At 59.5% G+C, this 46,695-nt stretch carries 42 protein-coding genes and 4 tRNA genes (2 of these 46 only partly in view); 12 read left to right on the plus strand and 34 right to left on the minus strand.

Going from position 1 to position 46,695, the window contains the following annotated elements; all coding sequences use genetic code 11:
- The 4 genes from alaS to aspS form a co-directional block, all read right to left on the minus strand.
- A protein-coding gene (gene alaS, locus HMPREF3149_RS06335; protein WP_070537156.1) for an alanine--tRNA ligase crosses the window boundary here: on the minus strand, positions 1–1,450 show its 5' portion. 1,238 nt of this gene lie to the left of the window's left edge; only the first 1,450 of its 2,688 coding nucleotides appear in the window; the start codon lies at positions 1,448–1,450; the stop codon falls past the left edge of the window.
- 67 nt (positions 1,451–1,517) lie between these two features.
- A complete protein-coding gene (locus HMPREF3149_RS06340; RefSeq protein WP_042531070.1) occupies positions 1,518–2,876 on the minus strand; it encodes a replication-associated recombination protein A in 1,359 nt (452 codons plus the stop codon).
- Positions 2,876–4,033 (minus strand): phosphotransferase family protein, encoded by a 1,158-nt coding sequence (locus tag HMPREF3149_RS06345; protein ID WP_246819957.1) that lies wholly within the window; start codon positions 4,031–4,033, stop codon positions 2,876–2,878. Before HMPREF3149_RS06345 ends, HMPREF3149_RS06340 begins: the two co-directional genes overlap by 1 nt.
- A 223-nt stretch (positions 4,034–4,256) precedes the next feature.
- Complete coding sequence (aspS, locus tag HMPREF3149_RS06350; RefSeq protein WP_070537158.1) at positions 4,257–6,080, minus strand: aspartate--tRNA ligase; 1,824 nt, start codon at positions 6,078–6,080, stop codon at positions 4,257–4,259.
- Positions 6,081–6,283: 203 nt separating this feature from the next.
- Between aspS and HMPREF3149_RS06355 the strand changes: the two genes are divergently transcribed.
- The 5 genes from HMPREF3149_RS06355 (at position 6,284) to HMPREF3149_RS06375 (ending at position 11,976) form a co-directional block, all read left to right on the plus strand.
- Positions 6,284–7,177, plus strand: a complete 894-nt coding sequence (locus HMPREF3149_RS06355) for a KPN_02809 family neutral zinc metallopeptidase (RefSeq protein WP_042531075.1) — start codon at positions 6,284–6,286, stop codon at positions 7,175–7,177.
- Between the two features lie 344 nt (positions 7,178–7,521).
- Entirely contained in the window at positions 7,522–9,111 is a 1,590-nt protein-coding gene (locus tag HMPREF3149_RS06360) for an inorganic phosphate transporter (protein WP_168162186.1), read from the plus strand.
- Positions 9,112–9,194: 83 nt separating this feature from the next.
- Positions 9,195–9,917, plus strand: coding sequence for a CBS domain-containing protein (locus HMPREF3149_RS06365; RefSeq protein WP_070537160.1), 723 nt, complete (start codon positions 9,195–9,197; stop codon positions 9,915–9,917).
- Between the two features lie 43 nt (positions 9,918–9,960).
- Positions 9,961–10,530, plus strand: a complete 570-nt coding sequence (locus HMPREF3149_RS06370) for a CE1759 family FMN reductase (protein ID WP_070537161.1) — start codon at positions 9,961–9,963, stop codon at positions 10,528–10,530.
- Between the two features lie 36 nt (positions 10,531–10,566).
- Positions 10,567–11,976, plus strand: a complete 1,410-nt coding sequence (locus tag HMPREF3149_RS06375) for an L-serine ammonia-lyase (RefSeq protein WP_070537162.1) — start codon at positions 10,567–10,569, stop codon at positions 11,974–11,976.
- On the opposite strand, the gene hisS is transcribed toward HMPREF3149_RS06375, so the two are convergent.
- Genes hisS through tpx form a run of 3 tightly spaced genes read right to left on the minus strand, consistent with a single transcriptional unit; the run spans position 11,973 to position 14,398 of the window.
- Positions 11,973–13,250 (minus strand): histidine--tRNA ligase, encoded by a 1,278-nt coding sequence (gene hisS / locus HMPREF3149_RS06380; RefSeq protein WP_070537163.1) that lies wholly within the window; start codon positions 13,248–13,250, stop codon positions 11,973–11,975. The two genes, HMPREF3149_RS06375 and hisS, sit on opposite strands and share 4 nt — an antisense overlap.
- A 5-nt stretch (positions 13,251–13,255) precedes the next feature.
- Entirely contained in the window at positions 13,256–13,900 is a 645-nt protein-coding gene (locus HMPREF3149_RS06385; RefSeq protein WP_070537164.1) for an MBL fold metallo-hydrolase, read from the minus strand.
- Positions 13,901–14,398, minus strand: a complete 498-nt coding sequence (tpx, locus tag HMPREF3149_RS06390) for a thiol peroxidase (RefSeq protein ID WP_070537165.1) — start codon at positions 14,396–14,398, stop codon at positions 13,901–13,903.
- A gap of 103 nt (positions 14,399–14,501) precedes the next feature.
- Between tpx and HMPREF3149_RS06395 the strand changes: the two genes are divergently transcribed.
- From HMPREF3149_RS06395 to HMPREF3149_RS06410, 4 genes are all read left to right on the plus strand, one after another.
- Positions 14,502–15,362, plus strand: a complete 861-nt coding sequence (locus tag HMPREF3149_RS06395) for a peptidylprolyl isomerase (RefSeq protein WP_070537166.1) — start codon at positions 14,502–14,504, stop codon at positions 15,360–15,362.
- A gap of 290 nt (positions 15,363–15,652) precedes the next feature.
- Positions 15,653–16,033, plus strand: a complete 381-nt coding sequence (locus tag HMPREF3149_RS06400; RefSeq protein ID WP_042531092.1) for a hypothetical protein — start codon at positions 15,653–15,655, stop codon at positions 16,031–16,033.
- Positions 16,034–16,070: 37 nt separating this feature from the next.
- Positions 16,071–16,322, plus strand: a complete 252-nt coding sequence (locus HMPREF3149_RS06405; protein ID WP_042531094.1) for a hypothetical protein — start codon at positions 16,071–16,073, stop codon at positions 16,320–16,322.
- A 90-nt stretch (positions 16,323–16,412) separates the two neighbouring features.
- Positions 16,413–17,522, plus strand: a complete 1,110-nt coding sequence (locus HMPREF3149_RS06410; protein ID WP_070537167.1) for an HNH endonuclease signature motif containing protein — start codon at positions 16,413–16,415, stop codon at positions 17,520–17,522.
- Between the two features lie 193 nt (positions 17,523–17,715).
- Here the strand turns inward: HMPREF3149_RS06410 and HMPREF3149_RS06415 are convergent, their stop codons facing one another.
- The 11 genes from HMPREF3149_RS06415 to ruvC form a co-directional block, all read right to left on the minus strand.
- On the minus strand, positions 17,716–18,267 hold the full coding sequence (locus HMPREF3149_RS06415; protein ID WP_070537168.1) for a DUF421 domain-containing protein: 552 nt from the start codon (positions 18,265–18,267) through the stop codon (positions 17,716–17,718).
- A 113-nt stretch (positions 18,268–18,380) separates the two neighbouring features.
- A complete protein-coding gene (locus HMPREF3149_RS06420; protein WP_070537169.1) occupies positions 18,381–20,555 on the minus strand; it encodes a bifunctional metallophosphatase/5'-nucleotidase in 2,175 nt (724 codons plus the stop codon).
- A 169-nt stretch (positions 20,556–20,724) separates the two neighbouring features.
- Positions 20,725–23,019, minus strand: a complete 2,295-nt coding sequence (locus tag HMPREF3149_RS06425) for a RelA/SpoT family protein (RefSeq protein ID WP_070537170.1) — start codon at positions 23,017–23,019, stop codon at positions 20,725–20,727.
- Positions 23,020–23,054: 35 nt separating this feature from the next.
- Positions 23,055–23,609: an adenine phosphoribosyltransferase gene (locus HMPREF3149_RS06430; RefSeq protein ID WP_042531101.1), complete on the minus strand. Its 555-nt coding sequence runs from the start codon at positions 23,607–23,609 to the stop codon at positions 23,055–23,057.
- On the minus strand, positions 23,606–25,219 hold the full coding sequence (locus tag HMPREF3149_RS06435) for an ABC transporter substrate-binding protein (protein WP_070537171.1): 1,614 nt from the start codon (positions 25,217–25,219) through the stop codon (positions 23,606–23,608). The genes HMPREF3149_RS06430 and HMPREF3149_RS06435 overlap by 4 nt, the downstream gene beginning before the upstream one ends.
- Before the next feature lie 3 nt (positions 25,220–25,222).
- Complete coding sequence (gene secF / locus HMPREF3149_RS06440; protein WP_042531105.1) at positions 25,223–26,359, minus strand: protein translocase subunit SecF; 1,137 nt, start codon at positions 26,357–26,359, stop codon at positions 25,223–25,225.
- Between the two features lie 3 nt (positions 26,360–26,362).
- The gene (secD, locus tag HMPREF3149_RS06445) at positions 26,363–28,264 is read right to left on the minus strand and encodes a protein translocase subunit SecD (RefSeq protein ID WP_070537172.1); all 1,902 of its coding nucleotides are present in this window, start codon (positions 28,262–28,264) and stop codon (positions 26,363–26,365) included.
- A gap of 186 nt (positions 28,265–28,450) precedes the next feature.
- Entirely contained in the window at positions 28,451–28,783 is a 333-nt protein-coding gene (gene yajC / locus HMPREF3149_RS06450) for a preprotein translocase subunit YajC (RefSeq protein WP_070537173.1), read from the minus strand.
- Positions 28,784–28,822: 39 nt separating this feature from the next.
- Complete coding sequence (ruvB, locus tag HMPREF3149_RS06455) at positions 28,823–29,908, minus strand: Holliday junction branch migration DNA helicase RuvB (RefSeq protein ID WP_070537174.1); 1,086 nt, start codon at positions 29,906–29,908, stop codon at positions 28,823–28,825.
- Between the two features lie 13 nt (positions 29,909–29,921).
- Complete coding sequence (ruvA, locus tag HMPREF3149_RS06460) at positions 29,922–30,530, minus strand: Holliday junction branch migration protein RuvA (RefSeq protein ID WP_070537175.1); 609 nt, start codon at positions 30,528–30,530, stop codon at positions 29,922–29,924.
- Between the two features lie 9 nt (positions 30,531–30,539).
- A complete protein-coding gene (gene ruvC / locus HMPREF3149_RS06465) occupies positions 30,540–31,154 on the minus strand; it encodes a crossover junction endodeoxyribonuclease RuvC (protein WP_070537176.1) in 615 nt (204 codons plus the stop codon).
- A 136-nt stretch (positions 31,155–31,290) separates the two neighbouring features.
- Between ruvC and HMPREF3149_RS06470 the strand changes: the two genes are divergently transcribed.
- Positions 31,291–31,677, plus strand: coding sequence for a nitroreductase family protein (locus HMPREF3149_RS06470; protein WP_246819956.1), 387 nt, complete (start codon positions 31,291–31,293; stop codon positions 31,675–31,677).
- Between the two features lie 13 nt (positions 31,678–31,690).
- On the opposite strand, the gene HMPREF3149_RS06475 is transcribed toward HMPREF3149_RS06470, so the two are convergent.
- Positions 31,691–32,446 (minus strand): YebC/PmpR family DNA-binding transcriptional regulator, encoded by a 756-nt coding sequence (locus tag HMPREF3149_RS06475; RefSeq protein WP_042531118.1) that lies wholly within the window; start codon positions 32,444–32,446, stop codon positions 31,691–31,693.
- A gap of 84 nt (positions 32,447–32,530) precedes the next feature.
- A complete protein-coding gene (locus HMPREF3149_RS06480) occupies positions 32,531–33,394 on the minus strand; it encodes an acyl-CoA thioesterase (RefSeq protein WP_070537177.1) in 864 nt (287 codons plus the stop codon).
- 103 nt (positions 33,395–33,497) lie between these two features.
- On the opposite strand from HMPREF3149_RS06480, the gene HMPREF3149_RS06485 reads away from it, so the two are divergent.
- Both HMPREF3149_RS06485 and HMPREF3149_RS06490 read left to right on the plus strand, forming a co-directional pair.
- Entirely contained in the window at positions 33,498–33,980 is a 483-nt protein-coding gene (locus tag HMPREF3149_RS06485) for a DUF3817 domain-containing protein (RefSeq protein ID WP_070537195.1), read from the plus strand.
- Positions 33,964–35,229, plus strand: a complete 1,266-nt coding sequence (locus HMPREF3149_RS06490; RefSeq protein WP_070537178.1) for a glycosyltransferase 87 family protein — start codon at positions 33,964–33,966, stop codon at positions 35,227–35,229. The genes HMPREF3149_RS06485 and HMPREF3149_RS06490 overlap by 17 nt, the downstream gene beginning before the upstream one ends.
- Here HMPREF3149_RS06490 and HMPREF3149_RS06495 read toward each other — a convergent pair.
- From HMPREF3149_RS06495 to HMPREF3149_RS06560, 14 genes are all read right to left on the minus strand, one after another.
- Positions 35,226–35,684, minus strand: coding sequence for a hypothetical protein (locus HMPREF3149_RS06495; RefSeq protein WP_070537179.1), 459 nt, complete (start codon positions 35,682–35,684; stop codon positions 35,226–35,228). The two genes, HMPREF3149_RS06490 and HMPREF3149_RS06495, sit on opposite strands and share 4 nt — an antisense overlap.
- On the minus strand, positions 35,685–36,800 hold the full coding sequence (locus tag HMPREF3149_RS06500) for a glycosyltransferase family 4 protein (RefSeq protein ID WP_070537180.1): 1,116 nt from the start codon (positions 36,798–36,800) through the stop codon (positions 35,685–35,687). It lies immediately after the preceding gene.
- A 15-nt stretch (positions 36,801–36,815) separates the two neighbouring features.
- Entirely contained in the window at positions 36,816–37,745 is a 930-nt protein-coding gene (locus HMPREF3149_RS06505) for a phosphatidylinositol mannoside acyltransferase (RefSeq protein ID WP_070537181.1), read from the minus strand.
- Between the two features lie 32 nt (positions 37,746–37,777).
- On the minus strand, positions 37,778–38,404 hold the full coding sequence (pgsA, locus tag HMPREF3149_RS06510; protein WP_070537182.1) for a phosphatidylinositol phosphate synthase: 627 nt from the start codon (positions 38,402–38,404) through the stop codon (positions 37,778–37,780).
- The gene (locus HMPREF3149_RS06515; RefSeq protein ID WP_070537183.1) at positions 38,397–38,975 is read right to left on the minus strand and encodes an ATP adenylyltransferase; all 579 of its coding nucleotides are present in this window, start codon (positions 38,973–38,975) and stop codon (positions 38,397–38,399) included. The genes pgsA and HMPREF3149_RS06515 overlap by 8 nt, the downstream gene beginning before the upstream one ends.
- Positions 38,976–39,029: 54 nt before the next feature.
- Positions 39,030–41,093, minus strand: coding sequence for a threonine--tRNA ligase (thrS, locus tag HMPREF3149_RS06520; RefSeq protein WP_042531135.1), 2,064 nt, complete (start codon positions 41,091–41,093; stop codon positions 39,030–39,032).
- Positions 41,094–41,186: 93 nt separating this feature from the next.
- Positions 41,187–42,455, minus strand: coding sequence for a Dyp-type peroxidase (locus HMPREF3149_RS06525; protein WP_070537184.1), 1,269 nt, complete (start codon positions 42,453–42,455; stop codon positions 41,187–41,189).
- Positions 42,456–42,517: 62 nt separating this feature from the next.
- Positions 42,518–43,222 carry a copper chaperone PCu(A)C gene (locus tag HMPREF3149_RS06530; protein ID WP_070537185.1) on the minus strand — a complete coding sequence of 235 codons (705 nt, stop codon included), beginning with the start codon at positions 43,220–43,222 and terminating at the stop codon, positions 42,518–42,520.
- 68 nt (positions 43,223–43,290) lie between these two features.
- The gene (locus tag HMPREF3149_RS06535) at positions 43,291–43,893 is read right to left on the minus strand and encodes a copper resistance CopC family protein (RefSeq protein WP_070537186.1); all 603 of its coding nucleotides are present in this window, start codon (positions 43,891–43,893) and stop codon (positions 43,291–43,293) included.
- A gap of 197 nt (positions 43,894–44,090) precedes the next feature.
- A complete protein-coding gene (locus HMPREF3149_RS06540) occupies positions 44,091–46,175 on the minus strand; it encodes a vWA domain-containing protein (RefSeq protein ID WP_070537187.1) in 2,085 nt (694 codons plus the stop codon).
- A gap of 163 nt (positions 46,176–46,338) precedes the next feature.
- Positions 46,339–46,414: transfer RNA gene (locus HMPREF3149_RS06545), tRNA-Gly, on the minus strand.
- A gap of 44 nt (positions 46,415–46,458) precedes the next feature.
- Positions 46,459–46,530, minus strand: a tRNA-Val gene (locus HMPREF3149_RS06550).
- Positions 46,531–46,563: 33 nt separating this feature from the next.
- Positions 46,564–46,634 (minus strand) — tRNA-Cys (locus HMPREF3149_RS06555).
- A gap of 31 nt (positions 46,635–46,665) precedes the next feature.
- A tRNA-OTHER gene (locus HMPREF3149_RS06560) sits at positions 46,666–46,695 on the minus strand (it continues 47 nt past the right edge of the window).

Here is a 46,695-nt window from a genome sequence, read left to right on the forward strand (position 1 = left end):
CCTTGGCATCGGACTCTAGGGTGTCGTAGCCGGTGAAGACAGTTGGGTTGTTGTCCACCCACTCACGGTAGATAGAGAGGTCGGCATGACCATGTTTCTTGGCCTGGTTATCAGCCTTCGCGCGACGGCGCTGCTCGCCCATGGCGGCATCAAAGCCGTCCATATCAACGCTCAAACCTGCTTCCTGGGCCATCTCCAGAGTGAGGTCAATCGGGAACCCGTAGGTATCGTGCAGCTCAAAGGCCTTCGCACCGGAAAGGACCTTCGGGGTCGCCGCACGCGAGGTGTGCTTGAGCTGGTCCACGGCTTCGTCGAAAAGCTTGGTGCCAGACTCCAAAGTCTTGAGGAAGGCCTTTTCCTCGGCCACGGCGACGCGGAGGATTCGCTCGCGGTTCTCCGCAATCTCCGGGTAGGACGGGGTCATGGTGTCCATGATGGTGTTCATCAAGCGCTCCATAGTCTCGCCCTGTGCGCCCAACAGCTTGGCGGAGCGAATGATACGGCGCAGCAGGCGGCGCAGGATGTAGCCACGGCCCTCGTTGCCCGGGGTGACGCCATCCAAAATAAGCATCATGCCGGTACGCGAGTGATCTGCCACCACACGGAATCGAATGAGGTCTTCTTTCGGCGCATCCGGAGTGTACGTGGCACCGGTCAGCTCTTGGGCTACGTCGATGACTGGGCGCAGGAGATCGGTCTCGTACACATTGTCAACGTCTTGCAGGATACAGGCCACGCGCTCAATGCCCATGCCGGTATCGATGTTCTTCTTCGGCAACTCGCCAACGATCTCAAAGTTGCCCTTACCAATGCCTTCGCCGCGCTCGTTCTGCATGAAGACCAGGTTCCAGATCTCCATGTAGCGGTTATCGTCCGCGATGGGGCCGCCGTCCTTGCCGTACTCAGAACCACGGTCATAGTAAATCTCGGAGCAGGGGCCGCACGGTCCGGGGATACCCATGGACCAGTAGTTGTCCTCCATGCCGAGGCGCTGGATACGCTCGCGGGGCACGCCGATCTTCTCGTGCCAAATATCGGCAGCCTCGTCATCGTCGAGGTACACAGTGACCCACAGACGCCCCGGATCAAGCCCCAGTCCGCCATCGTCCACCGAGCCCGTCAGCAGCGTCCACGCGTGGGTAATAGCTCCTTCCTTGAAGTACTGGCCGAAGGAGAAGTTACCGGCCATCTGGAAGAAGGTGTTGTGGCGAGTGGTAATACCCACCTCTTCAATGTCCAGCGTGCGCACGCACTTCTGGATGGAGGTAGCAGTGCCGTTGGGGAACGGCGGGTTCTGTTGGCCCAGGAAATAGGGCTTGAAGGGAACCATGCCGGCGTTGACGAAGAGCAGGTTCGGGTCATCCAGGATCAGCGACGCGCTGGGAACGGCCTCGTGACCGTTCTTGACGAAGTGCTGGGTAAAGCGTTCCCGGATCTCATGAGTCTTCACGAGCAAAAGTCCTTCACTGTTGAGTGGTTTCTAGTCAGCGCTCAACTTTACCTGCCACGGGCTACGCTTATCGACGCCGCCCCCGAATGATGTCCCGCAAGCGACCCAAATAGTCACGCACGCGCTTTTCCGCGCCGTGGTCGGTGGGGTGGTAATAGGTGGCGTCAACAAGCGCGTCTGGCAAATACTGCTGCGCCACCACGCCGCGCGGATCATCGTGCGGGTACGCATAGCCCACCGCATTACCTAGGCGCTTCGCACCTTCGTAGTGCCCATCACGCAGGTGTGCCGGCACGTGCCCAATCTTGCCGGCCTGGACATCGGCTTGTGCGGCGTTGATAGCGTTGATAACAGAATTGGATTTGGGCGCTGTGGCCAGGTGGATGGTGGCTTGTGCCAGTGGTATACGCGCTTCAGGTAACCCAATGAGCGCGGCTGCTTCAGCAGCGGCCACAGCTGTAGGAAGGGCCGTCGGATCCGCCATGCCAATGTCCTCAGACGCATGCACTATGAGGCGGCGGGCAATAAAGCGCGGGTCCTCCCCTGCCTCCACCATGCGGGCCAAGTAGTGCAAGGCCGCATCGACATCGGAGCCACGGATCGACTTGATAAATGCAGAGACGACGTCATAATGCTGGTCTCCGTCACGGTCGTAGCGAACAACGGCTCGGTTGACGTTGGCGGTGAGAATGTCCGTGGTAAGTTCCTCGCCATCAGGAACAGCCTCAGCAGCCGCTTCCAGATACGTCAGAGTGCGCCGAGCATCTCCCCCGGCGAGCAGCACGAGTTGGTCAAGGGCTTCATCACTCGCAGTGATTCTTCCGTTGAGGCCTCGCTCGCTTGCCAGGGCGCGCTCGGCAAGGGTGCGAAGCGCAGCGTCATCGAGTGGCTGCAGATGGCACAACAAGGAACGCGAAAGTAGCGGAGCAACGACAGAGAAGGACGGGTTCTCCGTGGTGGCGGCAACAAGCAGGACGGTGCGGTTCTCTACCGCAGCGAGGAGCGCATCCTGCTGTGTCTTGGAAAAGCGGTGAACCTCATCAATGAAAAGAACGGTGCGGCGTCCCTCAATAAGCTCGCGGCGCGCGTGGGTGATGACTTCACGTACTTGCTTAACGCCGGAGTCCAGCGCAGACAAACCCACGAAATTGTCTCCCAGCGAAGCCGCGATGAGGGAAGCCAGAGTGGTCTTGCCAGTACCGGGCGGGCCGTACAAGATAACGGAGGCGTCGCCAGAGCCCTCCACCAGACGCCGCAGCGGAGTTCCCGGCTCCAGCAGGTGCTGCTGCCCCACCACCTCGTCCAAGCTCTGGGGCCGCATGCGCGCAGCCAACGGCGAACCGGAATGCGTAGCGAACATATCCGCACCGGCGGCAGCTGGAGGTTGGGCGGCGGGCTCATCGCCGAAAAGCGACCCTTGACCCATCAGGACTCCCGCAGACGCCCGGCTACCTGCCGGCCAAACTCAGACACAGAGTCGCAACCATCACTCTGGCACTGTGCGGCAAAGCGCGACAATGCCTCAAACGTTTCATAAAGATCACGACGGATGAGTACTTCATCTTCAGTGAAAGGGCCGTGGTCCGAAGGCCGCAGGAGTGAGCGCTTCGGGTCGTGGTAGACATCCGCATTGCCCTCGGCCAATGCCACCACACCTTCAATACCGCCGGCATACATGGTGGTAACACTGGACAGAGCCCAGCCGATAATGCAGGCGACGATGAGCTCATGCAACGTCTTTTCATCCGCGAGCTGCGGCCAGACATCCACGATGCGGCGCTGCCAGGCGTGGATAAACACCTCTGCTTCGTCATCCGTGATGGGACGAGTAAAGAGAAACTGCGGGAACCCGGCTACCACGCAGGCGACATCGAAGCCCACATTCCGAAAGCCTGCCCATTCATAGTCCAGGAACGTCACAGTCTCGCCCACAATGATGTTGTCCGGAGACAAGTCAAAGGGGGTGAAAGCGCGATTTCGGCCGGAGCTCAGGTTCTTCGTCGCCTCGCGGGCACGTTGCAGCACATGTTCCGAGGGCTCAAGGCCTGCCTCGCGGAGGATTTCGGCGCCGATAAGGATGGATCTTTGCAGCGAATCATCCCGCAATGCCTGGTGCTCAGCATATTCCGGATGATGACGCAGCTGACGGTTGAGCAGCGCGTCGTAGTCTTCCTTGCGGCTGGCTGTACCAGCATGCATTTTGCCCAGCGCACTGCCAAGACCTCGGAGCAGGTCACGACGCTCATCCTCGCCGCTGCGGGCGAGAGTGTCGGCAAAAGTGTCGCCATCACCGGCGTCAGACAGCACGAGAATGCGCTTATCGACGTCGTGGGCGAGCAACACCGGCCCCGGCCGCACCTCCTCAGACAGAGAGGTGGTGAACTGATATGCCACGACTTCCCGAAGCAGTGCTGCGTCGTCGATGGTGTGGCCAGTGACTGGGTTGTATTTAATAACAACAGAGCGGTACGGAAAGAAAGCACTGGGGGCGGTGCGCGCGCGGACCACGACGGCATTACCGGAGCCGCTGAGGGACTCAATATCGCTCAATTCCGGTTCGCCGCCAAAGCGGCGCGAGAGCATCTGCGATGCCTCCGCCACCACGGTACTTTCGACTGATCCCTGCTCCACAGCATTCACTGGCTCGTCTGCCTCCACTTGTCTTTGGCTCATCGATGGTACTCGCCTCACAGCTGACATGTGCGACGCACCTACACATAGATGCGTCGCACTAGCATGGCTCGAGGCCGGCCTCAAGACTTTTGGCTGCTATCGCAGCCTGCCGTCACTTATTCTGCCTTTACCTCTATTGTGCCTCTACCTCGTCCTTTGCGGACTTATCAGCTTTCGCAGCCTTTTCTGGCTTGAAGTCCACGCCGGTTTCCTTGCGCTGCGCCGCCGGGATGGTGCCAGGGGCATCGGTCAGCGGGTCGACGCCGCCGCCGGACTTCGGGAAAGCGATAACGTCGCGGATGGAATCGAAACCACCGAGCAGGGAGACGATGCGGTCCCAGCCGAAAGCGATACCGCCGTGCGGCGGTGCACCGTACTGGAATGCGTCCAAGAGGAAACCGAACTTCTCCTGCGCTTCCTCCTCGCCGATACCCATGACGTCGAAGACACGCTTCTGTACATCCTGGTTGTGAATACGGATGGAGCCACCACCGATCTCATTGCCGTTGCAGACAATGTCATAGGCGTACGCCAAGGCCTCGCCCGGCTCCTTATCAAAGGAGTCCGTATACTCCGGCTTCGGAGAGGTGAAAGCGTGGTGGACAGCGGTCCACGTGGAGTGTCCCAGAGCCACGTCGCCAGAAGCAGTTGCGTCGGCGGAGGGCTCGAACAGCGGGGCATCTACAACCCAGGTGAAGGCCCAGTCGCCGTCCTTGATGAGGTCAAGCTTCTTAGCAATCTCGCCGCGGGCAGCGCCGAGAAGAGCGCGGGAAGACTTGGTGTCGCCTGCGGCGAAGAAAATAGCGTCACCCGGCTTCGCGCCAACGTGCTCAGCGATGCCCTCACGCTCGGCATCGGTGATGTTCTTTGCCACCGGACCGCCCAGGGTGCCGTCCTCAGCGATGGTGATGTAAGCCAGACCCTTAGCGCCGCGCTGCTTGGCCCACTCTTGCCAGGCATCGAACTGGCGGCGCGGCTGGGAGGCACCACCATCCATAACTACTGCGCCAACGTACTCATTCTGGAAGACACGGAAAGTCGTGTCCTTGAAGAACTCTGTGCACTCGGTGATCTTGATGTCAAAACGCAAATCCGGCTTGTCAGAGCCGTAGTACTTCATGGCATCGGCGTAGGTCATACGCGGGATCGGAGTGGTGATCTCGTAACCGATGAGCTTCCACAGGGCAGACACGATTTCCTCTGCCAACGCGATAACGTCATCCTGGTCCACGAAGGACATCTCAACGTCAAGCTGAGTAAACTCCGGCTGGCGGTCTGCGCGGAAATCCTCATCACGGTAACAGCGGGCGATTTGGTAGTAACGCTCCATTCCGGAGACCATGAGCAGCTGCTTGAACAGCTGCGGAGACTGCGGCAAGGCATACCAGCTGCCCGGCTTCAAGCGAGCCGGAACGAGGAAGTCGCGAGCACCTTCCGGGGTGGAACGCGTCAGGGTCGGAGTCTCGATCTCGGTGAAATCGTGGCTGTCCAGTACCTGGCGGGCGGCGCGGTTGGCGGCCGAGCGCAGGCGTAGAGCCTCAGCCTGACGCTCGCGACGCAGGTCCAGGTAGCGGTATTTCAGGCGGGTTTCCTCGCCTACTTCACCGGAGGAGGACGGATCATCGATCTGGAACGGCAGTGCTGCAGACTTGTTAAGCACCTCGAGTTCGGTGACGTTGATCTCAATCTCACCGGAAGCCAGGTTCGGGTTCGCGGAACCTTCCGGACGCGGCTCGACTACACCGGTGACCTTGACGCAGTACTCGGAGCGCAGATCGTGGGCACGCTCGGCCACGTCAGTCTCGCGGAAAACAACTTGGGCAACACCAGAGCGGTCACGCAGGTCGATGAAGATAACACCGCCGTGATCGCGACGGCGAGCCACCCAACCCGTCAGCGTGACGGTCTCCCCCGCCATCTCCTTGCGCAGTTCGCCTGCCAAATGTGTACGCAGCACGTTTGTTCAATCCCTTCTCATTGTTGACGCTCATGCCCACCCACGCCACGCGTAAACAGCACGCGCCGAGGAGCACAAGAACTTGAACGGCCCAAGTCTACCGCCCCTACCGGACGCGCTCAGCGCTGGGGGCAGGCGAGGCTAGTGGCGCTGCTCCCCGCGAAGTCCCACTCGGTTGCGTTCCTTGTGGCAAAATCTTGTCCATGACTTTCAAATCTGGCGCAAGTTTTGACGGTAAGCGGGCCAGCTCCGGCGGACGCGGCCGTGGCGGAATGATTGCCACCGGTGGCGGCGTTGGCTCCCTCCTCCTCATCGGTCTCTACCTCCTCCTCGGTGGCGATCCGGGTGCTATCACCGGTAGCCAGTCCCAACCGGACCAAACCCAGGTCGGCCCTGAGGAAAGCGGCGAGGATGCATTCGCACACTGCAAGACGGCGGAAGATGGCAACGAATACGATGACTGCCGCGTGATGTTTGCCGCCCAGTCCGTAGACAAGGTCTGGGAAACTGTACTGCCAGAGCAGGCGGGACTAGATTACGTCGAACCCGGCCGCGTCATTTTCAGCAACACCACGGTGACTGGCTGCGGCCAGGCCTCCGGCGCAACGGGACCTTTCTACTGTCCAGCCGATGAATCGGCCTACTTCGATACCGCATTCTTTGACCAGCTCCGCAACTTCGGAGGTGAAAACGCTCCGCTCGCACAGATGTACATCGTGGCCCACGAGTTTGGCCACCACATCCAGAAGATCGAGGGCACTCTAAGTCTTTCCAATTACAACGACCCCGGCGAGGACTCCAACGCCGTCAAGATTGAGCTGCAGGCGGATTGCTACGCAGGCCTGTGGGCGCACTATGCCGATGAAGGCGAAGACGCCCTGCTGGAGACCATTACCGAGCAGCAGGTGACGGACGCTGTGAACACCGCCCGTGCGGTGGGCGATGACAACATCCAGCGCCGCTCTGGTGGCGAGGTCCGCCCAGATACGTGGACCCACGGATCCTCCGAAGACCGCGCAAAGTACTTCTTGGCGGGCTATGAGTCAGGCAAGATGGAACAGTGCGATACCTTGGAACGCGGTGTCTATAAGTCTTAAGCAGACTATAAGTCTTAATCATCTGTGAGCGGCTCCCGAGCCACCCACCACCCCAGTGCGCAGCCCCATTCGTGCAGTGCTGCGCACTTTTTAAACCCACAGAGATGGGCGCCACAGCGCATAAGTTCGCACAGCGAGCAAAGGGTAAAATACTTAAAAAGTTTAAGGCCCTAGCTACGAGTTGTTCATCTATTGTCCACTTCGGTTCTTTACGCTATTCGCGGCCCCGCCGAACTGTGGCGGGTACCTCTCTATCTTTAAGCACTTGGCAAGCCCCTCCACGGTCCGTCGCGGAGCGGCTCCCTTTAGAAAGGAACGACGTTTTGAGCACCGCCACACCGACGATGCCGGACCTTGAGAAGGTAAACGGCAAGAACAGGGATTGGATTTGGCACCTGTTCTTCGGCGTCCTCACCGCCGCCACCCTCGTCTTCTTCATCGTGTGGGGCAACGGAGAGATCGCCGATGGATCCAGCAGCATCCTCCTCGTTACCGCCATTATTTTCGCCCTCTTCATGGCATTCAACATCGGCGGCAATGACGTCGCCAACTCCTTCGGTACTTCCGTTGGCGCCGGCACCCTGTCTATGAAGCAGGCCCTTGCAGTCGCCGCCATCTTCGAGGTCTCCGGCGCCATCCTGGCCGGTGGCGAGGTGACGGATACCGTGCGCTCCGGCATCGTGGATCTCAATGCCATCGACGGCCTCGACCCGATGGAATTCGTCTACATCATGATGTCTTCCCTGCTGGGTGCTGCAATCTGGCTGCTCGTTGCCACCCGCATGGGCTGGCCTGTTTCCACCACTCACTCCATCGTCGGCGGTATCGTCGGTGCTGCGCTTACCGTTGGTTTCATTACCGGCAAGGGCGGCATGGACATGGTTCAGTGGGGCGGCATCGGCAAAATCGCTATCTCCTGGGTCCTTTCCCCGGTCCTTGGCGGTATCGCTGCCTACCTGCTCTTCAAGTGGATTAAGACCTCTATCCTTGTCTACAACGAGTCTGCTGACCAGCGTCTGCGTGAGATTAAGACTCGCCGCGCTGAGCTCCGCAAGGAGCACAAGTCTCGCTTTGAGCGTATGAACGAACTGCAGCAGATTTCCTACACCAATGCGATGGCCCGTGACGCTGCCCTGACCTCCGAGGAGGACTACGACCCGGAGGCCCTCGAGTCCGAGTACTACCGCGAACTTCACGACATCAACAAGGATTTGGATGATGTCGATGCCCACCGCGCGTTGGAGAACTGGGTTCCGGTGCTCGCTGCATTGGGCGCCATCATCATTTCCGCAATGGTTCTCTTCAAGGGTCTCAAGCACACCGGTGTTGACTTCTCTACCCTGCAGAACCTCCTCGTCATGGGCATGGTGGGTGCCGCAGTCTGGATGGCTGTGTTCATCTTTGCCCGTTCCTTGAAGAAGAAGTCCCTGGATCGTTCGACCTTCCTCCTCTTCTCCTGGATGCAGGTATTCACCGCGTCCGCCTTCGCGTTCTCCCACGGCTCGAACGATATCGCTAACGCCATCGGCCCATTCGCTGCGGTCTTTGATGTTCTTCAAACCAACCAGATTGCTGATGAGGTATCCGTCCCGCTGCCCGTCATGGTGTGCATGGGTATCGCGCTGATTTCTGGCCTGTGGTTTGTCGGTCGCTTCGTTATTCAGACCGTCGGCTCTGGTTTGACCCAGATGCACCCCTCCTCCGGCTTCGCCGCTGAGCTGGCTGCCGCCGCTGTCGTGATGGCTGCATCCCTGCTGGGCCTGCCGGTCTCCTCCACCCACATCCTCATTGGTGCTGTTCTGGGTGTCGGTATCGTCAACCGCGCTGCCAACTGGAACCTCATGAAGCCCATTGCCCTGGCGTGGGTTATCACCCTTCCGGCTGCAGCTGCTATCGCCGCTGTCACCGTCTCCGTGCTCCGCGTGGTCTTCTAAACCACCGCTCGGTTCCACACCGCTTCGAGCCCACGTGGGCGCTCGGGGCGGTGTCGCCGTTTTCACCCGTACACTGGAATGTCATGAGCGACAACTCCCTAGCGCGCTTCTTTGCCGCCTTCAACGACATCGAACAGTTCCTCCGTCAAGCTATCGGCGCGAAGAATTCCGATTCCTTTTGGTGGATTGTGGACCGCGCGCATGACAAACACCTCATGAGTAAACGCCAGGCCGAACAGCTCAAGGACTTTTCCAACCTGCGCAATGCCATCGCACATGGTCGCTATTATGACGGCGACCCCATCGCTACCCCGCATCCGCAGGTCCTTGAGCAACTTGAGAACCTTCAGCGCCTTTTGACGGACCCTCCCACTGCCCAGTCTCTTCTCTCCGAGCGTGAGGTCACCACTCTCAGCCCCGAGGCAGACATTCTGGAGGCCCTCGCGCTCATCGATAGAACGGGATACTCCCAAATCCCCATCTATGATTCTGGAGTCTTCCAGGCGCTCCTCACCACCAATGTCATCGCGCGCTGGGTGGCGGCGGACTTGGGGGATGATGGGGTGGTCAATGGGGCGTCGATAAGCGCGGTGCTCACGATGGCTGAGAGCAAGGACCGTGCCGAGTTCTTGCCGCGCACCGCTACCGCGCAAGAGGTCGTCGATGTCCTCACCGACGTTGCCGCGGATGGCACTCACCCCAGCGCTGTCCTCCTCACCGAGGACGGCGAGCGCTCGCAGCGCCCGCTGGCCATTGCCACTCCCGCGGACCTTGCCACGCTTGTCGACGCCCTCGAGTGGGAATAACCCAGCCTCCGTTACTGTTGATGCGTCACAGGAAGGAGAAGCCATGCGTTCACTAGTCATCGTCACTGCGGGACTGTCCACGCCGTCAAGGACGCGTGCGCTTGCCGACGCCCTCTCCACCGCCACCACCGCGCACCTCCATGCGCGGGGCGACGAGGCGCAGGTGACCGTCATCGAGCTCCGTCAACTCGCGGCCGAGCTGGCACTCTCCATGACGGACTGGCTGGCTCCCACCCCACTTCTTGATGCGGCCAAAGAGACGCTTGCTGCTGCCGATGGGCTTATCGCGGTGAGTCCGGTTTTCCAAGGCAGCTATTCGGGATTATTCAAGATGTTTTTCGACACCCTCGATCCCCACGCACTGGACGGACTCCCTACGCTCATCGCCGCGACGGGTGGTTCACATCGTCATGCTCTCGTGCTGGATTACGCGCTGCGCCCGCTACTTAATTACCTGCATGCCACCGTCGTGCCAACCGGTGTATACCAAGCCGCCGAAGAGCTCGCCGCTGCCCCGGAGGTGGCAAACCCTGCGCTTGCCGCACGCATTGACCGGGCTTCTGGGGAGCTCACAGATCTCATGGCAGCACGGCATATGCACTCTGTACTATAAGGGGCGCTAACCACAAAGATTTTTCAGGAGGTTTCCATGACTATTAGCGTGACCGATATCTTCTCCATCGGAATCGGACCGTCCTCCTCGCATACCGTGGGCCCCATGCGAGCGGCCACGGCCTTCTTAAAGTCCCTGCCATCGCATCCGGCCAAAGTTCACACGGAGCTGCGCGGCTCCTTGTCCGCTACCGGCCGCGGCCACGCGACCGATCGTGCCGTGATCCTTGGTTTGGCAGGCTGGAACCCGCTCACCGTTCCTCTCGATGCGGAGCCGCGCGCCGATGCTTTTATCCCCGCCGAAGGCTCCATCTCGGGCCCCGCGGGCGAGGTCGAGTATAGCATTTCCTTCAACAACGAACCGGTTCCCGAGCATCCCAATTGCCTCATCTTCACCGCGTGGGACGCTGACGGCTCTGTCCTGGCCGAAGGCGCTGAATATTTTTCTGTCGGCGGCGGCTTCATCCTTTCCCGAGAGGAATTTGACGCCGAGTTGGAAACCGATTCCGGTGTCCCTGCCGGCGTTGCCGCCGCAACCACGGAAGACACCGTTCCCTATGACTTCCAGTCGGGCGAGCACCTCCTCGATCTCTGCGCAGCTAACGAGATGGCCATCTGGGAAGTTGTGGCCGCGAACGAGGCCGTCCTGCACCGCAAGGAGGGTGGCCTAGACTATGTCTACCGCCACCTCGACCTCGTGTGGGACATCATGCGTGAATGCGTCACCGAGGGAATTTCCACCAAGGGCATCCTGCCTGGTGGCCTGCGCGTGAACCGCCGCGCACCGAAGATGTACCAACAGCTTCTGGACAAGCAGAACGATGAAGCCTGCGGCCTGTCCGCTATGGAATGGGTCAACCTCTACGCGCTGGCCGTCAACGAACAGAACGCCGCCGGTGGCCGCGTTATCACCGCTCCGACGAACGGCGCCTGCGGCATCATTCCTGCCGTGCTGCATTATGCACGTGACTTCATGGCGGATTTCACCCGTTCTGACGCTCGCCGTTACCTGCTCACCGCGGGTGCCGTCGGCATCATCATCAAGTCCAACGCCTCAATTTCGGGTGCGGAGGTGGGCTGCCAGGGAGAGGTCGGCTCGGCCTCCTCGATGGCCGCCGCCGGCATGGCTGAACTACTTGGCGCCACCCCGGCGCAGGTCGAAAACGCCGCGGAAATCGCCCTTGAGCACAATCTCGGCCTCACCTGCGACCCGGTGGGTGGTCTCGTGCAGATTCCCTGCATCGAGCGCAACGCCATCGGTGCGGTCAAGGCCATCAACGCCGCTCGCCTCGCCCGCATGGGCGAGGGCACTCACTACGTCACCCTCGACAACGCCGTGCGCACCATGGCCGAGACCGGCCGCGACATGCTCTCCAAGTACAAGGAGACCTCGCTCGGCGGCCTGGCCAAGACGATGGGCTTCAGCGTCTCCCAGGTGGAGTGCTAGACCAGTTGGCTTAGCTGCGTGACGACGTCCCCCACCGGGACGTCGCGCTGCTCGTGTGCGCGGAGGTCCTTGAGAGCCACCGTTCCGGCCTCAAGCTCCTGGTCACCTAGGACGAGGGCGAAACGAGCATTGGCGCGGTCTGCACCCTTCATCGCACCCTTAAGGCCGCGGTCACCAAAGGACATGTCTGCAGAAATACCTGCCTTGCGCAGGTCATTAATAATGACGGCCATTTTCTGCTTCGCCGCAGCGCCCATGGCGACGCCGTAGACGGCCACGCGCTCCTCGACGCCCTCGAGTTCCACGCCCTCTGCCTCCAGCGCCAACACTGTACGGTCTACGCCAAGGCCATAGCCGATGCCAGAGAGCTCCTGGCCACCTAGTTGGGACATAAGGCCGTCATAGCGGCCACCGCCGCCGATTCCAGACTGGGCACCGAGCCCATCGTGAACAAACTCGAAACACGTCTTGGTGTAGTAATCCAGGCCACGGACCATGCGCGGGTTAATCTCATACGCCACGCCCATGTCATCGAGCAAACCCGTGACGGTCTCGAAATGCTCACGACACTCGTCGTTGAGGTGGTCAAGCATGAGGGGGGCATCGACAAGCTGCTCTTGGACGTCCGGACGCTTGTCATCCAACACGCGCAGCGGATTAAGCTCAGCGCGGGCCTTCGTTTCTTCGTCAAGGTCCAGCTTGAACAGGAAATCCTGCAGCTTCTCACGGTAGGCCGGGCGGCATGCATGATCACCCAAGCTGGTGAGCTCCAGACGGAACTGGCTCAGACCCAGGGTGCGGTAGGAACGATCCGCCAGTGCGATAATTTCCGCATCCAAAGCAGGATCATCGACGCCGATGGCCTCCACACCCACCTGCTGAAGCTGGCGGTAGCGGCCCGCCTGTGGGCGCTCATAGCGGAAGAAGGGGCCAAAGTAGTTCAGCTTGACCGGCAACTGGCCACGGTCAAGGTTGTGCTCAATAACCGCACGCATGACACCCGCAGTACCTTCTGGGCGCAGGGTTACGGAACGATCGCCGCGATCCGCAAAGGTGTACATCTCCTTGGACACCACGTCCGTGGATTCGCCCACGCCGCGAGCAAACAAGGACGTGTCCTCGAAGACGGGGAGCTCGATATGTTGGAAGCCAGACAGATGCGCCTGGTGCACGAAGGTCTCACGCACCTTGGCAAAGACAGCCGATTGCGGCGGAACGTAGTCCGGCACGCCCTTGGGCGCGGACAGGGCTTTGAACTGCTTCTTATCACTCACGCCCTTTAGAGTACATCCCCCGCCGCCACCAGAAACGGATTAGTCGCGCGTTCGCGCCGCATCGTCGATGTCGGGCCATGACCTGGAAGGATGGCAAGGGCATCATCTAGCGCCCACACGGGACCACGGAGCGAGCGCTGCATCGCCGCATGGTCTGAGTGGGGTAAGTCTGTGCGGCCAATCGACCCCTTAAACAGCACATCCCCTGTCAAGGCCACATCTTCGGCAACCAGCATGACACAGCCCGGCGAATGGCCTGGTGCATGCGCAATCTCAAACTCCATCCCTGCCAAGGTCAACGTTTCGCCACCAATGAGGTCGCGCCGATCCGCAACCTGCTTCATCGAGGCTGCATCAAACAGTAACTGTGATTGAGGGGATACCCCGGAGCCGTCGACAAGCATGAAGGCGTCATCGGGGTGGATGTACACCGGAAGGTCAAACTCCGCGGCGTCCCTCGTGTGGTCAATGTGGCCGTGCGTGAGCACCACGGCTTCAAAGGTTAAGCACTGCTCCTCCGCGAGCTGTTCAAGGCGCTCTCGGGTATCCATGCCGGGGTCCACGATGAACGCACGGGATCCGTTAGCCACGACATAGGTATTGGTCTGATAGGGACCAGCAGCGAATCCGTAGATTTCTGGGGAGCTCATCTACTTCAGCGCAGCCAGAGCCGCGTCATAATCCGGCTCAGTCGTCACTTCCGGGACGAGCTCGGTGTAGACCACCGTGTGGTCCTCATCCGTCACAATAACCGCGCGGGCAAACAGACCCTTAAGCGGAGAGCCTTCCAGAACCAGGCCAAGCTTATCGGCGAAGTCAGAGCGGAAATCAGAGACGCTCACCACGTTCTCGATGCCCTCAGCAGCGCAGAAACGCTGTTGCGCAAAGGGAAGATCACGCGATACGGACAGGACGACCGTGTTGTCCAGACCTGCGGCCTTCTCGTTGAAGGTGCGCAGCTGGGCAGCACATACGCCAGTATCCACGGACGGGAAGCAAGACACCACGAGACGCTTGCCGGCAAAGTCGGCCTTCGTGAGCTCTTCCATGTCGGTGCCGACGAGGGTGAAGTCCGGGAGGGCCTCGCCTACCTTGGGAAGCTCGCCATTGGTGTGGGTGGGTTCATTCTTGAAATTAGTAGTAGCCATGACACCCGAGCGTACTGACGGGTGGGGCGGCGCGCCATAGAGAATGCTCATGCGGTTAAGATGAGTGGGTCGAAAAATCAGACCCCCTGTGGAGGAAACAAAGGTGTCTACCAACAGCCAGCGCATGGATGATGCGCTCAACCAGCTCGATCGCGAGCTGAAATCCCGCGACCGCAAGCAGAAGACCCGCCCGCTGGGCGTCGTCATCGCCGCGGCAGTCGTCATTATCGCCCTCGTTGGCGGTATTTGGTTCCTGGCAACGCGCTCGGGCGACGAAGAAGAGATCCAAGCCCAGGACAGCTCTGAGGTTGAGACCACCACCGAAGCCCCAACTGCCGAAGCACTCAGCGGCAAGCGTGAGAAGCCCTTGGACGAGACCGTGACGTGTGAGTACCCGGAGGCTGGCGACGCATCCCGCGAGGTCCCAACCCCGAAGGGTAAGAACATCCCGGCTAAGGGTGAGGTCACCGTGAATTTCGCCACCAAGCAGGGCGACATCGAGATGACCCTCGACCGTTCCCTAGCTCCTTGTACCGTCAACGCCATCACCGACATGATTTCGGCTAAGTACTACGACGACACCGTCTGCCACCGTATGACGCAGGGCGGACTTTCGGTTCTTCAGTGCGGCGACCCGACCGGCCAGGGCGCCGGCGGTCCAGGCTTCCAGTTCGCTAACGAGTACCCGACTGATGAAGCTGACGACGCCGCACTGGCGCAGTCTGCCATCTATCCGAAGGGTTCCATCGCCATGGCTAACGCTGGTGCAGACACCAACGGTTCACAGTTCTTTATCAACTATGATGACTCCGAACTGCCACCGGCTTACACCTACTTTGGCAACCTGACCGACAAGGGGCAGAAGACCATCGATGCCATCGCAGCAAAGGGCGTCAAGGACGACGCTCCGGATGGCGCTCCCGCAGAAGAGGTCCGAATCACTAAGGCGACCATCAAGAGCTAAGCTTTCACCCCCGATACGGTGATTCACCCCCGCTCACCCTGGGTGAGCGGGGGTTCCTTGTGTGGAGCGGGGGCCTCCCCGCCGCTACTGAGAATTTCTTAGTGTTGAGCTGTTGCTTTACCTCGCCTTAACCGCACCTGTCGCATGCACATTTGGAAACCGCAGCTCACACGTAGCGGGCAGCTTCTACACAGAGTAAAAAACTTTTTGATTATTCTCTTGCAAATCGAGGACAGGCTCAGTAGCATCTGTGAGGTCTTTGAAATTCCCGAGAACACAAAGGAACGAGAATGAAGTTCTTCTCCCGCAAGGCGCTCGTCGCAGCTGCTACCGCAGCGACTGTTTCCCTGACCGGTGTATCCGTCGCGTCCGCTGAGACCACCACCGAGGAGACAAGCACCACCGTCGCTGAGACCACCGCAGATGGCACCACCTCCGAGACCACGACCACCTCCGAGACCACCTCCACGACCTCGGAAGCACCTTCCAAGACTGCAGAGCCCACCCCGGAGAAGAACGAAGAGTCCTCCAGCGAAGAGGGTTCCTCCAGCACTGACATGAAGCCGAGCGAGATCCGCGACTGGATCGCTGTCTTCACCGCTGTTATCGGCGCTCTGGGCACTGCCTTCGCATTCTACGACCGCTACTTCAGCCCGAACGCCAAGAAGTAATCTTCTCATTCACCCCAACAAAGATAGGACACTCACCATGAAGTTCTTCTCCCGTAAGTCCATCGTTGCCGCTGCTACCGCCGCAACCATCGCTTTCTCCGGTACCGCTGTTGCTTCCGCTGCTCCGGTCGAGGAGTCCGGCTCCTCCAGCGACATCTTCTTCCTCTCCTCCGACGACGAGGGCAACGTAAGCCCGAAGGAGATCCGCGAGTGGATCAAGGTTGTCACCTCCATCATTGGCGCCATGGATGACGCAATGCGTCTCGGCGACAAGCTGGCTGGCAAGTAAGGCCTTAAGCCTTTTCTCCCCCGCTCCGTGCGGGGGATTTTTTCGTTTTCGAGTTGCGGGGTTGGTGGGCCTGTTTTAAGCTTCGTGGCCATGGGGGTACTAGAAACCTACTTCCACTACCGCAACTCGGGGATCGCGCTAGTGGAACAAGCCACCAGCTCACCCGATGAGCTCCGCGCGCTCGGCGCCGACCCAGCCGATGCCACTGAGCTTTCCCACCTCCACCGCACCTACTTCGGGCAAACCCGCTTCACCGGCAAACAACGCAAAGCACGCACCGCCGCGATGGCACAACAACATAGCCTTAGCATTCTCACCCTGATCGAGTCCTACACCGCCAAAGTCAAAAAAGACCTCGATGCCTGGAACCTACGCATCAAGCTTGCCGGCACCCCCGCCCACAAAATCCGCCACGTCGCCACCAAGCTTTTAAAGGAGCTTAAGTCCAAGCGCACCGCCAAACCCGGAGTCCGCTTCACCTACCGCTCTAAGGGACCTAACTCCATCACCATCACCGACGCCCCGACCGTCATCGCCGACATCCGCGGAACCCTAGAATCCGTTAATAGAACAAACCTGTTTGATGCTGCCCGCACCGTCATTGTCACCGGTGGTATTGGCACCAAACCCGCCGTACATGCTCAAGTCGTTGTCACCCTCAACGAGCTCGACCAAATCATTAACGGTGATGGGGAGGAAATAGAACTTAACCTCACCAACGGCGCACGCATGACCGGGGAAGAATTCTTAGCCCACAAGTTTGCCGAGATTGGCTACGCCACCATCATCCACCCCCTTGAAGGCCCAGTGAACTCTTATCGGATTAAGCGGCATGCCAGCTGGAAACAACGCATCAGCCTGGCTGCCGAATTCCAAACCTGCTCTAGGCCCGGCTGCAACAAACCAGCTGATTACTGCGAAGTCCACCACCTCATCCCCTGGCAGGCAGGAGGATTCACCAACCTCAAAAACCTCACCTTCCTATGCGCCTACCACAACGGCATTAACGACGATGACCCCAAACGCCCCACCGGGCGTGGTTACATGTTCCGACTGAACACCGGGGTGAGCTACATCCCACCCTGGGGTGCACCGATAACCGCCATGCCCGAATACCAAGAAGCCACAACCAGACTCGCCGCCGAACAAACAACAGGACAAGCCACAGGGCAACCACCCGACCCACCGGGTGCAGGCTAAACGCTCGCAATTAGGCAACGCGAGCACCGGAACGCCAAACCACGCACCCGCACCGCAACGCTGAAACCCGCCAACCACACCATGGTCAGCGGGCACTTCAGCGATCCCACAGCTAGTGGAGGCACGCGCAGAGACGGCGAAACCCGCCAACCAGAGGAGGTTGGCGGGTCCGTCGGTATTCGCTACAGCTCCCCTAGTTGTGAGAGTCGTCCTCCTCGACCTCTTCGATGCGCTCAGAGCCAAGGACGTCTTTGAACACGGAGGCGTCGACAAGCTGGCCTCGTCGGATGACTGAGATATGGCCTGTGGGTTCCAGAATCATGAGCTGGACGTCCGTACGACGGCCGAGCCCTGCCTTACGCACCGCTGAATTTACATCACGATCCGTGATGTGAGCGAAGGCCATATTGTCCTCTTGCAGTTCTCCCTTATAAACGAGGAGCACTGGGCGACGATCGATGAACTTCGACCACCTAACGAACTGGCGGAAAGTACCAAAGGCTGCCTCAAGCAGCATGAGAGTGAAGAGGCCGATGACGCCCGCAGCCAGCGTCGGTGGATTTCCCACGATGACTCGCCCCGCCACAGCACCGAACATAATGATGATGACCGCATCCGACGCAGTCATTGAAGTCAACACGCGGCTGCCAAAGAGTTTGACCAGAATCATGAAGGCTAGATAAATGCCGAAGGTTGCAACCATCACCACCGGAATGCGGTGAGGTTCAATACCGAGCTGGTACATCGCTTCGCGTCCAAAAAGCCTCAAAGTTTCCACGGTGCTTAACCTTACCTTTCCCTGGCAGCCACGCATGCAAAAAGCCCACACCGAAGTGTGGGCTCACTGCGTTTAACGATCTAGATGTTGAACTGCTTGCGCAGCTCCTCAATCATCTGCTGGATCGGGGCCGGCAGTGCGGTGGTGACGAAGCCGACGGTGGCCAGAACAGTCGCAATAGCTGCGGCCACTGCGGTGGTAATGCCAAGACCCAGGCCCAGGCCAAAGGAGGAACCATCGAATTTGGAGCTAGCGTCCTTCTTCGGCTCGGTGGTCGGCTTCGGGGTCTCAGACGGCTTCGGGCTCTCAGACGGCTTCTCGGTCTCCGAAGGCTGTTCCGACTTCTTCTCCAGAGCGATCGGCAGTACTGCCTCGGTGCCGGCATCGGTGGTGATGGTCAGCTTCTGGTCTCCCTCGAGGCCCTCCGGCAGAGTGAGCTTGACAGTCGCGCGGCCACGCTCACCGAAGCCCTTGTCGCCTTCCTGAGCAGCGTTGTCGATGTCAGCCTCAGCCTTCACATCACCGAGAGCAACGGTAACCTTCTTTGCCTGCGGCTCCTCCTCATTGGAGTAGTTGAGGGAGGACAGGTCGATGGTGATTTCCTCGCCAGCCTTTAGCTCACCGGAAATGTGGGCACCAATCTGGCCCTGGCCGGTGCGCACCTTCGACTCGCCAGAAGCGATGTAGTCAATCATGGCCTGGGTATCCATGTAACCGACGTCGTTACGGTTCTTGATCGAACCCGGCACGAAGAAACCGTCACCGCCTTCCTCAGTATCGCTCGAAGCAAGGAAGGAAGACAGAGCAACGGTGTAGCTCTTCTTCGGGTCGATAGGCTCGCCGTCGATAGTGACAGACTTGACGCGCTCGCCCTGCTCAGCCTTGTGGTCATAGACCACGGAAACATTGCTGGACAGGCCCAAGGCCAGACGCGGGCGGGACTGACCCGGCTTCCACTGATTCTCCAGTGCCTTGATGAAGTCTTCGCCGCTAACCTCAGCCGTGATGACGGAGTTGCCGAACGGCTGGACGGCGAAGATGTCCTTGTAGGTGACGTCGCCTTCCTTGAGGTCGGCACGAACACCACCGGCATTCATGACGCCGAGGTCGATTTCCTTGTTGGTCTGCTTCGACAAAGCGTAGCGCTGACCATCAGCAATGAAGTTGTTGAGGGTGGACTCCACGCCGCGGTTGGTACCAGTATCTTCACCATCGTTAGAACCGCGGTACATTGCCTTTTCAGTGGTGCCAGCGGTCTTGGAGCCCTCTTCGTCGGCTACCTTCTTGGCCTCGGCGACGACGGAGGCAACCTCTGCATCATCCTCCAGCCCCTTGAGAAGTTCGAAGGTCTCTGCATCCGCAACGTCGTACTGGGTGAGATCGACCTTGGTGATCTTCTTCTCTGCCTTGTCGTAGGTGATGTCGGCGTCGTTCAGCACCTTGCCGTATTCGTAGCCCTGTGCCCAGTACAGCGGCAGTGCGCCCTCACGGGCGACCTCGCCCTGGGTCTTCACGTGGGTGTCGCCGCCGAAAAGCAGGTCGACGTCCTTGTTGAAGCCCTCTGCAAACTGCTGTGCGTCCTCGTGCATGAGTGCGACAACAACGTCGGCCTCGCCGGATTCCTTCAGACGGGTGGCTTCCTCATTCGTAGCCTCCACTGGGTCAGTGAACTTAACGCCTGGGATGGCAGCGGCGGATACCTTGAACTTGGTGTTCTCAGTGACGGTGCCGACGAAGCCGATCTTCACTCCATCGACTTCCTTCACGAAGGAAGGCTCGAGGAGAGGCTTGCCGTCTTTGGTCACGTTCGCACCGATAATCGGGAACTCAGACTCCTTGACGATGCGGTCCATCAGGTCCTCAGTGCCCTTGTCGAACTCGTGGTTACCCACGGCAGTGACATCGAGGTTCATGGTGTTGAGGGCCTCGTTGGTGTACTTATCCTCAGAAATAGCCGATACGAAAGCGGAGCCGCCCACGTTGTCACCGGAGGACGTCAGAGCGTACTCCTGGTCTTTGTTGACGTACTTGATGAGGGCAGCCATGCGGGCAGCGCCCATCTCGGTGTAACCGCTCAATTCCTTAGTGTCCTTGTCAAACTTCTCAGCCAGCTCGAGGTGGCCGTGGAAGTCAGTGAAGTTGGTGACGGAAATGGTCACCTGGTCGGCCTCAGCGGCGAACGCAGGCGCGCCAGAGACGGCAACGGCGGTAACGGTGGTGGCGGCCAGTAGCTGACCAAAGCGACGGAAATTCACGGGAGTCTCCTGGGTATGAGAGGAATCTTACTCTCGTGTTTATAACGCATCGGTCACAATGACGCAGTGCTTCACGACGCCTCCACCAGCCCCTTCACTCAACATTCATCCACGCGTTACCCAGGAGACAGCAAGGGTTTAAGCTCGCCCCCCTGACGGGGGTGAAGACCTATGCGGTTACGCGGTAAACGTCAAAGACGCCTTCGGTATTGCGCAGCGTGGTCATGAGCTGGCCGAGCTGCTTGGTATCAGAAACGGAGAAGGTAAAGCGAACGGTGGCGATGTGGTCGTCTCCACGGTTGGAGGTCATCGACAGCACGTTAAGGCTCTGATCGCTGAAGATGCGGGTGAGCTCGAACAACAGGCCCTGGCGGTCCAAAGCCTCGAGCTGAAGAGTAGCGGAGAAGGCTCCCGAAGACTTCGGGCCACCAGCCCACTCGACCTTCATCATGCGTTCCGGTTCGGCCTTCAGCTTTTCAGCGTTAGTGCAATCAGCGCGATGGACAGAGACTCCCCCGCCGCGGGTGACGAAGCCGAAGATGGCGTCGCCAGGCACGGGCTGGCAGCACTTGGCCAACTTTGCCATGACATCGGGGCTGCCTTCGACGAGGATGCCGGTGCCGGCAGCAGAATCCTTGGTGTGTTGTGCACGGGAGCTCTCAATCTCGCTGAGCGGGGTGCGAGAGGCCAAGGCATCGACGGCGTCGTCCTGATCCCCGAAGAGCGCCATGAGCTGGTTGGCTACGTGCTGGGCTGAAACGTGGCCGGCACCAATCGCGGTGTAGAGCGCATCGACATCTGGGTAATGCAGCTGTTCGGCCACCTGCTTCATAGAGCTGGCCGTAAACAGACGATGCATGGGAAGGCCGCCGCGTTGAACTTCGGCGGCCAAAGCGTCGCGACCTGCCTCGAGGTGTTCCTCGCGGCGTTCCTTGGCAAACCACTGACGCACCTTGGTCTTCGCGCGCGGGGAGACAAGGAAATCTTGCCAGTCGCGCGAGGGGCCCGCGTTGGGGTCCTTGGAGGTAAAGATCTCAACCTTGTCACCGGATTTCAGCTCGGACTCCAGAGCTACGAGCTTGCCGTTGACCTTGGCGCCAATGCACCTGTGCCCCACCTCAGTGTGCACGGCATAGGCAAAATCCACGGGAGTCGACCCAGCAGGAAGGTTGACCACATCGCCCTTCGGGGTAAAGGCAAAAATCTGCTTGGCGGTGAGGTCATACCGCAGCGAGTCAAGGAATTCGTTAGGATCGGCGGCTTCCTTCTGCCAATCCAGCAGCTGGCGCATCCACGCCATCTGATCCACTTCTTCCTGATGGCCCGAATTCTTGCCCTTAGTTTCCTTGTAGCGCCAGTGCGCGGCCACGCCGAACTCGGCGTTATAGTGCATCTCGTGCGTGCGTACCTGGACCTCCAGGGTAGAACCACCTGCGGCGATCACCGTCGTATGGAGCGACTGGTAGACACCAAAACGCGGAGAGGAAATGTAGTCCTTAAAGCGGCCGGGAAGCGCCTGGTAGAGCGAGTGAACCACACCGATGGCGGCATAGCAAGAGTTGATGTCATCGACCAAGATTCGGATACCAACGAGGTCGAAGATCTCCGCAAAGTCACGCCCGCGCACAATCATCTTCTGGTAAATCGACCAGTAGTGCTTCGGGCGGCCCATAACCTCCGCCTCAATTCCGTTCTCTTTCAGAGCCTGGCTCACCTGGGCCTTAATCTCTTTGAGGGCGCGGTCGCGGGAAGGCGCTCGGTCGGCCACCATGCGCACGATCTCGTCGTACTTCTTCGGGTACAGGATGGCGAAGGCCAAGTCTTCCAACTCCCACTTCACGCTCGCCATACCCAGGCGGTGCGCCAGAGGAGCGATGACATCAAGAGTTTGACGCGCTTTCTTCGCCTGCTTCTCCGGCGGCAGAAAACGCATCGTACGCATGTTGTGGAGGCGATCGCACACCTTGATAACGAGCACGCGAGGGTCGGTTGCCATCGCGACGATCATCTTGCGAATCGTCTCCGCCTCTGCAGCGGCGCCGAGGGCAACTTTGTCGAGCTTCGTGACGCCGTCGACAAGCCGAGCAACCTCCGGACCAAAATCGCGCGTTAAATCCTCAAGCGAGTAGTCCGTATCTTCCACGGTGTCGTGCAGCAAAGCCGCAGCCACGGTAGTGGTATCCATACCAATCTCCGCAGCAATAGTCGCCACGGCCAAAGGATGGGTGATGTAGGGCTCTCCCGACTTACGGAAGACCCCCTCATGAAGACGCTCCGCTGTGGCATACGCATTATTGAGCATCTCTGCGTCCGCCTTCGGGTGAAACTCCCGATGGATAGACATCAGCGGATCGAGCGCCGGGTTAATCTTCACCCGGCCACCGGTCAGGGACCGTGCGAGGCGTGCGGACATGCCGCGCACTCCGCTCGGCCGCCACGCAACTTTATCCTGCTTCTCAGTCATGTATGCCTTTCGCGAAGTAGCTTAGGCATACAAGCCTAGTCCGCCGCGCCCATCTGATTCAGCACAACCAGCGGTTTTCCTTCAAGGCGCGCGCGTCCCTGCAGCCCGTTGACTTCCAGCACGACAACATTGCCAGCGACCTCTGCCCCAGCGGCCTCAAGCAACAGCTTGGCGCCGTAGAGGGTGCCACCGGTGGCAAGGACATCGTCGACAAGCACGATGCGCTTGCCCTTGATGTCGATACCACTGTCAGGAATCTCCAGTGCCGCACTGCCATACTCCAGCTCATACTCTTGGGTGAGCACTGGCGGCGGCAGCTTGCCCTTCTTGCGGATGGCCAAGATTCCCATGCCAAGTTTGTACGCCACAGCAGATCCAAGAAGGAAGCCGCGAGCATCGAGGCCACCCACCATGTCGGCGCCGAGATCCTCACAGGCCTTGGCCAGACCATCAACCACTGCAGTGAAGCTTTCTGCATCCGCTAAAACCGGCGTCAAATCTTCAAAAAGTATGCCTTCTTCCGGGAAGTCTTGGACAAGGCGAACCTTGTCTTTCAAAGCTTGTGCTGCTGCAGCGTAAATCTCGCTCACGACTCTTCCTTTGCTTCGGTTTCTTCGTCTTTGGTGTCGGCCCAGCGGTCGAGGTTCCATCCGATGCCCGCAGGGCCAGTGTAGGGCACGACGCCAGTGACAGTGCGATCGACAATAAAGGTACGCGGCTGAGCGGCAACCGGAATAGAAGGTAATTCCTCCCACAGACGTTGTTCCAAGTCATGGAGGGAGCGGGAATTCTTCACGCTTGAGTTCGGCGCGGGATACTCATGCATCGGATCTACAGCACCGAGAAATACGTCGATGCCCGGCAGGCCCGTCGTGGGATCGGCATCCAAGTGCTCGCGGGTAACTCGATCACCGGAGCGATCCTCGATCGAGATGCCAGAAGGCTCACACACAGCGCGCAGCTCCTCAACCATGGCCGCATAGCGCGGGTTAGGAGCGAGATACCCCACCCCGATGGTGGTTCCGGCCAGCCCTCCGGCAATGCTTGGCTCCACCGGCACCATGGTGAGCGAGGCCATCTGCGCCGCCACCGGATCATCGTGGCGCACGGTTCGCACCGTCACCGGCGGAACCTCCACCCCAGACTGTCGGCTCGCAGCTTCCGCCAGCCGCGGAGCATCAACACACGCGGCAAAGGCCTGGCGAGCCCACGGCTCTGCCAGGACACCGTAGTCAGAAAAGGTCAAGGTGTCGGTCAATGTTCCAACCATCGGCGTCACATCGAAAGGATTCCCCTCCGCGTTGCGATCCAGCCATGCGGGATCCTTAAGATGAGATTCGGCAACACGGAGCTCCCCAGACTCGCGGAGAGCGGCGGCATCGGCCGTATCCGGCCAGACAACGACCGTGTCGAGTTCGGGTTTATCACCGTAATACGACTCGTTGGCCTTGAGCACGATGGCCCCCGACTCCTCAACCTTGTCAATGACATAGGGACCAAAGGATACTTGCAGTTCAGGGTCAAAATGACCAGGCTCAGTGGAAAAGCCTTCCCGCCACGTGTTGGCCACGTCCACCAACACGCCGGGGTCTTGAGAGTGCAAGGCTGCGTTGAGCTCTTCCATGCTCATATCGACTCGGCGCGCGATGGTGTGTGCCGGGAGGACAGTGCCGGATCCGAAGAGATAACGCCACCGCGAACCGGAGTCAGGCTGGAACCAGACCGTGAACTTCTTCGAGCCTGGTGCACACTCGAGCGCCGCAATATCGTTCATCAGCGGCAGATGCGAGCCAAATGTCTCGCTCAGCACGCCCGCGGTGAAAGTCAGAAGGTAGTCATCACAGGTCACGGGGACGCCGTCGGAGAAACGCGCCTGCTCGGTCAACGTGAAATCAACATGCGCTCCGGGGTGCTCGGCATCTGCTGGAAAATATTGGGCATCGGCAAGATCAGAATTAGGGATGATCTGACCCGCCGGTCCGGGGACGTACATCGAGGGATAGATGCGGCTCGACAGCTGGGCCGCACCGACCGCTTCACCCCAGTGCGTAGCGGCGTTGGTGCTGGCAAGGCGGGCATCGGTGAGGAGGCCGAAGTCGGGGGTTGGGGGGACGTCGTCAAGCGCTGCTTCCTGGGTATCCCCGCAGGCGGAGGCGGTCACCGCGATCGCGAGCAGTGCCGCCCCTAGTGAGCGTCGCACGGCTTAGCGTCCTGGACGCCAAGAGGCGCTGCCGGTATCCTCGCTGCGCGGCTGAGACGGTGCCGCCGGAGACGTCACGGTGCGCACGGCCTTATCAGACGTGTGAGCACCGTTGGCAATTGCCGGACCAGCTGCGCGGTAGTCCGCAACAGCGGCATTGTGCTTCTTCACGCTCTTACGCTGGTTGGCCAAGGTAACCAACAGCGTGGTGGCGAAGAAGATAGAGGAGAAAATGCCCTCGATGACGCCGATGAACTGGATCAGGGCCAAGTCGCGCAAGGTACCGATACCCATCAGCCAGATGGCGACGACGAACAGCGCAATAATCGGCAGCGCAGAAATAACCGAGGTGGAAATCGAACGCATCACAGTTTGGTTGATGGCCAAGTTGGTGAGCTCCGCGTACGTCTTCGATCGCTGCCCCTCCAGCCCGGAGGTATTTTCATCAACCTTGTCGAAAACGATGACCGAGTCGTAGAGGGAGAAGGTCAGCACGGTCAACAGACCGATGATAACTGCCGGAGAGACCTCAAAGCCGAAGAGGGCATAGATGCCGGCGATGAAGACGCCGTCGAAGATGAGGGCCAGGATGGCGGCAAAAGCCATGTCGCGCTGCAGGCGCACGGCCACGTAGATAGTCGCGACTGCCAAGAAGATCGCCATGGCGATAATCATGCGCTTTGTGATGGACGAGCCCCACGATTCCGACACGGTAGAGGAACCGATAGCGTCAGGGCTTGGCTTGCCGTTCTCATCCTCGACCTGGAATTTCTCGAAGATTGCCAAGCGGGCTTGGTCGACCTGTTCGTGGGAAAGTCTCTCAGAGGTCACTTCCAGAGTCTCTGAGGAGCCAGCGCCAACGATTTGCACAAGCTCCGGTTCAACGCCGGTAGCTTCGGTGAACGTCTCCTCCACCTGTTCAGTGGTGAGGTCACCCGCTGGCATCGACAGCTTAGTGCCGCCCTCGAAATCAAGGGACAGAGTAAAGCCACGGAGTGCAATCGCCAGAATCGAGGCAACGAGGAGTACACCGGCAATGGTGTACCAGGTCTTGGAACGACCAACGAAATCGAATCCGCCCTCATCCTCATAGAGGCGGTCCATGCGGGAAATCTTGCGGGTGGTGGTATCGACAGCCATGGTTTACTTCTCCTCGTCCGTAGCGGCCGCAATGGGCTTGGCGACGCCCCTCGGGGCATCACCAGTAGCGGGCTTCTCCGTGTCCGCCTTCTTGGCGTAATAACCGCGCTCGCGGCGCTCTTCCACCAGGTTGTAGATACCGCCAAGACCATTCATGGAAGGCTTGGCGTACACCGGGCGACGGCCAATAATCTGCATGATCGGAGCCATCACCAGGAAGGAAACCAGAAGGTCGAAGACCGTGGTCAAGCCCATGGTGAAGGCGAAGCCCTTGACCTCACCGATGGCTAGGAAGTAGACGACGACGGCACCGATAAGGGTCACGGCGTTACCGGTGACGATGGTCGAGCGTGAGCGCTCCCACGCAGTGCGTGTAGCCGAGCGGAAAGTGCGGCCTTCCAGCAGCTCATCCTTGATGCGCTCGTAGTACACCACGAAGGAGTCGGCGGTCGCACCGATACCGATGACCAAACCGGCCATGCCAGAAAGGTCAAGGGAGTAACCAATCCAGCGGCCCAGCAGGACCAGGGCGCCGTAGGTCAGAATGCCCGTCACAATGAGCAGGAACAGGGAGACCCATGACAGGAGGCGGAAGTAGTAGACGGCGTAGGCGGCCACGAGAATGAAACCAACAATGCCGGCGATAAGGGCGGCATCGAGGGCAGCCTTACCCAGGGACGGCGGGACGGTCTCCACCGTGCCACCTGGCTCGCCGTTAGCGCCAGTGAAGGACAGCGGAAGCGCGCCATAACGCAGGTTATTGGCCAGGTTCTGGGCTTCCTCCTGGGTGAAGTCACCGGTAATGGAGGTCGCGGAGCCCACCGGGGTGGCCCCCTGGATGACCGGGGCGGAAATGACTGCGGAGTCCAGGGTGATGGCGACCTGCTTCTTCAGGTACTCCTGGGTGAGGTCGGCCCAGGTCTGCGAACCGTTGGGGCCGGTGCCCGTCTTGAACGCAAAGCCAATCTCCATCTGACCAGTCTGCGGGTTAAGGCCTCCGGTAATCGGCGCGTCAGTGTCGATTTCGTTACCGGTAAGGCGGGTGCCCTTGGGGTCGGTGATGCCCGCCAGCAGCGGGGCCGGATTCAGTACATAGGGCTGCTGGTTGGAGTAGTCACACGCCACCAGCGGCTTAGCCGGGTCGTCCGTGCCCGCCAACGGGTCGGTTTCAGCGTCACACGTCAACAGGCCAAGCGCTGCGGTCTGGGCGGTCGGGTCCTCGGACTGGCGGTCCTTGAGGAGTACGTCATTGACCTCATCGCGGCGCTGGTTCTCCTCGACGGAGTTAGCCGGCTTCGGCAACGGCGTGTCGCTGACAGTCGGAGCCTTGGACTTCTTCTCGTCCTTCTTTTCTGCATCCTTGCCTTCGGCCGCGGCGGCTGGATCATTCGCCGAGTTGAGCGCTTCATGGATGGAGGCCAACGCTTCATTGGCGTGCTCAGGCGTAGTAATGCCGTACTTGACCCAGCGGTTGGCCATGTCGGTCATCGTCTTCTCAAGTTTCTCCAGTTCCGGCATCGGCTGCTCGCCTACCGGACGGAACAGCAGCTGGGAAGTCTGTCCCACTGCCTGCGCCTGGGAAGCATCCTCTCCTGGCACGGTGATGACCAGGGTGGAGCCGTTAATGACAACCTCGGAGCCGGACACGCCCATGCCGTTGACACGCTGCTCAAGGATGGTGCGGGCTTGCTGCAGCTGGTCCTGGGTGGGCTCGTCGCCCTGTGGGACGAGGGTGACACGGGTACCACCCTGAAGGTCGATGCCCAGCTTTGGCGTCGCCGACTTGTTGCCGGTCAAGAAAATGAGGGCATAAATCACAATGACAATGAGCGCAAAGAGCGCCAGAGCGCGCTTGGGCCATTGCCGTTGGCTGGTGCTGACACCACCACGTTTGGATGCGGACACAAAGATCTCCTGTGTTGTGAGGAACAGGGCTAAAACTCAAAGGTCATGACGGCGATTGCTACAGCGTAGCCGAGGACTTCACCGCACTATGACTAAAGCACAGTCCATCATCGTACGTCATAGACCGCCGAATCCCTTAACAGACTTAAGGTGCGGCGCTCATCATGTGACGAGCACAACTATTTCTTAGAGCTTGGGGAAGCGCTCGTCGGCATCGTCGGCCACCGAGCCCTCAGTCTCCGAAGAGCCCTGGGAGACTGCTGCGGAGCGAACAATCGCCATCGTGTCGAACGTCATTACGGTGCCATCTTTGACTCGCAAATCAATCTGTTCACCGTGGGTTTCCACCACGGTGCCGTGCAGTCCACCTGCGGTGATGACGTCCTGACCCGGAGTCAGAGAAGACTGCAGCTCCTTCATTTGGTTCTGACGCTTACGTTGCGCGCGCATCGTCATGAAGCTCGGTAGAATAACAAGGACGGCGAGGACGAGGAGTAGAACTAGTTGAGTACCATTCATAGAAGGCTAGTGTGCCAGAAATCCCACCGAACGGGCCAATCAAAACAGGCCGCCGCCTAAGGCTCCGTCCGGAGCTTCAAGGCCTAGGTGCTGCCACGCAGCAGCAGTCGCCACACGTCCGCGCCCAGTGCGGGAAATCATGCCCGCACGAACAAGGTAAGGCTCGCAGACCTCCTCAACCGTGGATGGCTCCTCACCTACCGCAATAGCAAGAGTATTCACACCGACAGGTCCTCCCCCATGGCCTTTAATGAGCGCCTCAAGTACCGCACGGTCGAGGCGGTCGAGCCCGCGTTCGTCCACGTCGAAGACTTTCAAAGCACCTTGTGCGGCAGCCACATCGATGTGCCCATCACCATTGACCTCAGCGTAGTCCCGCACACGGCGCAGCAGGCGGTTTGCAATTCGCGGCGTACCACGGGAACGCGAACCAATCTCCACCGCCGCATCGCTATCGATATCGACGTCCAAAATGGTGGCAGCGCGTGTAATCACCTTGGTGAGGTCCGAGGTGTCGTAGTACTCCATCTGCGCGGTAAAACCGAAACGGTCACGCAACGGCCCGGTGAGCATACCGGCACGGGTCGTGGCACCCACGAGAGTGAAAGGAGGAATCTCCAACGGAATAGAGGTTGCACCTGGCCCTTTACCCACGATGACATCGATCCGGAAATCCTCCATCGCCATGTAGAGCATCTCTTCGGCTGGGCGCGCAATACGGTGGATCTCATCTATGAAGAGAACATCACCCTCCATCAAGTTGGACAACATCGCCGCCAAATCACCCGCGCGTTCCAGTGCAGGGCCGGATGTCATACGCAGGGACGTGCCCAGCTCCTGGGCGATAATCATCGCCATCGTCGTCTTACCCAGACCGGGCGGGCCCGACAGCAAAACGTGGTCGGGCGTCACACCACGATTCTTCGCGCCATTGAGCACCAGTGACAGCTGCTCCCGTACCTTGGGCTGGCCGATGAACTCGTCCAGGGACTTGGGGCGCAGCGAGCGCTCAATGTCATGCTCGCCCTGCTGCTCGGTAGCATCCACGTCCTGATTGCGCGCCGGTGGCGCGGTGAGATCAAGGCCATCGGGAAGCTTGAATTCAGTACGTTCTACATCGGACATTCCTGCCACTCTCCTACTTCTTAGCGCCCAGCTGGCTCAGCGCTGCACGCAAAACCATTGGCGTGGCGGCATCAGGCTGCTCGCTCGCCACGGCTTCCACGATGGGGCGCGCCGCTTTGTCCGTGAAGCCCAGCCCCACGAGCGCCTCCACAACGTCGTCTACGACAGGTCCGCTGGCAGCTGGGGTGGTGGCCGGTGAGACGCCGGAAAGCGCCGGCGTAAACCCCGCCACCTTGTCCTTCAGTTCCAGTACGAGGCGCTGCGCCATCCGTTTGCCCACGCCTGGGATCTTCTGCAGCCTCGCAGACTCCTCCCCCGCGATCGCCTGGGCCAAGTCACCAGCGCCCATCACGGACAATGCCGCAAGCGCCAGCTTCGGCCCCAAACCAGACACGGTTTGCAAGACGTGGAACATGTCGCGGTCATCTGTACTTGTGAATCCGTAGAGGGTCATGGAGTCCTCTTTGACCACCAGAGTCGTCATCACCCGCGCTTCCTCACCGCGCTGCAGGGTACCCAAGGTAGCCGGCGTAGCCAGCACCTTGTAGCCCACGCCCGCGCATTCAAGCACGACGTGATCGAGCTGGATATCGAGTACAGTTCCGCGCAAGGATGCAATCATGACTCTTCCTTAGTTTCTCGTGGACGGTGATGGGCGGGACACGGATGCCGTACGCGGCGAGGAACCCCGAACCCCGCTTGTACGGGCGCCGGCCCCCACTCCGGCGCTGGGATCGCTACCGTTTACCCATGCTAGGGCAGGCGCTCTCCAGCAGTGGCACACCGCCAACGCCAAAGCATCGGCCGCGTCCGCGGGTTTAGGGGCTTCGCTCAGCCCAAGAATACGGGTAATCATAGCCGTCATCTGTTTCTTATCTGCGCGCCCGTTGCCGGACACAGCCTTTTTGACTTCAGACGGCGTGTACATATGCACCGGGATGTCCCGCTCAGCTGCCGCAAGAACAAGGACGCCCACCGCGTGGGCGGTCTGCATAACCGTGGACACTTCACCACGTTCGAATACGCGCTCGAGAGCCACAACGTGCGGCTGATAGTCATCCATCCATTCCCGCACAGCCACCGAAAGGCGCTTAAGACGCTCCCCCAAATCCTTGTCACTGGGCGTGCGCACCACGCCAACGGCAATGGGGATAACTGCGCGACCACGCCCTGCTTGCACAACCGACAAGCCGCAACGCGTGAGCCCCGGGTCGATGCCCATGACACGCAAACCCTCCAGGTTCATCGCCGCCTCCTTGCCGTTTACTACCACGAGCTAGTGTACACACACGTGTTCTAGTTCGGGCAACGATACTGACCGGCCCCAGAGGATTCAGCCGCGCAGGCGTACAGTGGCCCGCATATCTGCACATTCAAAAGAATTGTCAGAATTCATCCGATCCCGCCACTCCCCACGAGAATTTTTGCCGGACCCCATTCCGACTGACGTCATTGAGCAGGTGCTTATCGACGCCCAATCCGCCCCCTCCAATTCCAACACCCAGCCGTGGAACATCCACCTCGTAGGTGGCCAGACGCTGAAGGACCTGAGCGCTGCTCTCATCAAGGAGTTCGACACCAAGGGCATCACTCCGGACTTCACCACTGACTACGGTGAGGGCGTTCACCCCCAGCGCTCGCAGCAGCTCGCCGCCATTACCTTTGGCAAGGCCGACGAGACCAGTCCGGTATTCAAGACCGATCCGGGCCGCGCGCCACTCTCGGAAACCGTGATGGTGCACGGCATCGACGGCCTTAGCTTGGCGTAGCTAGGACGCACCTCTAGTCAGCATCGAGCTCAGCGACGACCTCATCGCTGAGATCCATGTTGGTGTACACGTTCTGGACATCGTCAGAGTCCTCGAGCGCGTCGATGAGGCGGAAAATCTTACGTGCGTCATCGGCCTGCAGCGGCACCTCAACAGAGGCGCGGAAGTCGGTATCGGTGTCATCGACCTCAATATCGGCTTCTCCCAGAGCCTCGCGCACAGCCGGAATATCACCCGGGGCGCAGGTAATCTCGAACTTCTCGCCGTTATCCTTGACTTCTTCTGCACCGGCTTCCAGTACGGCGAGGAGAATGTCATCCTCGCTCTGCTCGCCCTTCTCTACGAAGACAAGGCCGGTGCGCGAGAACATGTAGGCCACAGAGCCCGACTCACCCAGGTTGCCGCCGTTCTTGGACATCGCCGTGCGAACGTCGGTAGCAGCGCGGTTGCGGTTATCCGTCAGGCACTCGATGAGCATGGCCACACCATTGGGGCCATAGCCTTCGTACATAATGGTTTCCCAGTCGGCACCGCCAGCTTCCTCGCCGGAGCCACGCTTGCGGGCGCGCTCAATGTTGTCATTCGGAACCGAGGCCTTCTTGGCCTTCTTAATCATGTCATCGAGGGTGGGGTTTGCCGCGGGATCGCCGCCGCCGGTGCGTGCCGCGACCTCGATGTTCTTAATCAGCTTGGCAAACTCCTTGCCACGCTTGGCATCGTTAGCCGCCTTCTTGTGCTTGGTAGTTGCCCATTTGGAGTGGCCTGACATGTCATCCCTTTCGACGTGGATGTGTGAAACTGTTGCAATTATACGGCCCCACTGCCGCCCCCATCACACGGGGTGCCCCGCTTTTTACACGTTCTGCCAGTTGCCGTTCGCTGTCGTTGCGTCGACATCATCTCGAAGGGTGCGGGTCAGCCCTTCTTGCATGGCCACGGCGACGAGCTCACCGCGCTGGTTGAAAATCTTGCCTTGCGCCAAGCCCGTACCCGTCTGAGCCGACGGCGACGTCTGGGAATAAAGCATCCACTCATTCGCTCGCACAGGACGCAGGAACCAGAGCGAATGGTCCAAACTCGCCAACTGAATGCGGTCGCCTTGATGTGGGAGGAGCGCGGTGCGGATGAGTGTCATGTCTGACATGTAGAGCAGGGCCGCTTGGTGAAGGGACTGGGGGGCGTCGGCAAGCAAGGCCCCTGTGTTGCGGAACCAAATGTGGCGGAAACCCGCGCCCGTCGCTTCCGCGGCGGCGGCATCACGATCGTCCTCCGGAACTAAGCGAACGTCCCAATCCTCCCATTCCTTGAGGATAATGCGAGTGGAATAGGGTGATTCCGTGATAGTTTCCGGGGCGGGAACCACGGGCATGGGGTCCTGGTGGTTCGGCCCAGTGTCGCCTGATTTATGAAAACTGGCGATGAGCACAAAAATGAGCCGTTCGTCCTGATAGACGCGCACATGCCGGGTGGCAAAAGAGCGCCCATCGCGCACCCGCTCCACGCGGATAGTCGTAGGCTGGCTGGAATCGCCAGGGCCCACAAAATAGCAGTGCAGGGAATGAGCGAGCTTTCCCTCGACGGTGAGCTGCGCAGCATGAAGCGCCTGCGCCATCGTTTGGCCACCAAATGTTCGTTCAATGTAGGAGGGAACAACGGGGCTGCGGAACTCAACGTCGCTCACCTGCTGAATATTTACCGCCTGAGCCACCGATGCCATTATCCACTCCTCACTTTCAGACCTTTATGGCACGTGCCACACTAACTTCGCCCATACTACTCATAGGCTGGTCTGCCCCCGGATCATGCGTAGTATGTTCCGCATGACTTCAACCACTCCGCATAGCGTGCACCGCGTGGCCGCCTACCTCGAGATGTTTACGTGGTCGCTGCTCATTGTGTCGATGATCCTCAAGTACTCCGGCACCACCGCAGCGCTAACCCCCTTTGCAGGCGGTATCCACGGCTTCGGCTTCCTGTGCTTCCTACTCATGACGGCCCTGGTGTGGATTAACAACCGCTGGTCATTCGGCGTCGGAGTCCTTGGCCTCGTGGTCACAGTCATCCCGTTTGCCGCGCTTCCCTTTGCCATCTGGGTGTCCAAGCGCGGCCTCGTTGACGGCCCGTGGCGCTTCACTGATGATGCTGAGCCGCACGGTTTCTTCGACAAGATTCTGGCGCAAGCTGTTCGCCACCCAGCTCGCACTGCCATCATCGGCCTCCTTGTCGTAGCCATCGTCTTTAGCGTCCTGCTAATGCTCGGCCCACCCGTCGATGTCGAGTCCGCCATTGAAAATAATCGCTAAAGTCCCTGCTGTATGGGCCGGCTGGACTGCGGCCAGGGTCCTCCTCATCGCCTTACTCCTCGGCAACACCATGCCCGCAGGGGATCTCTACTACTACTTGGAAGGCGTCTACGGTGAGGATCCCTCCGCCATGACGGAGTATCCACAGCCGGGAACGTGGCCAACCATTATCCTCGCGTGGCTTACGGGTGATAACGGCGACACGTATCGCGTGGCGTTTACGCTCATGATGCTGCTTGCTGACGCCCTCTTCCTCGCCCTTCTCCTTCGCAACAATCACCAACGGCGGTCTGTTTTTGCGGCCGCGTGGTTCTGGGTTTTCTTTGGAACGGCAGTCGGCCATGTCTTTGTCTGGCGCCTCGATTTGTATCCCGGGCTACTCGTTGCAGGTGCTGGTGCTCTGCTCGCCACTCGGCCCCGCATTGCCTCTGCTCTTTTGGCCTGGGCCACAGCGGTCAAACTGTGGCCGGGTGTTGTGGCCGCGGGCTTGGTCGGCCGTTCGACCTCGCGGTCGTCGTGGCAGCGCCTCGCGTCCTTCTTCGGCGCTTTCCTCGCGATCTGCGCGGCGGTCGCCTGCTTCAGCGGTGTGGAACGGCTGTTCTCTCCCCTGACTTATCAGGGCGAGCGGGGCCTGCAGATTGAATCCCTCGCCGCCACGTTGTTTGTCTATCGGGCTCACCATCATCCAGGCGTGTGGGAGATGAACTACGCCGCCTCCAAGAGCTATGAAATCACCGGACCCGGTGTGGAGACAGCCCTAACCTTCAGCACCATTGCTCTAGCATGCGTCCTGGTGTGGATACTGGCCGTGGCTGCCGTGCGGTTTATTCGCGGCGGGTGGGATCCTCGTTCTACCGTGGTTTTCTTTCTTGCCGCCATTGTCCTGCTCATCGCTACAAACAAGGTGTTTTCCCCGCAATACATTGTGTGGATCGGCCCTATTCTCGCCGTAGCTATCCGCGTGGAAGTGCCTCTAGAGTCCGAGGCAGATCGGCGCCTAGCGCCACAGCGCACTGTTCTGAGAACCAGCATGGCTGCTCTCACTATTGGGGCAGCAGCGCTGGGAGCATACATTTACCCCTATGGCTACGATTATGTGTGGTTCTACGTGGGCGAGCAGGCTGCCCCCGTCTACGCACTCGTTGCTCGCAACGTGCTTATCCTCATCATGGCCGTCGTCGCACTTGTTTGGCACCGCCTAGAGTTTGGCGCCGCACGGATCGCAGAACGAGCGCCGCAGGTGGCTTAGACCTCTATCTGGTTGAGCTCAAAGAACTCCGGAAGCTTTGCCGTGCCACCCAATCGCAGCCACTTCACCGCCGGACGCAGGCGCAGCGCACGAGTATCGCTCACCGCCTCGTTGTAGAAGCGGTGAGCAAGATGGATGCGCCCTTCGGCGTCGGCAAGCAACGCGGGGAGTGTGTCAAAACGCTGCGCAAGCGCTGTGGACAGCTCACGTTCCCGAGTCGTGCGCTCATCGAAGTGACCTTGGACTAGCTCCGTGGACTCAGCACGGCTAGCGAGCGGCGCCAATTCGGGGGCGAGCGCACTCACCACAGCTGCACGTCGATCCAGAGTCGCCTCCAGTTGTGCCAAGGCCGCATCAGTGCGGATATGGAGGGAATTGAGGCGCTGGGCGGTAAACAGCGCCCACATCGCGATGATGATCACCACGGCCAGAATGATGACTAGTTCAATGGCCACTTATTTCACCCGAACCTTCGTGCCATCAGCGACGGTTTCATACACACGCATGACCGCGGCGGCGACATGATCCCAGTCATAGTCACGCGCGCGTTGAGTACCCGCTTGCGTCAAGGCGGCGCGCCTGTCTGGGTTCCTCACGAGTCCCTCCAATACCCGGGCCAAATCCGTGGCGTCACCATTCCGGAAGAGCACGCCAGCAGGTTCCTCGGACTCGCTGTTGCACACCGCCGCGAAGGCCTCCAGATCCGAGGCCACCACCGCACAGCCAGCAGCCATGGCCTCCACGAGCACGATGCCAAAGCTCTCACCTCCCGTGTTGGGCGCGACATAAATGTCCGCCCGCCCCAGGATGGCTGCCTTTTCTGCATCACTAACGCGCCCCACGAAGTCCACGCCGGGAACGGTGCGCGGGTGCCCGCCCCCCATGACGGTTACGCGCACCTTGTCGGGAAGAAGAGTAAGTGCTTCGAGGAGAATGTCCAAGCCTTTTCGCGGTTCATCGAGGCGCCCCAAGAACACAATCTCCACAGGCTTCTCGCTGTCCACGTCGTCCCAGACGCGTGCGTTGGATTGTTGACGCTCACGGGCATACACCGACGTGTCCACGCCGTTTGGAATGAGGACGGGGTCACCTCCGAGTTGCTCCACCTGCCAGCGACGCGCCATCTCCGACACCGCAATCCCTCCCCGGATCTTCTCCAGGTACGGACGAAGGAATGGCTTGGCGAGGGTCAAGATGAGTGAGCTGGAGGCCGAAGCGTGATAGGTGGCCACGATAGGCCCGTGAACCATGGCCAAGGCCGCCATGGAGTAGCTCGGTGAGTTCGGCTCGTGAATGTGCAGGACATCAAAGTTCCCCTCACGGATGAAGCGCTTGATGTTGCGGCCAACGTGCGGTCCCATGGCCAGTCGCGCGACGGAGCCGTTGTACGTCAGAGGGATCGCCCAGCCACCCTTACGCACAAAGCTGGGCACCTGCGTGCTTGACGACGCCGGCCCCAGCACCTCCACATCATGGCCCTGTTCGATAAACACTGTGGCCAAATCAAGGATGTGGGCCTGAACGCCGCCCGGCTCGTCGAAAGAGTAGGGGCAGACAATACCGATCCGCATGGTCGTCTCCTCTCCTTACTTTGTCAGCGTAGGCGGTCGACGACGCTGCATCTGACGTAACTGGCGGCGCCTATCCACATCCTCATTCCACTGTGGCTGCAGCATGTGCCAATCTGTCGGGTGCTGACGAATGTTCTCGGCAAAACCATCGGCCATGCGCTGGCAGGTTTCCTGCAGCGTCGTGACTTCCACTTCTGGGCTGACAGTAAGGCCCCAGCCCTCACCATCGAAGAAGGAATGCACCACATGAAGTGCGGCCCCGGTTTCTATGGCGAGTTGCGCTGGACCGGCAGCAACGTTGGCCTCCTCCCCCATGAAATCCACAGTCACGCCCGTCCGGGTGAGGTCGCGGTCGGCCAGTAGGCAGACCACGCCACTACGCTCCAACGTTTCTTTGAGGCGCGGGTACGGCGAGGCGGAGCCTCCGGTCAAGGGCACGACGGTGAAGCCGAGGCTCTCGCGGTAATCCACGAAGGCGTCGAAAAGCACCTCCGGCTTCACTCGCTCGGCGACTGTAGTGAATCCGCCGTAGTGGTTCACACAAAACACGCCCGCCATATCCCAGTTGCCTGAATGCGGCAAGGCAAAGATGACCCCGCGCCCCGAGGCGATCGAGGCATCCGAATGCTCCTTGCCTCGCATGCCCGTCAGCAGGCGTTCATGGAGCCGAGGATCGGAATGAATCGCAGGAAGGCGGAAAGCCTCGAGCCAATAGCGCATGTAGGAGCGCATAGAATCCCGCACGAGTTCGCGGGTGACGTTTTCGGGTCCGACGACGCGGCTCAGGTTACGGCGCAACTGCTCCATGCCTTTGCCGTTGTCACTGGCATAGTCAGCACCCCGCTCAAAGAGCCACGCAGCTAGGGGCCGCGGAAGGTAGCGCACAATACGCCAGCAGGCAATATATCCGGCGGCAGCAAGGCGCTCCCGATCCATGAATGCCATTGCGAGTCTCTCCCTCTCAGGTCAGAATTGCTTTAAAGGTCCTTCATGAAACGGGCCTTGGTGTCCTGGCGCGCTGCTTGCCGCATCCTCTGATAGATGGTGAACAATGAGCCTACCGCCAGCAGCCACAGCGAAATTTCCAGGGCATACGGGACGCCGAGGCCTTCCAGCCCCACGCCGCCCAGTCCAAGAATAAGGCGCTCAGGTCTTTCGACGAGCCCGCCAACCATGGTGAAACCGGAAGCCTCACCGCGGGCCTTGACATAGGAGATCACCTGAGAGCTGACCAACACCACCATGCAGGCGGCGAAATTCACGGGGTGAGCATGATCGACATACACCATCCAATAAGCAATCGCAGCGAAGAGTGCCCCATCTGTGATGCGATCACAGGAGGCATCGAGCGTTGCGCCAAACTTCGAACCACCCGTCGTCAGGCGCGCCATTGTGCCGTCGAGCATGTCAAAAGCGGCGAAAAGGCCTGACAAGACTGCTGCCGCAAAGAGGTGATCCAGCGGTATAAGGATGACGGAAATAGCGATAGTAACAATGGTTCCGACCACGGTCACTACGTTTGGCGTCAAGCCCATCTTGAGGAACAGCTTGGCCACGGGTACTACGACCACGGCGGCGGGCTTGCGCCCATGAACACTAAGCATGCGCTTCTCCTGGAATGAGTCCCTCGGCGGCGAGCTCCTCCCACCCCTGCGCCAGCAGGGAGCGGGTATCTTTGAGGAGCTGGGGCAGCACTTTGACTCCATCCACAATAGTCATGAAATTAGAATCTCCACTCCAGCGCGGCACAATATGCATGTGGAGATGCTGACCCACAGATCCTCCCGAGGCGCGTCCCAGGTTAAACCCAGCATTGACCGCGTCAGGGCCGGACACCTTCTTGAGAACCCGGATGGCCGCCTGGGCAAACTGGAAGAGTTCGCGCGACTCTGCGTCAGTTAGGTTCTCCAGTTCCGATTCTTGGCGGTACGGGATAACCATCATGTGCCCGGCGTTGTAGGGGTACAAGTTGAGCACGCAATAGACAAGTTCTCCGCGGGCCACGATGAGGCCGTCTTCATCCGACATCTGCGGGATCTCCACAAACGGATTGTGGGCTGTCTTCGGCACGTCACCGGCTCCGCCTTCCCGCTTGATGTAGCTCATGCGGTACGGCGCCCACAGGCGCTCTAGGCGGTCGGGGGTTCCCAGGCCGGTATCGACGTACTCTTCCACTCTTCGTTGTCTCCCTTCAGCGGTTCTTATGATGTCCTCTCAACCATGTCGCATCTAGACGCGCTCGGCGATGGTGTCCTTGGTCGGCTGGTCATTGTTGCGCTCACGGACCCACGCCTCAATGACGTTCACCGCGGCATCCACCGGCACACCGTTGACCTGGGTGCCATCGAGGAAACGGAAGGACACGGCACCGGCTTCCACATCGCGTTCACCGGCCAGCAGCATGAACGGCACTTTGCCGGTGGTGTGATTGCGAATCTTCTTTTGCATGCGGTCATCGGACGTATCGACGTCGGCACGTAGGCCGCGAGCGCGAAGCTGTGCACACACGTCTTCGAGGTGCGGCGCAAAAGTATCGGCAACGGGGATGCCGACCACCTGGTGCGGAGCAAGCCAAGCCGGGAAGGCACCCGCGTAGTGCTCAAGAAGCACGCCGAAGAAGCGCTCGATAGAACCGAAGAGCGCGCGGTGAATCATGATCGGGCGCTGCTTGGTGCCATCGGACGCGGTGTACTCCAGCTCAAAGCGCTCCGGCAGGTTGAAGTCCAACTGCACGGTGGACATCTGCCAGGTACGGCCGATGGCGTCACGGGCCTGGACGGAAATCTTCGGGCCGTAGAAGGCGGCACCCGCCGGGTCCGGGACCAGGTCAAGGCCAGACTTTTCTGCCACCGACTGCAAGATCCGAGTAGAGCGCTCCCAAATTTCATCGGAGCCAACATACTTATTCGGGTCCTTGGTGGACAGCTCCAGGTAGAAATCATCCAAGCCGTAGTCCTTGAGCAGGGAGATGATGAACTCGAGCACCTTGGTTAGCTCTTCCTCGAGCTGCTCGGGGGTGCAGTAAATGTGGGAGTCATCCTGGGTAAAGCCACGCGCACGAGTCAGGCCATGGATCACGCCGGACTTCTCGTAGCGGTAGACCGTACCGAACTCGAAGAGGCGCAGCGGCAGCTCACGGTAGGAGCGGCCGCGGGAGGCGAAGATGAGGTTGTGCATCGGGCAGTTCATCGGCTTGGCGTAGTAGTCCTGCGGCTGCTTGGTGCAGTTGCCTTCCTCATCCCATTCACCGTCAAGCTGCATCGGCGGGAACATGCCATCGGCATAGAAATCGAGGTGACCAGACTTCTTAAACAGGTCTCCCTTGGTCAGGTGCGGAGTGGACACGAAGGAGTAGCCGTCCGCGATGTGGCGGCGGCGCGAGTGCTCCTCCATTTCCATACGCACGGTAGCGCCGTTGGGGTGGAAGACTGGGAAGCCAGAACCGATCTCATCCGGGAAGGAGAACAGGTCTAGCTCGGCGCCCAGGCGGCGGTGGTCGCGCTTTTCTGCTTCTTCCACCATCGTCTTGTAAGACTCAAGCGCCTCCTTGGATTCGAAGGCGGTGCCGTAGATGCGCTGCAGGCCAGCCTTGGACTGGTCACCGCGCCAGTAGGCAGCAGAGGAACGCGTCAGCGTAAACGCCGGGATGTACTTGGTGGTCGGCACGTGTGGGCCACGGCAAAGATCAAACCACTCCACCTCACCGGTGCGCGGGTTGATGTTGTCATAGTGGGTCAGGTCACCTGAGCCTACCTCAGCGGCCTCATCAGAATTCGGGTCCACGTTACCCTTGTCCTGCACTAGCTCCAGCTTGAAAGGTTCGTTCGCCAGTGCTTCTTCAGCTTCCTCAGTGCTGGCGTAAACGTGGCGCTCGAAGCGCTGACCACCCTTAATGATCTTCTTCATCCGCTTCTCAATCGCTTTGAGGTCTTCAGGGGTGAAGGGCTCTGCGGTCTGGAAGTCGAAGTAGAAACCATTCTCAATGGCGGGGCCAATGCCCAGTTTGGTGCCCGGGAATTCTGCCTGAACGGCCTGAGCCATGACGTGGCCACAGGAGTGGCGGATGACGGCACGTCCGTCTTCTTCGCAGGCGGCAACAGGCGTGAACTCGGCATCAGTATCCGGGGTGTGGGAGAGATCGTAGAGGGTGCCGTCAGCACCGCGGACAACGACGACTGCTTCGGGGCCCTTGTTCGGCAGCTCATGCTCGCGCATAGCTGCTCCCACGGCAGTACCGGCCGGGACCGTAATGGGCTCGTAGTTCACCGGGACTGCTGGAATCATTTCCGCCATGACCTGTTGCGCTCCTTTGCGCTCACGCGCCGCTCGACATACCTGGCCGAGCAGCACTCATCGAGAAAGTTACAGCGGCTTAGTCTACCCCTCTTAACTGCGGATGAGCGATTCGCCCCAGAAGGTTCCGCCATCAGTTCCGGCGGGTACATAGTAGACAGCGGAGCCAATATGGGTAATCCACTCATTGAGGCGATCCGCCTCATCAAGGCGAGTCTGAATGGGTTCAAACTGTTTCGACGGATCCTTCTGATAACAGATGAACACCAAACCTGCGTTGCTCAGCTCACCGCGGGCAGTGGTTTCTGGTGTGGGTGGAAGGTTGTAGTTAAACGCGCGGCGAAGGAGTTTCTGTTCAGGGTGATCCTTGGGCGGATGTGCACGGGCAACATGTGAGTTGGGGTCGATAGCTTTAAGCCCGAACTCATTGCGCGCATCCAAGTCCACAGGGTCGAATTCATCCTGAGCACCAATCGGCGCCCCAGTATCCAACGTGCGGCCGGTAGCCGTTTCGCGCGCGTCGCGGTCCAATTGCTCCCAAGTATCCAAATTCATATGGATACGGCGCACTACCATGGCGCTTCCCCCGGCAAAGGGCCCCTTCTCAATCCATACTTGTTCGGCGAAGTCCTTATCCTCGCGCGGATTCACGGTTCCATCTACTTGGCCGAAAAGGTTGCGCGCGGTGGTGCCCTTAGGGACGGAACCATAGGCGTGACTAAACCCTTGCTGCACCCACGCCACCTCGACATAGTCCTTGCCGGCGCGAACCATGTGCCGAAGAACATGGGCTGCCGTGAGGGGATCATCGCTGCAAATCTGCAACACAATGTCCGTCTGTCCCCATTCGGGGCGAAGATCATCGTGTGCGAAAGAGCGTAGAGGGCGCAGCCACTCAGGCTTCTCAGCACCTAGTACGTTGAACAAACCTTCACCCCAGCCACACGTGACGGTGAGGTTAGCTGGAGTCACGGCAAGTTCGGGTTCAAGGCTGCCTAGCGGGTTTTCACCTGTGCACAGACGACGAGCATCTTCAGTCCACAGCCTCATGAGTGCTGTTGCACCACGGGCGGAGGTTTCCTTCTTCAGCTTAAAACCCACCAGCTCCACGTGAGCTTGAATTGGGGTTTGGATTCCTGCTTGGTGCTGGCCATCAAAGGCGATGATGTCACCGCCCATGGTGTCTTCGACGCCCTCGGGGCCAGTGCTTCCGGCATCACCGGCTTGTGCTGAATCGGGGTTAGCCGCGATGCTATCAGCGTCGTCGCCTTGAGCACAGCTGGCCAAGGCCATTGCACTCGCGGCCACAGCACCGCCAGCGAGTAATCCGCGCCGGCTGACAGGTTCCTCGAACCCGCTCATTGTTCCCCTTTCTGTATGCGTCTTCTGCCCTATCGGGTTTCTACAGCCACGTGGCGGGCGTGTTAAGAGTGGTCAGCATGGCCAGCGTGCTCTACATGATCGCCGTCGTCATGATGTTCGCCGTGTTCGCCATGCTCCATGTGATCACCGTGGCCCATGTGGTCGCTGTGCCCGCTATGGTCCATGCCCTGCATGTCACCGTAGTTTTCATCACCGGCACCAATCGAGCGAACGGGGATGTCACCAAGCTCTATTGAGGAACCGTCCTCGAGCTTGAGCGTCATCGTCACGGTTTCACCAGCCATGATTGGTTCGGCTACGCCCATGAGCATGAAATGGTAGCCACCGGGTTCGAGCTCGACAGACTCGCCGGCGGGGATGTCGAAACCATCGGCCTTTTCCTGCATGACACCGTCAACGACCTCATGAATCTGGTACTGCTTCGCCTCGATGGAAGAGGTAAAGCCTTCTACTTTGAGATCCTTGTCCGTGGTGTTGTGCAGCGTGCCGAAGATCGAAGTGATATCGGCACCTTCCTCCATTGCGCGCACGACGCCATCCTCAAAGGTAATGCTCGCGTCCTCGGAGCCGTCCTTCTGAGCAGCACTAGCATCCGCCGACGCCCCAGCGTCTGCATCAGTAGTAATCCCAGCGCCAGGAGTCGCTACGGTGGAATCTTCTTCGCTGTTCGAGCAACCGGACAAGGTCAAGCTAGCGGCGGCAAGGGCAGCCACGGAAGTACGAATAAAGGTACGGGATGTCAGCATGGGACATGCCTTTCTGAAGCGGGGTTTCTGTAAGGAAGAGGGAAAAGTGCTAGCGCCGAAATTGGCTCTTAGGATTCACCATTAGAACGTCGGGTCTTAGCTCCGAAGACGAAAACAACCGCTACCACGACGAGCACTGCACCAAGGCCAACGATCCACTTCGCTGGGCCAGACAGCGCGCTGAGCGGCGCGTCGGAGTTTTCTTTTTGATTCTGACCGTTGCCTGCTTCGTCTGCGCCATCGGAGGAACTGCCTGCATCAGCGGTATCCCCGGCGGAGGTATCACCATCTGAGGCAACGGTGAATTCAACAGATCCCAGCGTAGAGTGACCATCGGAGGACGTAATGCGAAATCCCACCTGGTAGTCACCATCGCCGGGTTCAACGTCCTGGGGAACATCTACGGTGAGGTTGCGACCGTCAATGGTAGGTTCGGCGTCGAAAAGCACGGTTCCCGTGTCTTTCTCGCTGACAGCAAACGTGTTGAAGGTGTCCTTCGGGATGCCGGAAAACTCCAGCGTGATTTCCCGAGGGAACTCTTCGAGCGGAGCGTCACTCACCACGTTGCCACCAATAACCGAATCGTGGGCCACCGCCATCGGCGCAGAAAGGCCAAGCATGAGGCTTGTAGATCCGGCGGCGAGAGTGGTCATGACCTTACGCAGCTGCATCGTGTGGACAACTCCTTTGCTCGGATGAAACTTTTGATTGATGTTCCCTCATCCTATCGCCGGGAGGGACACGCTAGCCAATCCTTCCCCGCGCGGAATGCACGAGGTTACTCAGTAGTCGCTGAGACGAGGAAGAAAGTTCCCCGCCGCAGCGAAAGCTATTGAAAAGGTTTCATCGCGAGCGTTTACTACACGTTTTACCTTCCACGGCCTCGGAGAAGAAATACCAGGAGGATGATGATGGCAAATAAGAGAATGAGTCCCGCCGCCCCCAAGGCGTAAAGAAGACCACTCATCATTTTGCCAGACTTGTCATCAGCACCACGGGCTTGGTCCTTCGTCTCTGTCTTGTTTTCGTCCGAAGGGTGCGGCTGTTCAGTCTTGTCACTGACAGGCTCATACTTCGGACCCTGGATTGGGTCACCCAACACCTTGGAGGTGAGGTAATACTTCATGGTGGCACGCTTGTCAGAGGGGTTATCTTCGCCCTCCCCCGATTCATCTCCCCTACCACTGTCCAAGGTCACCACAATGTAGTAATCACCCTCCAACCAGTTCGCGTTGCCATAGGAGTTCGCCGCATTTGAGCTGAAACGGTTGCTAAAAGCAACAGGCTTGGACGCCGAAGCTGACCCTTCGTCCCCCTCCTTGGGCCAGATTAAATTCTCAGGCTCCCCAGCTTCCTCCCGAACTGGATTGAGGATAGCCACGTCAAGGAATGAGTATTGGAGTGCCTGCTCGTCCGAGACCTCACCAGCTTTGATTGCGGCAGCCAACTGCTGGCCTTCCTTCATGGGGACCTTGTAGACGTGCGCTTCGCCCTGCACAATGTCGGTTTCGATGGTCTGTCCACTGCGAAGCTCCGCGGCATTGTTAAACCAGTTTCCGGGAGCCATCTGTTCAGCGCCGTTGGCGTTGGCATGGAGTTCACCGTCCAGCTCGCTGCTGAGACCGCTGACGAGTTCGTCCTTGTTGGATACTGGGTCAACGCGGTGAAGCAGGATCTCCACGTCAAAGGGCTCATCGACCTTGTATTCACCTGCTCGCATCGCGGTCAAAACCAAGTCGCCCTGGCAATTCTCGGAACCGATTTCGTAGGTATAAGCGCTAGCGCTAGGCAGGGCATCAGATCCGATACCAGGGAGCGCACTGTCCGAGTCAGCTGTGCACTCATCTGAGCCTTCGTCACCACCATGCGTGCCCGTCGGCGGTTTTGTGCCATCACCGAAAAACGTCTTCAAGTACAACCTATCCGGTGTTCCTACTGCTCCTTCGAGAGTCTTGTACATCGTCGCCACATAACGCTCGCCTGGTTTGACGGGGATAGACCATGACTCCGCGTGGAAGTCGGTGCGCGAATCCTTGCCGCCATTCGGCGGGGCATCCAACTCAGCCCGGAAGATGAAGTCCTCCCCGGACTCCCACCGCGGCAGCTCCGTAGGCGTTGAGATGTCTTCGCTACCCTCGATCTGTTCCACATTGGACTCATAAATGTTTGCCGCACGCCCAGCGGCCTTCTTAATCATTGCCGCCAGGGAATCTGCATCATCCGCGTCGAGATACTCGCCGCCTGCGGCATCTGCGATACAGGAAAGCTCCTTGCGAGCCTCCTCATCGACGTTAAAACCAATGGTGTTGATGACGAGGTCGATGCCCTTTTCATGGAGTTCTTTAGCCACCTCACATACTGGCGGCGGCGCGCAGGTGTCGATTCCGTCAGACACCAGCACGATGGTGCCGTGCTGGCCACCCAATTCCTCGGCTGCCTTTTTCAGGGAATCTCCAATCGGGGTATACCCCTTAGCCTGGAGTGCATCGATGGGACCTGTGAACGAATCCCCTACGTCCTTCTTAGGGCCGCTCACCACGTGAATATCGCGGCATCCTTCTTCTTGATTCTCCGGGGCCTCGTCGACCGTTCCGCCGTAGGTAACAAGCCCGAGCGGAATGGTTCCACCCAACTCATATACAAAATTCTTGGTCGCGTCTTTTGCTGCATCCAGACGCGTCTGACCACCAGCATCCTGTACATTCATGGAACCAGACGAATCTAGAACCAACATCGTTGCGCCACTATTTTCCTCAACGGGAGCAGCATCCTCGGAGGGAGGAGCAGAAGGCGCTTCCGATGCCGGAGAATCCGAACCAGGTACACCGGTGGGGTTCTGCGCGCGGGCAGGAACTACGGCTGCACCTAGTGTCCCCAAGAACACCAGCAGCGTAACAGAGATAAGAGCAAGCCAGCGCTGGCTTGGTGCTGATCGTGTGGGCAGAGTTGTCATAGAGAGGTGTCCACTTCCTTGAAATGAGATGGTTGTGATAAACACCATAAACAAAAGACTCAGAAGCGTCCCTCGCTGTGGGGAAGGTTCCCCTGCCACCCGCTTGCGGCGTGATGAAACGATTGAAGGGCGTCTTTCCTTTGTGGAAAGACGCCCTTTTTCGTGGAGCGGATGACGAGACTCGAACTCGCGACCCTCACCTTGGCAAGGTGATGCGCTACCAACTGCGCTACATCCGCGTGGCAAGCAGAAGCTTGCCGCGGGCTCCTCTAAGGAAACCCTGTGCGCGATACTGGGATTGAACCAGTGACCTCTTCCGTGTCAGGGAAGCGCTCTCCCGCTGAGCTAAACGCGCTCGCAGCACCCTAGAGTGGGCGCCAGCATTTTGAGGTGGAAACGGGAATCGAACCCGTGTGCACGGTTTTGCAGACCGTTGCCTCACCACTCGGCCATTCCACCGTGGCGATACCGCCTCACACACTACATGTGCTGGAGCGGATGACGAGACTCGAACTCGCGA

The organism is Corynebacterium sp. HMSC05E07 (genome assembly GCF_001807225.1).
Taxonomy (GTDB): Bacteria; Actinomycetota; Actinomycetes; order Mycobacteriales; family Mycobacteriaceae; genus Corynebacterium; species Corynebacterium singulare.

Excerpts from the sequence above, each read along its gene's own strand:
- HMPREF3149_RS06340 (WP_042531070.1), bottom strand. The coding sequence starts at position 2,876 with ATGGGTCAAGGGTCGCTTTTCGGCGATGAGCCCGCCGCCCAACCTCCA.
- HMPREF3149_RS06345 (WP_246819957.1), bottom strand. The coding sequence starts at position 4,033 with ATGCTCTCGCGCCGCTTTGGCGGCGAACCGGAATTGAGCGATATTGAG.
- HMPREF3149_RS06355 (WP_042531075.1), top strand. The coding sequence starts at position 6,284 with ATGACTTTCAAATCTGGCGCAAGTTTTGACGGTAAGCGGGCCAGCTCC.
- HMPREF3149_RS06360 (WP_168162186.1), top strand. The coding sequence starts at position 7,522 with ATGCCGGACCTTGAGAAGGTAAACGGCAAGAACAGGGATTGGATTTGG.
- HMPREF3149_RS06365 (WP_070537160.1), top strand. The coding sequence starts at position 9,195 with ATGAGCGACAACTCCCTAGCGCGCTTCTTTGCCGCCTTCAACGACATC.
- HMPREF3149_RS06370 (WP_070537161.1), top strand. The coding sequence starts at position 9,961 with ATGCGTTCACTAGTCATCGTCACTGCGGGACTGTCCACGCCGTCAAGG.
- HMPREF3149_RS06375 (WP_070537162.1), top strand. The coding sequence starts at position 10,567 with ATGACTATTAGCGTGACCGATATCTTCTCCATCGGAATCGGACCGTCC.
- HMPREF3149_RS06385 (WP_070537164.1), bottom strand. The coding sequence starts at position 13,900 with ATGAGCTCCCCAGAAATCTACGGATTCGCTGCTGGTCCCTATCAGACC.
- tpx (WP_070537165.1), bottom strand. The coding sequence starts at position 14,398 with ATGGCTACTACTAATTTCAAGAATGAACCCACCCACACCAATGGCGAG.
- HMPREF3149_RS06400 (WP_042531092.1), top strand. The coding sequence starts at position 15,653 with ATGAAGTTCTTCTCCCGCAAGGCGCTCGTCGCAGCTGCTACCGCAGCG.
- HMPREF3149_RS06405 (WP_042531094.1), top strand. The coding sequence starts at position 16,071 with ATGAAGTTCTTCTCCCGTAAGTCCATCGTTGCCGCTGCTACCGCCGCA.
- HMPREF3149_RS06410 (WP_070537167.1), top strand. The coding sequence starts at position 16,413 with ATGGGGGTACTAGAAACCTACTTCCACTACCGCAACTCGGGGATCGCG.
- HMPREF3149_RS06415 (WP_070537168.1), bottom strand. The coding sequence starts at position 18,267 with ATGTACCAGCTCGGTATTGAACCTCACCGCATTCCGGTGGTGATGGTT.
- HMPREF3149_RS06425 (WP_070537170.1), bottom strand. The coding sequence starts at position 23,019 with ATGACTGAGAAGCAGGATAAAGTTGCGTGGCGGCCGAGCGGAGTGCGC.
- secF (WP_042531105.1), bottom strand. The coding sequence starts at position 26,359 with ATGGCTGTCGATACCACCACCCGCAAGATTTCCCGCATGGACCGCCTC.
- yajC (WP_070537173.1), bottom strand. The coding sequence starts at position 28,783 with ATGAATGGTACTCAACTAGTTCTACTCCTCGTCCTCGCCGTCCTTGTT.
- ruvB (WP_070537174.1), bottom strand. The coding sequence starts at position 29,908 with ATGTCCGATGTAGAACGTACTGAATTCAAGCTTCCCGATGGCCTTGAT.
- ruvA (WP_070537175.1), bottom strand. The coding sequence starts at position 30,530 with ATGATTGCATCCTTGCGCGGAACTGTACTCGATATCCAGCTCGATCAC.
- ruvC (WP_070537176.1), bottom strand. The coding sequence starts at position 31,154 with ATGAACCTGGAGGGTTTGCGTGTCATGGGCATCGACCCGGGGCTCACG.
- HMPREF3149_RS06475 (WP_042531118.1), bottom strand. The coding sequence starts at position 32,446 with ATGTCAGGCCACTCCAAATGGGCAACTACCAAGCACAAGAAGGCGGCT.
- HMPREF3149_RS06480 (WP_070537177.1), bottom strand. The coding sequence starts at position 33,394 with ATGGCATCGGTGGCTCAGGCGGTAAATATTCAGCAGGTGAGCGACGTT.
- HMPREF3149_RS06485 (WP_070537195.1), top strand. The coding sequence starts at position 33,498 with ATGACTTCAACCACTCCGCATAGCGTGCACCGCGTGGCCGCCTACCTC.
- HMPREF3149_RS06500 (WP_070537180.1), bottom strand. The coding sequence starts at position 36,800 with ATGCGGATCGGTATTGTCTGCCCCTACTCTTTCGACGAGCCGGGCGGC.
- HMPREF3149_RS06505 (WP_070537181.1), bottom strand. The coding sequence starts at position 37,745 with ATGGCATTCATGGATCGGGAGCGCCTTGCTGCCGCCGGATATATTGCC.
- pgsA (WP_070537182.1), bottom strand. The coding sequence starts at position 38,404 with ATGCTTAGTGTTCATGGGCGCAAGCCCGCCGCCGTGGTCGTAGTACCC.
- thrS (WP_042531135.1), bottom strand. The coding sequence starts at position 41,093 with ATGGCGGAAATGATTCCAGCAGTCCCGGTGAACTACGAGCCCATTACG.
- HMPREF3149_RS06525 (WP_070537184.1), bottom strand. The coding sequence starts at position 42,455 with ATGAGCGGGTTCGAGGAACCTGTCAGCCGGCGCGGATTACTCGCTGGC.
- HMPREF3149_RS06530 (WP_070537185.1), bottom strand. The coding sequence starts at position 43,222 with ATGCTGACATCCCGTACCTTTATTCGTACTTCCGTGGCTGCCCTTGCC.
- HMPREF3149_RS06535 (WP_070537186.1), bottom strand. The coding sequence starts at position 43,893 with ATGCAGCTGCGTAAGGTCATGACCACTCTCGCCGCCGGATCTACAAGC.
- HMPREF3149_RS06540 (WP_070537187.1), bottom strand. The coding sequence starts at position 46,175 with ATGACAACTCTGCCCACACGATCAGCACCAAGCCAGCGCTGGCTTGCT.